General features: G+C 42.7%; 66 protein-coding genes and 1 tRNA gene (2 of these 67 cut by a window edge). 12 read left to right on the top strand and 55 right to left on the bottom strand.

Annotated elements, in window-relative coordinates:
• Positions 1–221, bottom strand: the 5' portion of a protein-coding gene (locus FS736_RS17860) for a LysE family transporter (RefSeq protein WP_313959733.1). Its footprint begins 121 nt before the window's first position; the window shows 221 of its 342 coding nt (coding positions 1–221); the start codon lies at positions 219–221; the stop codon falls past the left edge of the window.
• Positions 222–359: 138 nt separating this feature from the next.
• Here FS736_RS17860 and FS736_RS17865 point away from each other — a divergent pair.
• Positions 360–443 (top strand) — tRNA-Leu (locus tag FS736_RS17865).
• A 498-nt stretch (positions 444–941) separates the two neighbouring features.
• Here FS736_RS17865 and FS736_RS17870 read toward each other — a convergent pair.
• Entirely contained in the window at positions 942–1,148 is a 207-nt protein-coding gene (locus tag FS736_RS17870; protein ID WP_144479781.1) for a cold-shock protein, read from the bottom strand.
• Between the two features lie 405 nt (positions 1,149–1,553).
• Here FS736_RS17870 and FS736_RS17875 point away from each other — a divergent pair, with 405 nt between their 5' ends.
• Positions 1,554–2,174 (top strand): LysE family transporter, encoded by a 621-nt coding sequence (locus FS736_RS17875; protein ID WP_144479783.1) that lies wholly within the window; start codon positions 1,554–1,556, stop codon positions 2,172–2,174.
• 98 nt (positions 2,175–2,272) lie between these two features.
• On the top strand, positions 2,273–2,584 hold the full coding sequence (locus tag FS736_RS17880) for a DUF6509 family protein (RefSeq protein WP_144479785.1): 312 nt from the start codon (positions 2,273–2,275) through the stop codon (positions 2,582–2,584).
• Positions 2,585–2,620: 36 nt separating this feature from the next.
• Here FS736_RS17880 and FS736_RS17885 read toward each other — a convergent pair whose 3' ends face one another.
• The 6 genes from FS736_RS17885 to ku form a co-directional block, all read right to left on the bottom strand.
• Complete coding sequence (locus FS736_RS17885) at positions 2,621–3,016, bottom strand: cytosolic protein (protein WP_144479787.1); 396 nt, start codon at positions 3,014–3,016, stop codon at positions 2,621–2,623.
• 24 nt (positions 3,017–3,040) lie between these two features.
• Complete coding sequence (locus tag FS736_RS17890; protein ID WP_144479789.1) at positions 3,041–3,538, bottom strand: metallophosphoesterase family protein; 498 nt, start codon at positions 3,536–3,538, stop codon at positions 3,041–3,043.
• A 58-nt stretch (positions 3,539–3,596) separates the two neighbouring features.
• Entirely contained in the window at positions 3,597–4,118 is a 522-nt protein-coding gene (locus FS736_RS17895; protein WP_144479791.1) for a hypothetical protein, read from the bottom strand.
• A 186-nt stretch (positions 4,119–4,304) separates the two neighbouring features.
• Entirely contained in the window at positions 4,305–4,802 is a 498-nt protein-coding gene (locus FS736_RS17900; RefSeq protein ID WP_144479793.1) for a GreA/GreB family elongation factor, read from the bottom strand.
• 27 nt (positions 4,803–4,829) lie between these two features.
• Complete coding sequence (locus FS736_RS17905) at positions 4,830–5,732, bottom strand: NAD-dependent epimerase/dehydratase family protein (RefSeq protein WP_144479795.1); 903 nt, start codon at positions 5,730–5,732, stop codon at positions 4,830–4,832.
• Between the two features lie 126 nt (positions 5,733–5,858).
• Positions 5,859–6,713 carry a non-homologous end joining protein Ku gene (ku, locus tag FS736_RS17910; protein ID WP_144479797.1) on the bottom strand — a complete coding sequence of 285 codons (855 nt, stop codon included), beginning with the start codon at positions 6,711–6,713 and terminating at the stop codon, positions 5,859–5,861.
• A 141-nt stretch (positions 6,714–6,854) separates the two neighbouring features.
• Here ku and FS736_RS17915 point away from each other — a divergent pair, with 141 nt between their 5' ends.
• On the top strand, positions 6,855–8,687 hold the full coding sequence (locus FS736_RS17915) for a DNA ligase D (protein WP_144480041.1): 1,833 nt from the start codon (positions 6,855–6,857) through the stop codon (positions 8,685–8,687).
• A 46-nt stretch (positions 8,688–8,733) separates the two neighbouring features.
• On the opposite strand, the gene dapF is transcribed toward FS736_RS17915, so the two are convergent.
• The 8 genes from dapF to FS736_RS17955 all read right to left on the bottom strand — a co-directional run bounded on the left by dapF (position 8,734) and on the right by FS736_RS17955 (position 15,255).
• Complete coding sequence (gene dapF / locus FS736_RS17920; RefSeq protein ID WP_144479799.1) at positions 8,734–9,714, bottom strand: diaminopimelate epimerase; 981 nt, start codon at positions 9,712–9,714, stop codon at positions 8,734–8,736.
• A 163-nt stretch (positions 9,715–9,877) separates the two neighbouring features.
• A complete protein-coding gene (locus FS736_RS17925) occupies positions 9,878–10,207 on the bottom strand; it encodes a four-helix bundle copper-binding protein (RefSeq protein ID WP_144479801.1) in 330 nt (109 codons plus the stop codon).
• Between the two features lie 87 nt (positions 10,208–10,294).
• A complete protein-coding gene (locus FS736_RS17930) occupies positions 10,295–11,086 on the bottom strand; it encodes a hypothetical protein (RefSeq protein ID WP_144479803.1) in 792 nt (263 codons plus the stop codon).
• A 187-nt stretch (positions 11,087–11,273) separates the two neighbouring features.
• Positions 11,274–12,662 (bottom strand): S8 family peptidase, encoded by a 1,389-nt coding sequence (locus tag FS736_RS17935; protein ID WP_144479804.1) that lies wholly within the window; start codon positions 12,660–12,662, stop codon positions 11,274–11,276.
• 274 nt (positions 12,663–12,936) lie between these two features.
• Entirely contained in the window at positions 12,937–13,716 is a 780-nt protein-coding gene (locus tag FS736_RS17940; protein ID WP_144479806.1) for an ABC transporter permease, read from the bottom strand.
• Positions 13,713–14,621: an ABC transporter ATP-binding protein gene (locus tag FS736_RS17945; RefSeq protein WP_144479808.1), complete on the bottom strand. Its 909-nt coding sequence runs from the start codon at positions 14,619–14,621 to the stop codon at positions 13,713–13,715. The genes FS736_RS17940 and FS736_RS17945 overlap by 4 nt, the downstream gene beginning before the upstream one ends.
• The gene (locus FS736_RS17950; protein WP_144479810.1) at positions 14,621–14,821 is read right to left on the bottom strand and encodes a PLD nuclease N-terminal domain-containing protein; all 201 of its coding nucleotides are present in this window, start codon (positions 14,819–14,821) and stop codon (positions 14,621–14,623) included. The genes FS736_RS17945 and FS736_RS17950 overlap by 1 nt, the downstream gene beginning before the upstream one ends.
• 113 nt (positions 14,822–14,934) lie before the next feature.
• A complete protein-coding gene (locus FS736_RS17955; RefSeq protein WP_144479812.1) occupies positions 14,935–15,255 on the bottom strand; it encodes a DUF4870 domain-containing protein in 321 nt (106 codons plus the stop codon).
• Between the two features lie 367 nt (positions 15,256–15,622).
• Here FS736_RS17955 and FS736_RS17960 point away from each other — a divergent pair, with 367 nt between their 5' ends.
• Entirely contained in the window at positions 15,623–16,747 is a 1,125-nt protein-coding gene (locus FS736_RS17960; RefSeq protein ID WP_144479814.1) for an amidohydrolase, read from the top strand.
• 272 nt (positions 16,748–17,019) lie between these two features.
• Positions 17,020–17,580: a GNAT family N-acetyltransferase gene (locus FS736_RS17965; protein ID WP_144479816.1), complete on the top strand. Its 561-nt coding sequence runs from the start codon at positions 17,020–17,022 to the stop codon at positions 17,578–17,580.
• Positions 17,581–17,719: 139 nt separating this feature from the next.
• Here the strand turns inward: FS736_RS17965 and FS736_RS24420 are convergent, their stop codons facing one another.
• Positions 17,720–17,884 (bottom strand): hypothetical protein, encoded by a 165-nt coding sequence (locus FS736_RS24420; RefSeq protein WP_186326839.1) that lies wholly within the window; start codon positions 17,882–17,884, stop codon positions 17,720–17,722.
• A 497-nt stretch (positions 17,885–18,381) separates the two neighbouring features.
• Positions 18,382–19,155, bottom strand: coding sequence for an SDR family oxidoreductase (locus FS736_RS17970; RefSeq protein ID WP_144479818.1), 774 nt, complete (start codon positions 19,153–19,155; stop codon positions 18,382–18,384).
• Positions 19,156–19,326: 171 nt separating this feature from the next.
• On the opposite strand from FS736_RS17970, the gene FS736_RS17975 reads away from it, so the two are divergent.
• Positions 19,327–19,800 (top strand): Hsp20/alpha crystallin family protein, encoded by a 474-nt coding sequence (locus FS736_RS17975; RefSeq protein WP_144479820.1) that lies wholly within the window; start codon positions 19,327–19,329, stop codon positions 19,798–19,800.
• A 227-nt stretch (positions 19,801–20,027) separates the two neighbouring features.
• Here the strand turns inward: FS736_RS17975 and FS736_RS17980 are convergent, their stop codons facing one another.
• The 10 genes from FS736_RS17980 to FS736_RS18025 form a co-directional block, all read right to left on the bottom strand.
• The gene (locus FS736_RS17980) at positions 20,028–20,771 is read right to left on the bottom strand and encodes a CAP domain-containing protein (RefSeq protein ID WP_144479822.1); all 744 of its coding nucleotides are present in this window, start codon (positions 20,769–20,771) and stop codon (positions 20,028–20,030) included.
• A gap of 364 nt (positions 20,772–21,135) precedes the next feature.
• Positions 21,136–21,603: a FixH family protein gene (locus FS736_RS17985; RefSeq protein WP_144479824.1), complete on the bottom strand. Its 468-nt coding sequence runs from the start codon at positions 21,601–21,603 to the stop codon at positions 21,136–21,138.
• Positions 21,604–21,706: 103 nt separating this feature from the next.
• Positions 21,707–23,107 (bottom strand): sensor histidine kinase, encoded by a 1,401-nt coding sequence (locus FS736_RS17990; RefSeq protein ID WP_144479826.1) that lies wholly within the window; start codon positions 23,105–23,107, stop codon positions 21,707–21,709.
• Positions 23,104–23,784, bottom strand: a complete 681-nt coding sequence (locus FS736_RS17995; protein ID WP_144479828.1) for a response regulator transcription factor — start codon at positions 23,782–23,784, stop codon at positions 23,104–23,106. Before FS736_RS17995 ends, FS736_RS17990 begins: the two co-directional genes overlap by 4 nt.
• Before the next feature lie 4 nt (positions 23,785–23,788).
• Positions 23,789–24,754 (bottom strand): YncE family protein, encoded by a 966-nt coding sequence (locus tag FS736_RS18000; RefSeq protein ID WP_144479830.1) that lies wholly within the window; start codon positions 24,752–24,754, stop codon positions 23,789–23,791.
• Between the two features lie 274 nt (positions 24,755–25,028).
• Positions 25,029–25,322, bottom strand: coding sequence for a rhodanese-like domain-containing protein (locus tag FS736_RS18005; protein WP_144479832.1), 294 nt, complete (start codon positions 25,320–25,322; stop codon positions 25,029–25,031).
• A gap of 20 nt (positions 25,323–25,342) precedes the next feature.
• Positions 25,343–25,708 carry a rhodanese-like domain-containing protein gene (locus tag FS736_RS18010; RefSeq protein ID WP_144479834.1) on the bottom strand — a complete coding sequence of 122 codons (366 nt, stop codon included), beginning with the start codon at positions 25,706–25,708 and terminating at the stop codon, positions 25,343–25,345.
• 121 nt (positions 25,709–25,829) lie between these two features.
• Entirely contained in the window at positions 25,830–26,093 is a 264-nt protein-coding gene (locus FS736_RS18015; RefSeq protein ID WP_144479836.1) for a metal-sensitive transcriptional regulator, read from the bottom strand.
• A gap of 12 nt (positions 26,094–26,105) precedes the next feature.
• The gene (locus FS736_RS18020; protein WP_144479838.1) at positions 26,106–26,432 is read right to left on the bottom strand and encodes a rhodanese-like domain-containing protein; all 327 of its coding nucleotides are present in this window, start codon (positions 26,430–26,432) and stop codon (positions 26,106–26,108) included.
• Positions 26,433–26,649: 217 nt separating this feature from the next.
• Positions 26,650–26,934, bottom strand: coding sequence for a hypothetical protein (locus tag FS736_RS18025; RefSeq protein WP_260983644.1), 285 nt, complete (start codon positions 26,932–26,934; stop codon positions 26,650–26,652).
• Positions 26,935–27,047: 113 nt separating this feature from the next.
• Here FS736_RS18025 and FS736_RS18030 point away from each other — a divergent pair, with 113 nt between their 5' ends.
• Entirely contained in the window at positions 27,048–27,287 is a 240-nt protein-coding gene (locus tag FS736_RS18030) for a DNA alkylation repair protein (protein WP_144479840.1), read from the top strand.
• Positions 27,288–27,364: 77 nt separating this feature from the next.
• Here FS736_RS18030 and FS736_RS18035 read toward each other — a convergent pair whose 3' ends face one another.
• The 7 genes from FS736_RS18035 to deoD form a co-directional block, all read right to left on the bottom strand.
• Positions 27,365–28,195: a hypothetical protein gene (locus FS736_RS18035; RefSeq protein WP_144479842.1), complete on the bottom strand. Its 831-nt coding sequence runs from the start codon at positions 28,193–28,195 to the stop codon at positions 27,365–27,367.
• A 160-nt stretch (positions 28,196–28,355) separates the two neighbouring features.
• The gene (locus tag FS736_RS18040; protein ID WP_144479843.1) at positions 28,356–29,270 is read right to left on the bottom strand and encodes a CobW family GTP-binding protein; all 915 of its coding nucleotides are present in this window, start codon (positions 29,268–29,270) and stop codon (positions 28,356–28,358) included.
• A gap of 111 nt (positions 29,271–29,381) precedes the next feature.
• Positions 29,382–30,884 (bottom strand): lmo1851 family serine protease, encoded by a 1,503-nt coding sequence (locus tag FS736_RS18045; protein WP_313959734.1) that lies wholly within the window; start codon positions 30,882–30,884, stop codon positions 29,382–29,384.
• A 208-nt stretch (positions 30,885–31,092) separates the two neighbouring features.
• Entirely contained in the window at positions 31,093–31,299 is a 207-nt protein-coding gene (gene copZ / locus FS736_RS18050; RefSeq protein WP_144479845.1) for a copper chaperone CopZ, read from the bottom strand.
• A gap of 27 nt (positions 31,300–31,326) precedes the next feature.
• On the bottom strand, positions 31,327–33,723 hold the full coding sequence (locus FS736_RS18055; RefSeq protein WP_144479847.1) for a heavy metal translocating P-type ATPase: 2,397 nt from the start codon (positions 33,721–33,723) through the stop codon (positions 31,327–31,329).
• Positions 33,724–33,942: 219 nt separating this feature from the next.
• Positions 33,943–34,812 carry a M15 family metallopeptidase gene (locus FS736_RS18060; protein ID WP_144480047.1) on the bottom strand — a complete coding sequence of 290 codons (870 nt, stop codon included), beginning with the start codon at positions 34,810–34,812 and terminating at the stop codon, positions 33,943–33,945.
• A 740-nt stretch (positions 34,813–35,552) separates the two neighbouring features.
• Complete coding sequence (gene deoD, locus FS736_RS18065) at positions 35,553–36,257, bottom strand: purine-nucleoside phosphorylase (RefSeq protein WP_144479849.1); 705 nt, start codon at positions 36,255–36,257, stop codon at positions 35,553–35,555.
• A 185-nt stretch (positions 36,258–36,442) separates the two neighbouring features.
• Here deoD and FS736_RS25230 point away from each other — a divergent pair, with 185 nt between their 5' ends.
• The gene (locus tag FS736_RS25230) at positions 36,443–36,574 is read left to right on the top strand and encodes a hypothetical protein (protein WP_260983645.1); all 132 of its coding nucleotides are present in this window, start codon (positions 36,443–36,445) and stop codon (positions 36,572–36,574) included.
• Between the two features lie 41 nt (positions 36,575–36,615).
• On the opposite strand, the gene FS736_RS18070 is transcribed toward FS736_RS25230, so the two are convergent.
• A complete protein-coding gene (locus FS736_RS18070) occupies positions 36,616–37,386 on the bottom strand; it encodes a sporulation protein (protein ID WP_144479851.1) in 771 nt (256 codons plus the stop codon).
• Between the two features lie 168 nt (positions 37,387–37,554).
• Positions 37,555–37,728, bottom strand: a complete 174-nt coding sequence (locus FS736_RS18075) for a YozD family protein (protein WP_144479852.1) — start codon at positions 37,726–37,728, stop codon at positions 37,555–37,557.
• A gap of 136 nt (positions 37,729–37,864) precedes the next feature.
• On the opposite strand from FS736_RS18075, the gene FS736_RS24425 reads away from it, so the two are divergent.
• Entirely contained in the window at positions 37,865–38,035 is a 171-nt protein-coding gene (locus FS736_RS24425) for a hypothetical protein (protein WP_186326834.1), read from the top strand.
• On the opposite strand, the gene FS736_RS18080 is transcribed toward FS736_RS24425, so the two are convergent.
• From FS736_RS18080 to FS736_RS18155, 16 genes are all read right to left on the bottom strand, one after another.
• The gene (locus FS736_RS18080; protein WP_144479854.1) at positions 38,032–38,730 is read right to left on the bottom strand and encodes a hypothetical protein; all 699 of its coding nucleotides are present in this window, start codon (positions 38,728–38,730) and stop codon (positions 38,032–38,034) included. The two genes, FS736_RS24425 and FS736_RS18080, sit on opposite strands and share 4 nt — an antisense overlap.
• A 138-nt stretch (positions 38,731–38,868) precedes the next feature.
• Positions 38,869–39,090: a YozE family protein gene (locus FS736_RS18085; RefSeq protein ID WP_144479856.1), complete on the bottom strand. Its 222-nt coding sequence runs from the start codon at positions 39,088–39,090 to the stop codon at positions 38,869–38,871.
• A gap of 117 nt (positions 39,091–39,207) precedes the next feature.
• Positions 39,208–39,399 (bottom strand): hypothetical protein, encoded by a 192-nt coding sequence (locus FS736_RS18090; protein WP_144479858.1) that lies wholly within the window; start codon positions 39,397–39,399, stop codon positions 39,208–39,210.
• Positions 39,400–39,529: 130 nt separating this feature from the next.
• The gene (locus FS736_RS18095) at positions 39,530–39,811 is read right to left on the bottom strand and encodes a YokU family protein (RefSeq protein ID WP_144479860.1); all 282 of its coding nucleotides are present in this window, start codon (positions 39,809–39,811) and stop codon (positions 39,530–39,532) included.
• Positions 39,811–41,247: a lysine 2,3-aminomutase gene (gene kamA / locus FS736_RS18100; RefSeq protein WP_144479862.1), complete on the bottom strand. Its 1,437-nt coding sequence runs from the start codon at positions 41,245–41,247 to the stop codon at positions 39,811–39,813. Before kamA ends, FS736_RS18095 begins: the two co-directional genes overlap by 1 nt.
• Positions 41,248–41,402: 155 nt before the next feature.
• A complete protein-coding gene (locus FS736_RS18105; RefSeq protein WP_144479864.1) occupies positions 41,403–42,800 on the bottom strand; it encodes a sigma-54 interaction domain-containing protein in 1,398 nt (465 codons plus the stop codon).
• Between the two features lie 46 nt (positions 42,801–42,846).
• Positions 42,847–43,713, bottom strand: coding sequence for a putative beta-lysine N-acetyltransferase (gene ablB / locus FS736_RS18110; protein ID WP_144479866.1), 867 nt, complete (start codon positions 43,711–43,713; stop codon positions 42,847–42,849).
• Positions 43,714–43,781: 68 nt separating this feature from the next.
• Positions 43,782–45,203, bottom strand: coding sequence for an aldehyde dehydrogenase family protein (locus FS736_RS18115; RefSeq protein ID WP_144479868.1), 1,422 nt, complete (start codon positions 45,201–45,203; stop codon positions 43,782–43,784).
• Between the two features lies 1 nt (position 45,204).
• A complete protein-coding gene (gene gabT / locus FS736_RS18120) occupies positions 45,205–46,542 on the bottom strand; it encodes a 4-aminobutyrate--2-oxoglutarate transaminase (protein WP_144479870.1) in 1,338 nt (445 codons plus the stop codon).
• A 130-nt stretch (positions 46,543–46,672) separates the two neighbouring features.
• Positions 46,673–47,941, bottom strand: coding sequence for a peptidase (locus FS736_RS18125; RefSeq protein WP_144479872.1), 1,269 nt, complete (start codon positions 47,939–47,941; stop codon positions 46,673–46,675).
• A 13-nt stretch (positions 47,942–47,954) separates the two neighbouring features.
• On the bottom strand, positions 47,955–48,620 hold the full coding sequence (locus tag FS736_RS18130; protein WP_144479874.1) for a 3-oxoacid CoA-transferase subunit B: 666 nt from the start codon (positions 48,618–48,620) through the stop codon (positions 47,955–47,957).
• Complete coding sequence (locus FS736_RS18135) at positions 48,605–49,297, bottom strand: CoA transferase subunit A (protein WP_144479876.1); 693 nt, start codon at positions 49,295–49,297, stop codon at positions 48,605–48,607. The genes FS736_RS18130 and FS736_RS18135 overlap by 16 nt, the downstream gene beginning before the upstream one ends.
• The gene (locus FS736_RS18140; RefSeq protein ID WP_144479878.1) at positions 49,298–50,659 is read right to left on the bottom strand and encodes an aspartate aminotransferase family protein; all 1,362 of its coding nucleotides are present in this window, start codon (positions 50,657–50,659) and stop codon (positions 49,298–49,300) included.
• Positions 50,660–51,638: 979 nt separating this feature from the next.
• Positions 51,639–52,619 (bottom strand): S66 family peptidase, encoded by a 981-nt coding sequence (locus tag FS736_RS18145; protein ID WP_144479880.1) that lies wholly within the window; start codon positions 52,617–52,619, stop codon positions 51,639–51,641.
• 91 nt (positions 52,620–52,710) lie between these two features.
• Positions 52,711–54,177, bottom strand: coding sequence for an NAD(P)/FAD-dependent oxidoreductase (locus tag FS736_RS18150; protein WP_144479882.1), 1,467 nt, complete (start codon positions 54,175–54,177; stop codon positions 52,711–52,713).
• 200 nt (positions 54,178–54,377) lie between these two features.
• The gene (locus tag FS736_RS18155) at positions 54,378–54,539 is read right to left on the bottom strand and encodes a YjcZ family sporulation protein (protein ID WP_144480049.1); all 162 of its coding nucleotides are present in this window, start codon (positions 54,537–54,539) and stop codon (positions 54,378–54,380) included.
• Positions 54,540–54,776: 237 nt separating this feature from the next.
• Here FS736_RS18155 and FS736_RS18160 point away from each other — a divergent pair, with 237 nt between their 5' ends.
• The gene (locus tag FS736_RS18160; RefSeq protein WP_144479884.1) at positions 54,777–55,871 is read left to right on the top strand and encodes an SGNH/GDSL hydrolase family protein; all 1,095 of its coding nucleotides are present in this window, start codon (positions 54,777–54,779) and stop codon (positions 55,869–55,871) included.
• A gap of 126 nt (positions 55,872–55,997) precedes the next feature.
• Entirely contained in the window at positions 55,998–56,603 is a 606-nt protein-coding gene (locus FS736_RS18165) for a DUF502 domain-containing protein (RefSeq protein WP_144479886.1), read from the top strand.
• A 20-nt stretch (positions 56,604–56,623) separates the two neighbouring features.
• Here the strand turns inward: FS736_RS18165 and FS736_RS18170 are convergent, their stop codons facing one another.
• The gene (locus FS736_RS18170) at positions 56,624–57,124 is read right to left on the bottom strand and encodes a PTS sugar transporter subunit IIA (RefSeq protein ID WP_144479887.1); all 501 of its coding nucleotides are present in this window, start codon (positions 57,122–57,124) and stop codon (positions 56,624–56,626) included.
• Positions 57,125–57,155: 31 nt separating this feature from the next.
• Positions 57,156–57,306: the 3' end of a peptide-methionine (R)-S-oxide reductase MsrB gene (msrB, locus tag FS736_RS18175; protein ID WP_144479889.1), read on the bottom strand. Its footprint extends 284 nt past the window's final position; only the last 151 of its 435 coding nucleotides appear in the window; the start codon falls outside the window, past its right edge — the gene reads right to left on this strand; it ends in the stop codon at positions 57,156–57,158.

Here is a 57,306-nt window from a genome sequence, read left to right on the forward strand (position 1 = left end):
AGCAAGCATTCAATGCCCGAATAAATGAGTACGAAACCGCCAAAAAACCACAGAAATATTTGGATGAGAGGCATGTCCAAAAAATTCACAAGCCCAAGAAAGATAAGAAGAATTAAAATGGCATCAGCAATCATCGATCCTGTACCAACAATCCATGCATGCCAGAACCCAATTTTGATTACCTTATCCAGCCTGGCTGAATTCACCGGGCCAATGACCAAGTTGTCGTCTTCCACCACAAATAAATTATGCAAATTTTATATGCGCAGGTTGAAAAATAATACAAATTGCACCAGATTTCCTAAAAATATAAATTGAAATCAATTATTTTTATGATATAATTCTTTTATAACTAATTCGCGGGTGTGGCGGAATCGGCAGACGCGCTAGATTCAGGTTCTAGTGGTGGCAACACCGTGGAGGTTCAAGTCCTCTCATCCGCATACAGAAAAGGTGCCTTTTAAGAGGGCACTTTTTTTGTGTTTTCAACCAGTTTTAAGTAAAGCTCGTTTGTGTGGTATATGATAAAGATTTGATTGACCATCCTGCGGAAGAGGGATCTTGACTGCCTTGGCTCCTAAACCTTCAAACCTGTCAAAATCATGGGACTTTCTTGACAGCTTTAGCCCCTCTGCCTGCAAACCTGTCAAAATTATGGTGCTTTTTTGACAGCTTTAGATCCTCTGCCTGCAAACCTGTCAAAATTATGGTGCTTTTTTGACAGCTTTAGATCCTCTGCCTGCAAACCTGTCAAAATACTAACCCTTTCTTGACAGCTTCACCTTCTCCACCTATAAAACTGTCAAATTAAAAGCGTTTTTCTGGCAGCCTGGGCCACTACATCTCAAAGTCCTTCTGAATCAACTATATTATTGAGTTCGCTTCATCTTCCAGAATAAAAAAAACAGCCTGGATGAAACCCAGGCTGTTTGTACCATTGGTTAACCGATCAGATTTTGACTATGGTTATTGACCACTTCGAGTACTTTGGTCGTTTCCTCCATATCACTTTTGCAAATCGGGCAAGCGGGGACATTGCTGCTTTTAAAGTTGTCACGAACCCAGCAATTGCAATCATCAGAAGTACATACCCATATTTTCGTTTCTGCTGTGACGATTTCTTCAGGCGGTTTTCTTCCAAATGCCAATTTCCTCACGCTCCTATCGTTTTAGTCACGGTTTTTTTTCTTAGATGCCTGTTTGCAGGATCCCGAAATTCATCCTGGAACCAACTCCATTCGAGAAAAACCTCATCATCGTTCGATTGATAAAAAAATTCATTTATTATAAAAAGCCGGCAATTGATACTTTTTATAATAAATGAATGGTCCGAAAGTTGATATCTATTCCATTTTACCACACTTTCTTATTTTTACCAAAAGTGACACCCTGATGTTCCCGAACAACAATAAATAGTATATTCATTTCCTCATTTTTTATTTAGAAAGGCAAAATTTTATTTGTTTTTTAACAAAAAGGGTTGTACACCATCCTTTGCCTGAATAGAAATAGTACAAGCAAATCATGCCTTGGCTATTGGGGGTTTCTTAAAATTGAGTGTCTTCCTGGGTTACATTTTCCTTGGTCTGTCACTTGCCGCGCCTATTGGCCCTGTCAATGCGGCACAAATGGACAAAGGGATCAAGAGCGGCTTCATACAGGCATGGCTTTTTGGCCTTGGTGCCTTGACAGCCGATATTATCTATATGCTTACTGTCTATCTTGGGGTTGTTAAGTATCTTGAAACTCCATTCATGCAGTCTTTCCTCTGGCTGTTCGGATTCTTTGTCTTGTTGTACACAGGCATCGAGACAATTATCAATTCTGGAAAAATCATGATGGATCATCGAGAAGGAGACTCAATTATAAAATCTTTTTTCTCCGGTTTCATAATGTCAATTTCTAATCCGCTGACCATGTTATTCTGGTTAGGCATTTACGGCTCTGTCCTTGCAAAAACTGCTTCCTCCTATGGAACCGGTGAACTTGTTATATACAGCTTCGGCATCATTCTCGGACTCCTTATGTGGGATATTGTGATGGCCGCTATTTCTAGCAGCTTCCGCAAGCTGCTCACATCAAGACTATTGACCTTCATTTCCCTTATATCAGGGGTTTCTCTGATTGGATTTGCATTTTATTTTGGATATCAAGCGCTGAAGCTGTTTCTGTGATTTTTTTGATTGGTTGTTCTAAGTGAGGTTTTTCCTTGATTGTTTATGGGGATTTCGATATATAATAGAAAGGACAAAACCAAAAGGATGAGACGTACATGAAGATTACCGGACATACCGTCGAACTCCTCGAAGATCCATTCGGACTTCTGACAGGAGATAGATATGAGTATTTTTTAAATATTGAAGTGGATGAAGACGATGAGCTTTATACTGATAAAGGGCTGCTTTTGAAGGTCCTGTTTCTCGTGGACGAGAACAACAGCCGAATTCTCCAAAGCTACTTCATTGAACAGGAAACTGAAACGGTTCTCGATTTTGAACTTGAGGATGATGAAGCAGAGCTGGTAAAAGCGTATTGTGAACAACACTTACAGGCTGATGAAGAAACCGAAACCGAACAGGAATAAACGAAAAGAAGAGCAGGAAAACCCTGCTCTTCTTTTTTATACCTCTATTGACTTGCCTTCCTCAAGTATATGAAAAAGAAGATGGGCAAGGTGCTGAACAGGGCCAAGTTCTCCCTCTTCTTCGTTCAGTTCTTCCGTGAATTCTAGGTCATTCAGGTACAATGCAGAAAATTCATAGAAATCCTTGAGGTCAAATCCATAGCAATTTGAAGGCTCTTCACTGCCATCCTCATATTGGAGCATTAGATAGGATTCCTCGCCATCCTTATCTTCTGCATCAAAGAAAACAAAGAAACCTATATTTGTGTCCAAATCAAAAAGGTGACGTGTGCCCCCTTCAGTCGCTTGGTCGTAATCTTCACTGCTCAATTTTTGGACCTTCATCGTTTCTACCTGATCTTCTGCATGAAATTTGACTTCAAATATTTTCAAGAGAAATTACACTCCATTCTGATTTTATTGCTTATCTTCAAAAAAGATATGCTTTGCTTCGATTTTTTCCCCGATTGTCAGGATACCATAGGAAAATTCCTTCTGTCTTCTTTTATCTGTTGGAGATCCGGGATTAAAGATGATCACTCCGTTATTTTCCTTTAAGACGGGAATATGTGAATGGCCATAAATGATGCAATCAACGGCATCATCGGCAAATGCATCTATTGCCCTTTTTTCTGTCGTTTTCCCTGTGCCGTGTCCATGGACAATCCCTATACGGAAATCCCCCGCAATGAACAGTTCTTTTGATTTGAGAAGGCTTTTAAGTTCCGGACCATCCACATTGCCGGTTACCCCGATGGCCGGTGCATATTGTTTCAGTTCATGATAAAGTTCGATCGTTTGCCAGTCTCCGGCATGGATGATGAAACTACAATCTTCCAGGTCACGCTTCAGTATTGTCGGCAGATGCTTCGCCTTCCTCGGCATATGAGTGTCGGAAACGACAACAACTTTCATGGTGTAACAAACCCCTCCCGCCTGCTTTTCCCTGTTATGTTACCCTGTGTGAACCGGTTTAACCTTTATACTTGGTTACATTAAAATAATCATTTGTTTTGTTATACTGATTGACCTCAATATCAAGGTCGTGGAAAAAACGGTGAAGATGAACCAGGACCTTTTTATCTTTGCTGCCGTCCTGGATCGTTTTTGAATAGTTGGCGATCGTTTCAAAATCAGACTGAAGAGAAGCATTTTCAGTTTCTACTGTGGATATCACCGATATAATTTCCCCTGCGATCTTCCTTTGTTCTTCCCAGTCAACTTTGTCGATCCTTCCCCAGCCAAGGGTATCATTATATTTTTTGTGAAAATCAGAAATAAACTTCCCGACAGATGAGTAGCCAGTGTTATCTGATCCTTCCTGGAACACCGCAACAGTCTGTCCCTTCCCCTGATTGCTTGTATTGCTGCTGTTCATGATAAGATTGCCGCTGCCGTTTTCCCATATTGAATAGCCAGCATACAATCCGAAAGCCAGCAAGAACAGACTGGCAGGTAAGATCATGAGTTTCCATTTATTTTTTTTCTTTTCCATCTGTCAGCCCCCTATGTCCCCTATTTCAACTCAAACTGAATCTGCCCTTCATATATAATTAGACAGCAGTCAGCTGATTCCCTGCAAGAAAGCACCATGTAACGACCAGCAGGCGTGCGCATAAAAAATATCCCGGCATACTTAGCTCCGGGATATTTCTATGAATAGGAGAACAAACTCATTGTATTACTTTGCTGCTTCATCCCAAGTGCTATAAAGCCCTATAACCCTGCACTTGATTTTGCCAGAGGGAAGTGAGAGAATCGTTTCCTCTCCTACTTTTAAACTGATTAGTTTTTGGGCAACCGGGGCATCATAGTAAATTTTATTTTCATCAATATTTGATTCTCCATAACCGACGATTTCATAGGTTTCTTCTTCTGAATCATCCGGATACTTAAATAAACACTTAACGATTGAACCGATCGCAACTTCCTTTGTATTTCTCTCCTTAAACTCAATTAATTCAGCAGTCTTGTACGTTTGTTGTATTTCGTTCAAACGGTCCATTAATATCCGCTCATCTTGTTCTAACTTATGAAAATTGGGATTAGCCAGTTTATCATCCCCGCAAGCATTGAAGGCAATATTTTTCTCCATACGTACTTGCTTTAATTCTTGTTCCAGCCTTGCTATTTGCTGCAAAATCAATTGCTCTCCCGATGGGGTGATCTTAACTGCCATGTTACTCTCCTTTTAACTGCAAAATTTTTATTCGCTAATCTTACCATATGCCATGATATATTTCTTGATTAATGTATCCAGAAGAAGATGGAGATCCATAAATCCGTAACCCAGTGCTGCCGCACGTGAAGTGTCGATCGACCATGACCCAGGTAAAGCATATGGTGACATACTGTCCGAAGGAGGATTTTTATCAACGATTGCTTCTTTTCCAGTCAGCAATTCTATCTTATCGATCAGTTCTTGCAGACTGATGTCCCCTGCAGAACCTGGGTTGATTGGACCGATATAATCTGACTTTCCGATTTTCACCAGGAAATTTGCAGCTTCAGCTGCCTCGATAAAACTGTAGCGCATTTCAGGTTGCGGAATACCAATCGCCTGGCCTGAAAGTATTTTATCGACATGGAACTTCAAACGCTCTGTGTAGTCATCTTCAGAAACTACAATCGGGAACCGGGAAGAGACGGTTTCAAATTGTCCAAGCTGGTGGAACACAGCTTCAGAAGCACGCTTTGCCTCTTTGTAACCTACATAACCAGGATACTCCCTGCGCCCTTTGTATTTGATCGGATATGTAAATGGATTGAAATCCTCTTCCTTATGGAGCGTGCCGAATTCATAGACAGCCTGGGAAGAAGTGAAAATATATCGACCCACACGTCCACATAACAATTCTGAAGTATCTCTTGCTTCCGTTGGCGAAAAACACGATTGGTCATAGACAAGATCCCACTCCTTTCCTTTGAAGGCTTCTGCCAGTGTCTCTTTCTTTTCCCGATCAATCCTGAGCCGGTTCACTTTATCACCAAAAGGATCTGCTTTAGTTCCTCTCGTGGCGATGGTAACTTCATTACCATGGTCAATCAGCATTTCGACCAGCTTTTTCCCAAAATACTGGGTTCCTCCCAGGACAAGTACCTTATTCATTATAAACCCCCCTCTTCTTTATTCTTTTTATTCTTCTTTTATCGGGGATTTTCCTTTTTCATTTAAATACAAGATAAAAACCGGCCATCATAAAAGGTGGCCGGCATAAGTTGATTCCAAGTTCTATCAGGCTTGTTTCTTTTCCTTTGCTTTTGGTTTTGCAGCTGTCTTCTTTTTCTTTGCGGCTGCAGGTTCTTTCTTTTTCTCAGGCTTCGTCCGGTCAATAGAAGCCTGCAGCGCTGCCATAAGATCTGTCACATTGGATACTGGCTCTTTTTCTGTTGGTGTAACCAGCTCTTTGCCTGTGCGCTTTGCTTCGATCAATTCTAATAATGCTGTCCGATAATCGTCTTTATATTTATCTGGTTCAAATTCGGTGGTCAACTGATCAATGAGCATAATGGCTGTTTCCAGCTCTTTTTCGGTCACCTTGTCATCTGCAGGGACGTTTGGTACGTCAACGGTTTTCCTGACTTCATCGGGAAAATGGATCGTTTCCATGACCAGTGTGTTATCATAGACCCTTATTACAGCCAATTGCTCTTTGGCGCGGATCATGATTTTGGCAATGCCCACCTTCTGTGATTCCTCAAGTGCCTTTTTTAACAAGGAATAGGCTTTTCCGCCGCTTTCATTTGGCGAGATAAAATAGCTTCGCTGATAGTAAATCGGATCGATTTCGGACATTTTCACAAAATCAATAATTTCGACGGCCTTGTCTTCGTTTTCTTTCCTCAATGCTTCCAAATCTTCCTCTTCAAGGATGACAAACTTCCCTTTCGTGTACTCATATGCTTTGACAATGTCTTCATTCTTTACTTCTTTATCACAAACCGGACATGTTTTTTCGTATTTAATCGGCGAGTGGCATTCTTTATGAAGTGTCCGAAGCTTGATGTCCTTATCTTCTGTTGCAGCATGAAGCTTGATGGGGATATTAACGAGACCGAAGCTGATGCTCCCTTTCCAAATAGTATGCATGGCGTTCTCCACCTTATCGTTTTTTTATTACTAATTTGCTTTAGAATTCAATGAATCATTCCTTAAAACATTTGCCAGCGTACTAGTTTGCACTCAATCAGGAACACTATAAATATGACCGAGGAAAGGATGGGAAAAATGCTGAAACCGATGCTCCCAACACTTGCATTTGAAGCACCCCGGGGAGATGGATGGCGTTACGAAGTCAAATATGATGGTTTTCGTGCGCTGTTGACATGGGATCATGAATTGGAATTGACAAGCAGGAATGGAAAGGCGCTGCTGCCTTTGTTTCCGGAAATCGCTGACTTTCTGCTGGGTAATAAGGAGAAGTTCGCGCCCTATTTACCGCTGACTTTTGACGCTGAACTAGTTTACCTGGAAAACCCGTTCAAGGCGAACTTCGGAGCCATCCAAATCAGGGGGAGAATGAGATCCCAGGACAGAATCAGGACAGAATCAGCGAGGAATCCTTGCAGGCTGATGGTTTTTGACCTTCTTAAAATAAAAGGCAAAAGTTTGGAGGCTGAAAGTTACCAAGACAGGCGCAATCAGCTCAGCACTTTATTCACTGAACTTGAGTTGCCTCAATCCCCAAACCCTAAATATCCGGACCTTTTACAGCTTGTCGGCAGTGAAAAAAATCTGGATAGCGTATGGGAAAAAGTTGTCATTTATGATGGAGAGGGAATCATTGCGAAGCAAGCCAATAGCAAATGGGAGGAAGGAAAGCGTACAGAGACATGGATAAAAACAAAAAACTGGAAATATGTATCCTGTTTTGTGACTGCATATGAAAAATCGAATGGTTATTTTTATATCTCTGTTTATAAAGGAGGGGAATTATACCAAATAGGCCTGGTGATCTTTGGATTTAAGCCTGAGGAAAAAAATGCCCTTCATCAAATCATCAAGCAGAACAAAAGCGGAGAAGACCACCAATTCATCTATGTAGAGCCCGCGATTTGTCTGGAGGTAAAATACCTTGAAGTTTATGAGGATCAGCTTCGTGAGCCTCATTTCCATCAATTCAGGTTTGATTTAACTCCATCTGCCTGTACGTATGATAAATTCGTTCTCCAGCAAAAGAACTTGCCCCCGGATATCGAAATCACGCATCCTGACAAGCCGCTTTGGGAAGATCCGCCAATCCAAAAGATTGACTATATCCATTATTTGAGGGAAATCTCGCCCTATATGCTCCCTTTCCTTCAAGACAGGCATTTGACGGTGATCCGTTTTCCGCATGGCATGTTTGGAGAAGCCTTTTACCAAAAAAACGTTCCTGACTATGCACCGGAATTTGTTCAAACCTCAAAATGGGAAGGCATTGAATATATTGTCTGCAATAATATGAAGACCCTTTTATGGCTGGGGAACCAAATTGCAGTTGAATTTCACATTCCTTTTGAGACAATCAATAGCAAAGGACCAGAGGAAATAGTCTTTGACCTTGACCCTCCATCCAGGGAATATTTTCATCTGGCAATTAAAGCTGCGATTGATATTAAGGAAGTTCTTGATGAATTGAAGCTGATCAGTTTTATAAAAACATCTGGCAACAAGGGGCTGCAGATTTACGTTCCGCTTCCTACAAATGTATACAGCTATCATGATACAAGATTGTTCACCGCATTTATCGCGAACTATCTCGTCTCAAAGGATCCTGATTCTTTTACGATTGAGAGGCTGAAAAAAAACAGGGGAAATAGGCTGTATGTGGATTATATACAGCATGCTGAGGGTAAAACGATTGTCAGCCCCTATTCCGCCCGCGGAAAATCTCATGCAGGAGTGGCGACACCGCTCTTTTGGGAAGAAGTGACTGAGGATTTGAAGATTGAAGATTTCCATCTGGGGGCGATCATCGAGCGTGTAAAGAGATTAGGCTGCCCATTCCGGACTTACTTTGCTGCAAAAGCCGAACAGGACTTTGAACCAGTTTTAGACGTATTAAAAAAGAAAAAATCCTGAAGGTGGTCTTCAGGATTTTTCAGGTTTATGGATATACATATCCCTCTTAAAATCTGCTGAGATACTTTTTGGCATGCTCCTGCAGCTTTTCATATTGCAAATCTTCATTGAAGTCTTCCTGTTCAAGAATCTCTGTAAGGATTCCATCGGCATTAAAATCAATATCGATCTGGGCGGAGTACACAAACGTGGCATTGCCAATCAAATCAATGGTGAAGGTTTCACCTTCTTTATGGACTGCACACTGTACCATTCCTCCATTGTTGTACACATCTATTGGCTGATCATACTCATTTTCATTCATCAGGCATGTAACAAGAGTTGAGGCTGACATAGCTGTGCCACAGGCGTTTGTGTAGCCTACTCCCCTTTCAAAAGTCCTGACAAAAATGCTTCCCTTTTCCAGCAGTCTGATGAAGCTGACATTAACACCATCAGGAAATAAATCGTTTGGCTGGTTTAATTTTTCACTTAGCTCAGTCTGCAGATCAGAATCCAACTGGTCTTTGCTGACAACGGCTGTTAGGTGCGGATTAGGTACAGCCAACGCGGTAAATGTTAATTCTTCTGACAATGCGGGGATCCTCTCCTGGATGAGGGTATCCTGATCCAAATTTAATGGCAAATCGTTCAAGTCAAAGGTGACCGGAGAAATTTCCACTTGATAGGTAGGAATTCCACTGAAGACTTCTTCATGCTTCCTGACCTTCAGATTAGCCTTCATCGTTTCAATGACCGCTTCATCCACTCCCAGCTTCTCGCATACATACCGGCCTGCACAGCGAAGTCCATTTCCGCACATGGATGCTTCAGTGCCGTCCGAATTAAAGATGCGATATTGCGCATCTGCGACCTTGCTGGGACGGATGAACAGGATTCCATCTGCCCCCAATGAGTTTTCCCGGTCACATAGCGCCAACGCCAAATCACGCCTTTTAAAATCATCAAATTTATAGTTGCGGTCACTTTCATCTATCAGTAAGAAATCATTATTCGATCCATGGCATTTAATTAAATCAATTAACATGTTTACGCCCCCAAAATCCTTCGTTATATTACAAGATGCCATAAATATCCGAATTGTTCAATAGACATGCTATCTTGCAGCACTTTATCAATCCTGCTCCTGCCCTTTTTAGGCAGTCCTAAGCAAAAAAAATGACCAGCATAGCAGCTGATCATTCCAATGATTATGACGCAATTTTTCTGCATTCTTCTGCGCAATTAAAGCATGCTTCCGCACATTTTTGGCAATGTTCATGATCATGCTTTTTACATTCATTGCCGCAGGCTTCGCAAATATCCGCACATAAACCGCAGATCTGGTTGACGAAGTGGCTGTTGGTCTGCATCGCTGTCACTGCCATGCCGCAGATTTCTGCACATTCTCTGTCCATCCTGATGCACTCAGCCATCATTTTTACATTCTCTTCCTTCAGGCAGGAATCAAAACATACATTACAAGCTTCGATACATTCAATACAAGCCTGAATACAATCCTGATATTGCTGGTTTACCATATTCCAACCTCCTTTTGTTTCCTATCTATCTGTAACCTGATAGAAGGTTGGATAAACGAAAAAAAAAGAAGTGGAATAATTTTCAAACTAGTGATCGTAATACATATAGCGAATAGCAAGGGCAGCAAATACTGTCAGCCGCTCTTCCTGGCTCAAACTATAATCGAAGGCAAGTACTGGTGTATTTGCCTCTTTAAAATATTGGGTCCACTCAAGGGGCATCCAGCCTTTTTGAAGCCTTGCCGCGACCTCCCCTTCTTCCCGTACCAACTTAATATCATTATACAGACCGGAGGATTCTTTTACTCTCAACTTTTTTCCGTTCTTAACAAACGCTATGCCAGCAACTCCCGGCTGCTTTTTTCCCGGATAAAATAAGCCGGTGATTTCCCCTTTTTGATCCCGTAATTTCATCCTTTTTCCCTCTTCGTCCAGGCTTCCTTGCATCCTTCCATGGGAGTCATAAATTCCGATCCGTTTCCTTATTTTTTTATCAGCAAAATCAGGGATAAACCACCTGTATTTCCTAACTTTGACTTCTCTCATTTCCCCAGCAAGCATGCCATCAGGAGTAAAAAAAAACATCTTTAAAGCGGGTGCCGGGGCAAACGCCAAAAGAAGGCTATTATGCTCGAAAAGTTGCTTATCGTCATAGAAGGGAACAGGTATTGGTGTCACGTCCGTCTTATTTTTATACAATACAAAACCGATATAATGGATAAGGCTTACAGCCAGAAATGGAATCGAAACAAGAAATAGAGGCAAATCCCAGGAAAAAACCAGACTGATCGTTAAAGTTACCAAAAGGATCCCTGCTGATATGATAGAACCGTTTAAATTAATATAAGCTTTTTGTTGGTAAAACTCCCGGATACTCATATCTATTCTCTCCTTGAAGAAAATCTACTTCGTCATTCTATGTCTATTAATCAAGGAGGACAATCATGCTAGGTTTTTCTGATGAGTCAATTTGTTATGCAAGAGCCGTGCTGTTCAAAGCTAGTAAAAGGGCGTGATATCTCAGGTGAATAAAAAACAGACAGGAATCCCTGTCTGCCCAAATCTCTTATTTCAATTTCAAAGCATTTACTGCATTAATTAAACCATGTCCTGCATTTTCATCGTATCCTGGCTTGAAGATATCTTCAGCAGAATTTTGGATGATTGCTTTTACTTGTGCAGGAGTAAGCTGGTCCTTGCCGTGCTTTGCGATTACTACACCTGCAAGAGCCGCAGTTTTCGGTGCAGCCATTGAAGTTCCGCCCTTACCGCCGTATGCGTGGCCAACGACATTTTTATCAGCATCAAGTACTGGCACTGTACTCCATGCAAGATAGCTATTATCTCTTCCTGCCCCTGTTGAAGGATCATAGTTTGGTCCAAGGTCTCCCCCTGGAGCCATCACATCGATTTTACCAACTCCATAGTTAGAGTAGAAGGCAAGATTCTTCAAAGCACCGCCGGCAGAAACCCTGATCATTGTCTGGCTGCTAGGACTTCTGTGGGTCGCCCCGTTGTCATCACCTGACAATTTCCCCGGACTGCTTAGATTGACAGCATTGTTCCCCGCTGAACCGACAACCGTCACACCGTTTTTGATCGCGTACTGAATCGCACGATTGAACAATTGCACATCCGCTACAATGTCTTTTGTTGCATATGCAGGATCCTGGAACCAGTCATATCCTCCCAGGGACATGTTAACTACGTCAACATTATCGTCCGCGGCTGTCATCAGTGCCTCGGCAATATGGGAGGTTGCTGCTCCGCCTGTTGGCCCGAACACCCGATAAGATGCCACTTTAAGATCTGGACCCACGCCCAGTGCTCTTCCTTTAGCGGCAATTGAACCAGCAACGTGGGTACCATGGCTATTCTGGTCGATTGGATCATCATAGCCAGGAACGAATGACTTTCCTCCGGCATAATTGTCTTTCAGATCTGGGTGATTGTAATCAATTCCGGTGTCGATTACACCAACAACAATATCTTCCCCGTCTGCAGATAAGCCAGTTCCGCCTGGAAGTTTCCAGGACTCGCCATCATTCGTCACCTGCTTGATATCCCACATATATTTGTTATAAATGTCTGCTCCTTCAGCAAAATCTTCCGCCGTTAATGTTTCACCATCAATCGTTTGTTCTGGATAAACGGTATTCTCGACTCCCGCCCCCAATACAAGGGATGATTTTTTCACATCGTTCAGGAAGTTAGCATTTTTCGAAGTGACCTCAACCGCTCCAAGCTTGTCCAGCTTATCTTCCACTTTTCCGCCAGCTTTTTTGATTGCATCTGCATAGCCTGCAGGAAGTCCCTGTTCATCTTTAAAAACGACAAGGTATGTATTTTCTGTATTCCCTTCTGCTTCTCCTTTTCCAACACCTGCATTAAAAATGGTTGCTGCCCCTAAGAGCACTGCCAATGTTCCTGCATAAAGCTTTTTTCTTGTCGACATATTACCCCTCCTTTTTATCTTAATTTTCATTGTATTCAATCACTTAACTTTAGCAATCTAATGATTTCGACAAGGAAAGGAGGACTTCACGGGGTATTTTAGGTCTTTATCTCTATATTTTTCCAATTATTATATAAAAAAATCATAGAAATGTGTTGAAAGAAATATTTTTTTCTAAGGTCTGAATGATATTTTTCGACAACGCGAAATGAAAAACAGTTCTTTTGTACTAGAATTAAATCAACTAAAAAAAGACCTGGCCAGTGACCAAGTCCTAATTCGCTAGTTCCTTTTTCTTAAAAATGTAGATTGCCAGGCTCAAGAATAAAATGATCATTGTAACGGTTAAGCCTGCAGCCGGCCAAACATGTTCTGACCAAGAATCAGCAATCAATCTCTCGGACGCATAAGAAAAGAGCTGCGTAGGGCTCCATTCTATCAGATGCTGGAAAGATCCTCCGATCATCGTAGTAACAAATACCGTTACAAGGACTGTCACCGCAGCAGCCCCAGGATGGATAAACGCAGCACTGCATAAAATTAAGAAAGACAGTACAAGAACGAGCCAAAGGGAGTATAAACCAACTACCTCCATCAGGCTGCTGAAAGGCAGAAACTCGAATAGAACACCAGTATAATACCAGCTTGCCAACATCCCTAGGAAGAAAGATAGAATGATTAAGATAAGGGCTGCTGTCCATTTGGAAGTGATATAGGCGACATACGAAACAGGTTTGACAAGGATCAACTGGGCAACGCCGCTTTTTCGCTCGCTGGAAACCGTTCCCATAAATGAGAGTACAATAAATAATACTCCGAGCATTTGATACTCTCCAAGGCTCATGATGAATACCTCTTCAGGAGACGGCACTGGCATTTCAAAAACCGCTCCCTCGGGAAGGCCGCCTGACGAACTGATGATTTCAGGTAAATAATAGGTGGTCACCGGATCCAGTACCCCAAGCAGAATAAATGCAAGCGGCATCCAGATCCATTTGTAGTTTCTGGCCATTTCCAGGAATTCTTTGTTTAAAAGCGTGAACCACTGCTTCATTTTTGCACCACCTTCATGAACACATCTTCCAGGCTGATGGATCCTATTTCATATTTAATGAGCGGCCAGTTGTCTTTGCCTGCCTGGTTAAGGATCATATTCTTAACGGCTTCCAGATCTTCCGTAAATATACTTGCTTTATATCCATCTGTTTGAATGGAAGTGATTTTCTCCTGGCCGGAAAAGGAATCCAGGAACCCTTTTGCTTCCCGATTAAATACAAGGTCAATTTTGGACTGATGATATTTCTCCCTGAATTCCTCCATTGTCCCCGATTCGATCATTTCACCATTATGCAGGAACAAAATGCTTTCACAAACCTCTTCCGCATCATTAAGGATATGGGTGGAGAATAATACGGTTGCATCCCTCTTCAGCCGATCCAGCAGCTCAAGCACTTCTCTTCTCCCGAAAGGATCAAGCGCTGATACTGGTTCATCAAGCATGATCAGCTTTGGCCGGTGGATGATTGCCTGGGCAATTCCTAGCCTCTGTTTCATCCCGCCGGAAAACTTGCCGATTCTCCTGTTTTTTGCATCGGTTAAACCCACAAGCTCGAGAAGTTCTGCTGACCTTGCCTTAGCTTCCTTCGCTTCCAATCCTGATAACTTTCCGACATATTCCAGGAATTCCCTGGCGGTCATCCAGTCATGGAAAACAGGATGCTGCGGGAGATAACCAATCATCCGGCGATGATCATCTCCATGCTTTTCTCCCTCAAATACAATCCTTCCTTTTGTCGGTTCAAGTAATCCGGAAATCATCTTTAATGTAGTTGTTTTCCCTGCTCCGTTAGCTCCGATCAAAGCTACACATTTTCCGGTTTCCAGTTCAAAATTCAGCCCCTTTATCACTAATAAATCCTTGAAGCTTTTTTCAAGATTTTCAACACGGACTAAGGCCATTACTGATTTCTCCTTCCAATCACGAAGTACAAGATTGGCCCGATTATATTAATCAACAATATGATCACTGCCCATAGCCATTTTGGTCCATTTGTTTTTTCTATTCTTATCAAGTCAACCAGCGCAACAATCAATAAAATAACCTGAATGACCAGTATAGGTGCAATTAGTGCCCAGTTCACATCAGCTAAAAATTCCATTCTGAAACCCCCTCATTTGTTTTACATTCATAAGACGGATGAGAAGAAAATTCGTTCAAAAAAACAAAAAATAATCCGGCAGTATTTATGCCGGATCCATTAAAATCTTTATACTACAAAATCCTGAAAATGAATGGAATTCGATATTCCTGCCCTTCGTAAGCCTTTATTGCACCTACAATCGTGAATACCATGGCCATTATCCCGATGATCCACAACATAAAGATCCCTATCAGCAGGATGACGAGAATTCCGCTGATAATTCCATATACTGTATAAGAAATGAAAAAGTTCATATATTCCCGTCCATGGTAATCAACATAGCTTGAATCATCTTTCTTCACAAGCCAGATAATCAGCGGTCCCAAAAACGCGGTTAAAAAACTGATCAAATATATTCCAGCAGCTAAGAGCCGTTCATCATTTTTTGGCATAGTCTATTCCTCCTGATACTCTTATAGTTAACTGTACGAAATGGCCGTAAAAAAGTTTCATGATTGCCGAACTTTTTCATTATAATGAATGTTAAAGGTCTTTATTTTTGTTTCTGATAAAGCCAAAATGTGACTTTTACACCCTGTTGATTGTAGTGGAAGGCGCGAAGACTCTTCGAAAATGCTAAGGCATTTACTTCGTGTGTGGGCAGGTTCAAGGAAGAATTGCTTATGAAAAAGACGGCAGTTGGTCTTTTTCAATTCTTCCAGCGGAAAACGAAGCGCCAGGAACGAAAATCAACAGCCTTGTTTAACAGAGCCTTATTTTTAAAAGATGCAAGAAAATAAAAACAGGATAGGATGGAATATGAACAGGATTTTATTGAAAAATGCCAATGTAATCCCAATCACTTCTGAACAAAGATCAAATTGTGATGTTTTGATAGAAAAAGGGAAAATATCCAGGATCGAAGAAGATATCCCCATCGCATCAGGGGATGCGATTATAGACTGCTCCGGGAACTTCCTGCTTCCAGGCTTCATTGATGTCCATACCCATCTTGGTCTCTACGATGAGGGAACGGGGTGGGCAGGTAATGACGCCAACGAAACAATTGAGCCGATGAGTCCTCATGTACGGGCGATAGATGGTGTTTATCCGCTCGATCCTGCTTTCAGTGATGCCCTCAAATATGGGATTACCACAGTGCATGTTATGCCGGGAAGCGCAAATGTGATTGGCGGTACTACATCTGTCATCAAAACTGCTGGAAAAAACATCAAAAACATGATTATCCAGGAAACGGCTGGCTTAAAAATCGCACTTGGTGAAAACCCCAAGCGCATCCACAGTATGGGCAATAAAGATTCAATCACCCGGATGGGAATCATGGGGATGCTGAGGGAAGCATTTTATGAAGCGATGCATGCCGACAATCCAGATTCCTTGAGAATCAAGCCCATCATTCAAGCTTTGAAAAGGGAGATCCCAGTGAGGGTTCACGCCCATCGAGCTGATGATATCATGTCAGCAATCAGATTTGCCGATGAATTCAACCTTGATTTGCGGATTGAGCACTGTACAGAAGGACACTTGATAGCTGAAGAGCTGGCAGGACTTAATTTAAAAGTTTCTGTCGGACCCACCCTTACCCGCCGGTCAAAGGTCGAACTCAAGAATAAGAGCTGGAAAACTTATCAGGAATTGACCAATCAGGGTGTTGAAGTATCTGTAACGACCGACCACCCATATACACCAATCCAGTACTTGAATCTGTGTGCCTCTATCGCAGTCCGTGAAGGTTTGTCCGAACAAAAAGCACTTGAGGGCATCACGATTTTGCCTGCACGTAATTTACGGGTTGACCACCTTGTCGGCAGTATTGAAAGCGGGAAAGACGCAGATTTGGTCTTATGGAATCAGCATCCGTTCCACTATAGCGCCAAACCAGTATGGACTATGATAAATGGCAAAATTGTTTATCAAAAATAGTCGAAAAACAGTGTAGATTTTTGGCAAAAATACGCAGAAAAAAAAGATAAAAAACCTATTTGCTTTTTTGCGATTATCCTGTAATATACTTCTTGGAAATAAAATTTAATAAAGCAAAGTGATTAGGGAAGGCAAATGGTGCGCCACCAGTATCCTGGTTCTAGTGGGTTCGATTCCCACCCCGAAATTTTTTAGCAACTTACAAAAAATTTCGAGGGTGGCCGTACAGTACATTCGTACGGGACAGGACTGCCCTGTGTGGAGGGATACAAATGCTCAAGAAACGCGATCTTCATGATTGCCACGAATTATTTGAGCTGATGGCGCATCCGGATGTCTTCCCTTTTGTGCGTCAAAAGGCCAATTCATATGAAGAATTCGTCTTCATTACAAAACAAACGATTGAAGCTGATGAACAGGGTGAACTGATATCCCGTACCATTCTTGACGAATGGGGTGCTCCAATCGGCACAATCAATCTGTACGACATTCAGGAAGGCGCAGGATTCTTAGGTACTTGGCTGGGCAAGCCATACCATGGAAAGGGCTATAATAACTTGGCAAAGGATGCCTTTTTCCAGGAATTATTTTATGAACTGGGGATTGAAACTATTTTCATGCGAATCAGGAAAGTGAATATCCGCTCCCTCAAAGCGGCAGAAAAACTGCATTATATTGTGAAAGCAAACGATACTCGAAGAAATATATACGAACAACTTAATGCTGCCGGAGAGGTTTATGATCTTTATGAAATTCCTAAAGATCAATATACCCTTTACCTGAAGAGGACTGTTCCACAGGAAGAGGAAGCCGTACAATTGCTGGAAGCATAACAGAAAACGCCCTTTTAGGGCGTTTTTATTTTGTCCTGGAATTCTATTCTGGATGGCAGTATGCAATGATCTTTAGATTACTGATAAGCGGGAAAAGGATTGCCTTTTTCATCTTGCACTGTTTTAAGGACTCCTTCCGTCAATTAAACGGATCCTGAATTTGCGATTCTTCATGTTCATATAGTGAGGCTTCTGATAAGAACGCCTCCAATTCTGCATCTGTCAGTGTCTCATAACGTCCATCATCAAAAAAGATTTGTGTCTGATTCGGGTTGATCCTATTCATATTGAAACCTATTCCCATCTCGTTCACCTCAATAAATAAACTAAATCGCAATAATAATTAGATAATTTAAACCGACTTGAATTTGTTTGTTATTAGCTTTCCCATCAATCATTTCCTTATTCATAGGGACTGTTAAACATGGCTGTTGATTTTCGTTCCAGGCGCTTCGCTTTCCGCTGGAAGAATATGAAAAAGACCAAAGGCCGTCTTTTTCATAAGCAATTCTTCCTTGGGGCTGGCGCTGAGCCTCCTCGTCGCTTTGCTCCTGCGGGGTGCAAATGATTCCTCACGTGAATCATTTCACCTAGGTCTCACCTGACCAGCTGCGCCCGCAGGACATTGATTTGGCTTCCTTGAACCTGCCCACGCACGAAGGAAATGCGTTAGCATTTTCAAGGAGTCTACGCGCCTTCCACTACAATCAACAGGGTTTAAAAATCAACTTTCAGCTTTAACTGAGACTATTCATAAAACAGCAAAAGCCCTGGTTTGCCCAGAGCCTTTTCTGTCTAAGATTATTCCCGAAAGATTTTCCCCAGGACATCTTTACCGCCTGTTATCGGAATGATGCTCCCGGTAATGAAACTGGATTGTTCGTTTGCCAGGAAACTGATCACTCTGGAAACATCCTCTCCCGTACCAGGTCTTCCTACAGGGACAGTTGGATCGACATTATGAAGGGAATCTTCGATTGCTTTCTCCTTCCATTCACCAACGATGTCTCCAGGACAAACCATATTTGCGGTAATTCCATTCTCCGCTTCTTCTAAAGCAATGGTTTTTGTCAATGATGCCAAACCGGATTTAGCAGCTGCGAACGCAGACCTGTAAATCCATCCGGGAGCAGATTCGACCCTGTCAAAACCAACCGTTATAATTCTCCCCCATTTCCGCTTTCTCATTGAGGGGATAATAAGATTAGATAAATAAAAAACAGCGTTCAAATTTCCATTTATGATATAATTCCACTCATCAATGTTATACTCCCCCATTTTTTTCCTTTCAGAAACATATGGACCTGCATTATGAACGACTATATCGATGGCGGGAAATTCCTTTAATGCTTGGGAAACAATTTGTCCACAAGCCTCATATTCCGTAATATCACCTTGAATGCAAATATTCCTTGTTTTGTACATTTCTGTCAAATAGGCAGCAAGTTCTTCTGCTTCATTTTTGCTGTTCCGATAATTTATGATCGTGTTGACCCCTTCGGCAGCAAGCTGCTGGGCTGTCCGCCTTCCTATTCCGGCCGCACCACCGGTAATCAAAGCAGTTTTATTTTCCACAACCTGTACTCCTCATCTTCATTAGACTACTTATCACTATACTAAAAAGAAGATGGCTGTTTTGCAACTTTTAACTTTTAAGGAGAAATAAATCACACCTTTTAACCGCTGGGCATCTGCCTGCATATATTATACATATCGATGATGGGCTGTTTGAAAGGCGGGATATAATTGTTTCCATGGAATATGTTGCCGTTCGATAAAAATTCACAAAGAAAGTTTCTGGAGATGAAACCTGAAGAAATCGAAAACTATGTTCAGCAAATGATGGGTAAAATGCTCCAGCCAGATATGAAAGGGATGTTTAAGCCTGAAGAGTGGTTAAAAGGAATGCAGCAACAAGACGCTTCACCATCAGACAAACCGACAAATAAATTGAACGCGGAAATTTTCGAAACCCATGACTTTGTATATGTAAGGGTGCCTCTAAAAAATGACACATGGCTGAATCAAATGAAAATGTTTTATACTTCAAATCAGGTAATCATTGAACACATACCTGACTTCTCTGATAAACACACAATTGTGTTGCCAGCGACAGTGAAGCGCAAGGGTGCATCCGCCACCCACCGGGATGGAGTATTAGAGCTTCGGCTGCCCAAGATTGTCGATCTCCAGTTTTCCGAAATCGATATTTCGACTTAACGAATAAAAAGCGTAAGCGCCTCGTTCAGCCCCGACAAGCGCTGGAGGGCTGACCGGTGAAGTCGTTCTTTGACTTCATTGGGCGGACCGAAGCGACTCGAGGGGCTAGGCGCTGGAGCTGGATTAAGAATCCCACATGTAGTAATACTCAACTAAACAAATTTATAATTTACTAAAAAACAAAAAAAGAACAGCCATTTCAGGCTGTTCTCCTTTTGTATATTGAATTACTTGCCGATGAACATTTGAGTCCAGTAATTGCCGTTTGCTACATGACCTACACCGATGTGAGTGTAGCTTGAGTTAAGAATGTTGGCACGGTGGCCTGAACTGTTCATCCATGCTTTCACTACCTCTTCAGGTGTTGGCTGGCCCATAGCGATATTCTCACCAGCTGAGCGATATGTGATGCCAAACTTCTTCATCATATCAAATGGTGAACCATAAGTTGGGCTTGTATGGCTGAAGTAGCCCTTGCTTTGCATATCACGGGATTTTTCCCTGGCAACTTTGCTCAATTCCGTATCAAGTGCAAGTGGTTTTAAACCGTTCTTAGCTCTCTCCTGGTTTGTCAGCTCTACTACTTTTTGTTCATAAGCACTTACAGCTGAGGAAGCTGGTGCTTTAGCGGCTACCTGTGAAGGAGACTTTGCAGGTTCCTTGACTGGCGCAGGAGCCGGTGCTTTCGCAGGCTGCTGAACTTTTGCAGGTTGAGGAGCTTCTGTTTGCTTCTGGTCATTCTTTTGAACTGGTGCTGCTTGCTTTTGAGCTGGCGCTGCTTGTTTCCAAGAGAATTGATAATTCTTGAAATACTTTTGCATAATAGAATCTACATTCAGATCGTTGAGATTCCCGCTTTGGTAATAGTAAACCTTTGTCTGTATAGTTGATGCATCTGCTTTATTCATAACTGGATTAGCAGCGAATAATGCTGCAGCTGCTGCTACTGAAAAGATCAATTTCTTTTTCATTCCCCAATTCCTCCCGAAATAATGAATTTTTTTTATCTCTCGCTTACAAACTCATCATATCATGGCTTTTTTGTAATAAATCTGGTCTTAAATGGAAATATTACTATTCTATCAAAATATAATTTGAAATATATTCCTGCACCGCATTTTAAAAGGGTTTTTAGGAATTTTCATCTAGGCACAATTAACCATATTTTTATTTAATAACCATCCTCACCTCAAAAAGGAAAAACAAAGTTATTGACACTTTTTTTATAAAGCCTCATTCTTTACTTTTTTTTCAACCATATTACAAACGTTAAAAGTGTTACACTGATATCATTGGATTTTGGCTCAAAAAAAAAGCGGCAACTGCCGCTTAAAATCAGTGTCCGCTCTCTTCTTTATTATGTTCATCCTTGTCATCCATTTTCATGTCAGCAGAGTTGCCCTCTTCCGGCTCACTTGGATTGCCGACTACAAATTCGATTTTTGGCATGTTATGCATACGTCGTGCCGTGACATGAGAAATAATATAGTAGGTCCCTTCTTCTTCAAAAGACTTCTTCAATCGATATACTCCATTTTCAGCATGGTTTACTACAATCTTTTCATGGTCCTCTGACTGAGAACGCCAGATTTCAAATTTAACCTCTTCCGCATCTTCTACTTCTTCCGGTCCGTAAGAAACTTTGGCCTCAAATGTAATCTCTTCACCTTTCTCCGCTTTTTCAGGATTGGCAGTGAGATCGACTTCTAAAAATTGCGGCTCTTCTTCAGCTTGATCTTGCGTACAAGCCGTTGCAAACAGTCCCAGCAGAACCACCATTATTGTTGTCCATAATCGTTTCATTCTTTTTACCCCTTAATTAAGATTAATACAGTGATATCCTAGCCTTAAAATGTGTTGAAAGTATGAGCTAATTATAATCAAGATATGTCATTTTGGACGATGATCATTTTATTACCGGAAAATAGAGCTTGATGGTTGTGCCTTTTCCAAGCTCGCTCGCAATTTCCATCTTTCCATCATGGAGCTTCACTAATTTATCAACGATGGCAAGACCTAGGCCTGTTCCGCCATCTGCTCGAGACCTTGCCTTGTTCACCCTGTAAAAGCGATCAGTAAGCTTGGCAATATCTTCAGCTGGTATCCCAATACCGGTGTCTTGGATTTCAACTTTGCAGCCAAATGAATGTTTGTTCAGCCTGATTGATATCATTCCATCTTTTTCAGTATAGCGAATGGAGTTGTCAATGATGTTCTGAAAGATTTGTTCCAGTCTGCCTTCATCACCATTGATGATAATATCCGGATCCAGATCAAGCGACAGGCTGATATGTTTTTCGTTCATTGCCGGCTCATACTTAATGATAAAATCATCGATAAGCTGCGCAAGCGAAAAAGGGCTTTTGACCAGCTTGTATTCTTCCGCATCCAGCCTTGAAAGATCAAGCAGGTCCTCAACAATTTTAACCATCCTGGCAGATTCTCTGTTGATGAGTTTTAGGTATTTATTTCTTTCTTCAGGATCTTTGATTATCCCAGCTTCCATTGCTTCACTATAACCTTTGATATAGCTGATAGGAGTCCTGAGTTCATGGGATACATCAGCCAGGAACTCCCTCTTTTTTTCATCCTCTTTTTGGACAGACTCTGACATATGGTTAAAGGCCTTTGCAAGCTCGCCAATCTCATCATTCGACTGAATATCCACACGCGCCGAATAATCTCCATCAGATACCTTTTCAGCTGCCTGCTTCATTGCTGCGAGAGGCCTCGTAAGCCGGTGAAGCATTTTAAAGCCAAGGTAGGCAGCTATTACAATGAACACTACTCCACCAATTAGCCAGAGAAATGAAAAATCAACGGTTAGTTCGGAAATTTTGGCTAGCGGGACGTAAAGGTATATAATCCCTTCAAGTCTGCTATTATCAAGAAGAGGAATGGCAACAGCAAGTATTTTCCGGCCGAACCTCTCTTCAAAACCAGATTTCAGTACAGGCTCACCTTCCAAAAGCTGCTCCCGTTCTTCTTGTCCGATAAGCGTCTCATAATCGATTGAATAGGGCAGGCAGGCACTTAACTCCTTGGGATTGCTGACAAGAAAAACCTCTGATTCTGATTTTTCATTGTACCATTCCACTTGCTGCCTCATTTCATCTGTCAGTGGTCCGCCCTTATAGTCGCTCGCAAGCCGGTTACCTTCAGCCATTAACGATTCTTCGACAATATCGACATAAAGTTTCTCGTAAAATAGGTAAGATAAGAAAAACGAATATAATACGGTAATCAAGATTGTCGCTGTAACCGTCAGCCATAGCTTTTTAAATAGGCTGTCTGAAAAAGAAATCATCCTGCCGGCACCTCGAACTTATATCCGACTCCCCATATAGTTTGTATATAGTCACCTGTACCCAGTTTCATTCGCAGTGTCTTAATATGTGTATCCACCGTTCTTAAACTGCCATGGTAATCCATACCCCATACATATTCAAGCAGTTGTTCCCTGCTCAGGGCCTGGCCCTGGTGTTTGACGAGAAAGACGAGCAGCTCGAATTCTTTGAGAGTCAGTGGAACAATTTCACTGTCTACACTAACTCTTCTTCCCTTTTTATCGATGGTGATTTTCCCCAGAATAACTGTCTCATCTTCATTCTTAACGAAAGATGTCCTTCTTAACAGCGCATTGATTCTTGCTACCAGCTCACCTGGACTGAATGGCTTGACGATATAATCATCCCCTCCAAGCTGGAGGCCCTTCACTTTATCCCATTCTTCTCCTTTTGCTGATAAAAATATAATCGGCACTTGTGAAAAAGCGCGTATTTTTCCGCATACCGCAAAGCCATCCTCAAATGGCATCATGATATCAAGAATGACCAGGTCGAATTTCTGTTCTTTCAGCTTCCTCAATCCTTCCACACCATCAGCTGCATGAACACATGTAAAACCTGAGTTTTCCAGATACATTTGAACGAGGTTACGCATATCCTCTTCGTCATCAATGATCAGAACATTTACGGGATTCATCCTGTTATCTCTCCCTCGTAACTATTTGAAAGGGGCCATCGCCGACTTTCAGCGTTTTTTCAATCGATAAGTTTTCGGGGTTGATGATATACACCTCGTTGCTATCATAACCGGCAACAATCAGCTTATCTTCAAAAACCTCAATTTCAAAAGGATTGGCACCTACCTTGATCGAATCCTTCTTTGTCCCTTCCCCTGACAATTTATACAGCGTATTGGATCCATGGCTCAAAACAAAAATATTGTCTTCATTCTTGGTAAAATCCACTGGCATTACAGGAGCTGGTATTTCTTTTTTTAACGTCCCGTTTTTTAGATCATAAATGTGTATTCGCTCTTCAATTTGGGTTCCTTTGCCATGCCCGCCAATCCATAGCTCATCTTTTCCTGTGCTCATGATTGCCCCTGCTGCTGCAGGATGAACTTTAAATCCAGGGAGCCTTTCTTTATTCATCAAATCGATAACAGTAAGCATATCCTGGTTATAGCTGATCACATAAAGTTTGTCTTCCGCTTCAAGGAGTGTCAAAGGGTCTTTCTCCGCCCTGACCTCTTTCACTTCTTTCCCGTTAATATCAAAAAAACGGATGCTTTCCCTGTTTTGATCAGCAAAGGCTATTTCCGTTCCGTCACTAACTAATAAAGAATTTACGATCCCTTCACCTGTTTCCCAGGAATCGATTTTTTCCCCTTTGCTTAATGAATAGAGATCGACCGTTTCCAAGGTTTTTCCGTAAAGCAGGAGAGTGTCCCCATCAGGCAGGATCATTCCGCCTATATATGGACGGTCAACCCTCCAATCAGGCAATTTTTCCTCTTTATCCATATCATAATAAGAAATGGTCATTTCTTTTATGTTCACTGTAGATATAATAGAAGAATCTTTTGGGATTGGTTCATATGATTCGAAAGAACAGGCAGATAACAAAACAGTGAAAACCACCGCTGCCAACAAATAGGTCCGCTTCATAATTAACTCCTTTTCTTCCACTAGTATCTCACATTATTATATCTCTAATTTGTGATAAATCTATGAAATCGAACGTATCTAATCCTATTTACGTCATGGTCTTGATTACAGAACAAAAAGCGCAAGCGCCTTGTTCAGCCCCGACAAGCGTCTCGAGGGGCTAGGCGCTGGAGCTAGACTAAGACACCCATATGTAGTTATCCACATAAAAATGCTTTTATAATTTCCTATAGAATAAAAAATAGAGACAGCCATCGCCGTCTCTATTGCTGTATTATTCAGTTGGACCTTCCCATGCCATCATACCGCCCTGCATATTGATCACATTATATCCGTAATAATCAAGGAATTGCGATGCTCTAGAACTGCGGCCGCCAGAACGGCAAACCATTACATATGTTTTGTTCTTGTCCAGTTCATTCATCCTGAACTCAAGAAGTCCCAGTGGAATGTGGATCGCACCTGGAATCTTTCCTTGTGCAACCTCACTTACCTCACGAACATCCACAACTTCAAATTCATTGGTACCTAATTTATTTTGCACTTCTGTTGGTGTCATTTGACGCATTCTCTTTTCCCCCTTATTAATTACCAGGCGCTCATGCCGCCCTTTACATTTGTAACATTTTTAAATCCAGCTTTTTTCAATAACTTGCTTGCCTGGCTGCTGCGCATGCCACTTTGGCAAATGACGACTACATCTTTTTCCTGAGATAGTTCTCCTGTGCGGTTTGCCAGCTGTTGAAGCGGAATATTTTTGAACCCTTTAATATGGTTTCCTTTATATTCGCCAGGAGTTCTGACGTCAACAAATTGTGTACCTGCCGGCTTTGTTTTCACCATCTCACGCAGCTGTGCTGTCGTAATCTGATTCACACCTTTGGTTGGTGCTAAGCGGCTCCATAAGAAAGCTACAGCTAAAACAACAATTAACACATTAATTATTACATCCATCCATATACACCTCGTTATCTTTTTGGTAGATCATAATAGAGAAGGATTGGATTCACACACCCATATACCCATAAGGGTATTTTAAGTGACAAAAATCGCCTTGTCAAGAACAGAAATCGATTTATTTCCTGCTCTTGACAAGCAGTTCTACTGCATCATTTACTGCCTGCGATGTTTCCCGGCCTTCCTGTAAATCACTGATCAAGCATTGTTCTAGATTCTTGCTGACGATCAAGGCAATGGTACGATCGACTGCAGAACGGATTGCTGACAGCTGAGTCACTACCGACTTGCATTCTTCCTGTTCATCCAATAAGCGTATGCTGCCCCGAACCTGCCCCTCGATCCTTTTCAAGCGATTGACTATTTCTTTATTGTACTCCACTTTAGCCACCTCCTATTGTGATGGTCCAGTAATGGTATAACCCTTAATATCATAACCATACTTCTTAAGCAATCTTGCTCCAAAATTCTTTTCTACTTCATTGGATGCAATAATCACAATTTGTTCGTTCGGAATTTCCTTTATATATCTTTTTAAATATCCACATGGGATATTAATTGCTCCATTGACGGGATTTTTAGCTGAATCCTGATAATCCCTCAGGTCGACAAATACCGCTTCATGTTCATAGCCGTTTACCGCCCGAAGATTCCTCACAGGTACATATCGGTTGAAAATCAAGGTGACCAAAAGGAGAATGATGATAAAACCAGTAAGCAACTACACTTCACCTCTTATAAATTCTTGTTCATCACTGAACTTACAATATAAATTTTATACCATAAGGGGTATAAAAGCAAGTCTTGTGATGATATTTTTTGACATTTTTCTCATATAAAAAAAAGGAAGCACACACTTCCTTTTATAGAACAGGAACACATCAACTGCATTCAGAACTGAAGTCCAGCAATATGCCCTCATCCCCATATTTCGTCCCCTAATTCGAGTCATTCTGCTGAATAACATCCGTCAATTCCAGATGTAATCGAATTAAAGTGATTTTGCTTTCAGTTGACAATGATGATTCCATAATCCTTTTTGTGGCAAGATAGTATTTATCTTTTAGTGATTTTCTGGCCCTCGGATGGGAATTCTCATCTCTTAGATCCCTGAGAATGGCCTCTCTAAGAATCTTTCCTGGCGCTTGCGCTGACTCCAGCCGGCGATTGTTCCAAATCATCCTGTATTCATCAAGTAATTTCTCATATTCTTCTGTCTGCACTTTACTGCCTCCTGTACAAAAATGACTGTTTCAGGTCCTTACTTTGTATATTTACATAATTCAGCACGACAATGCAAAAAATAAAGATAAATGACTTTAAAGGAGACTATATTATGAGCAAACCGTATCGTTGTCCTAATTGCAAAACCAATCGGACCAGATTCAATATGATTTCCCAGGTTCCTCAGCCTGTAAAATTAAACCCCCAATCAGGAGAGATTGTGGAACAGTATTCTAATGACCAATTGGATCCCTTCCACCTTCCTTATAAAGGTCCGGAAATGAAAATCCAATGTGCAGCCTGCGGTCTTGTTGAAGATGAAAAAACCTTTGCCAAATTCGGTGAAAGTTAACGTGAAAGGGATATAGCGAGCCTTGACTTGCCCTTCAGGAACAACAATGAAAAGCTTGAGACAAGTTCTCAAGCTTTTCATTTAGGTATCGTTATTTTATTATCTTCAAGAAAACGGGTTGAATCAACCTTCCATTGTTCATTTCCCAAGAATCTGACAAGTACAATCTCTCCTGTGAAATTCCGTCCGCCTCTTCCTTTTATCTGCCAATTTATTTCCACAGGTACCGTCAAAGTCAATTGATCTCCCACATCCTCAGCTGGCAAGACCTCCATACGGTTTATGCTGATATTCTCAATTAGCGGCAGCAGCTTTTTCCATTTAAGATCCTGGAGAGAGATAAATGAAACGATGTAAGGATCCTGCTGTTTGATTCCTGCGATATACGCATTAACCAAATCATATGGATCTGTTTGTTCCAGATACTTCTCAAGCTTTCCTGCCGACTTTAATATCATCAGTTTATGGGATAAATCCATAAAATTTGTACGGTGAGTTGTACTTCCATAAAAGTGGATGCAAAAATGGCCAGGAAAGTTATTTTTCAAAGCTCCGCCTCCATGAGGCATTCCGTGCATCGAAGCGGCGATTTTCCCCTTTTCCGAGATGACGATTATCGCCCTGCGCTTCCAGCTCCATTTGCCACTGTATATTTTCTTCATGATCGCTGTATCTTCCGATGTAAGGGGCTGGACATCCGCATGGTTGCTTCCGGCTCTTCTTTGGACCCGGAATCGGAGACCTGTTTCCAGGTCCATGACAGTGAACTTACAGTACCTCGGCAGGAGTTCATTTACTTCTTCCCACTGTGGCATTTTAACCTTGTCCGGCTGTTTCTTTGCCATTACGCTTATGTCTGTAAATGTTAGGAGTACCATGGCCAATATAAAAATTTTAATTACTTTCATATGATCATCTCTTCTTAACCTGGCGTATTTTTATCTGGATTTATTCTGAGAACCATTCAGTTCATTTGCTACATGAAAGTTTTTGCTTTTACACCCTTTACTATTCAGGGAAATAATTGCAAATAAAAAGCCCAGACAAGCTGGGCAGGGTCAATCATTATTATTCTTCAAGTTTCCTTAGCTGCTGTTCTATGTTGTTCCAATCTGTAACCTGGCCAATGAAAACGAGGTTCAGTGGCATCTTCATGTATTCCTTCATATAGAACGGCATGCCATATGAATACTGGAATAAGTCGGGATATGGGGAATGGTCAAACAATACATATCCTTTAATGCGATAAATGGAATCCGGAAGTGCCCTTAAAAAATCTTCAAATGCCCTTTGGTTTATCGCAGTCTGGAACCGGTAAACAAAGGTACTCAGTCTTAAATCCGCCAACACATGTGAATCTGTACTTTCGGCTTTTTTTGAATAGGCCAATCCTTCCAAAAGTTTCATTGGCATCTTGGAATAAGAACTCAAAATACATTTCGCTTTAGGATTAAGGCCTTGAAGATCCATACTGATTTTGGCCTGTTGCGATTCACTGAGCAAATCTGATTTATTGATAATGACCAGGTCAGCATGCTTGACCTGTTCAAGTAAAAGCTGATGGACCTGCGGATCGAGACTTGTTCTATTAAGCCATTGCTGCCCATCCACAGTCGTGATAATTCCTTTGATCATCAGTTTGTCCGCAAACAGCGGTGACAGAACTGCATCCAAAACTTCTACCGGATGTGCAGCACCCGTTGTTTCAATATAGATCGCATCGAGGTCATGATCGAAAAGCAATCCTTGTAGCTGGGATTCAAGTTTATCCTGGATTGTACAGCAAATGCATCCTCCCAATAACTCTTTCAACGGGACATCCGAATCGACGGCATCCGAATCAATCGATACACTGCCAAGCTCATTCATCATCACAGCGATATTCCGTTCAGCGTCTTTTTCATGCTGTAAAAGACGCTTCAATAAAGTCGTTTTTCCTGTTCCCAGAAATCCTGACAAAACATAAACTTCTGCTTTTTTCATTTTCACATTCGCCCATCTTTCCTAAGTAATATAGAAAATCTCCAGCCAAAGCTGGAGATTTTCAAGTTACTGCATCTTTGCATTTTAAGGTGCTTTCCTGTGCACCAACCGTTATTTCGCCATCTCCTGCTTTAACACTTCTAGGGCTTTCTGGACTTGCGGATCATCTTTCTTAAGCTGTTCACGCAATCCATTCATCAGCTCGATTGTTGTGCTTCCTTTCAGGATACCCGTTTGTTCGATCTTTTTGGATTCCTGGAATTCGCTGACTGCTTCTTTCGTTTTTTCATCAAAGAAACCATCTTCCCTTCCAGGGTCAAATCCAAGCGCCTTCAGCATCTTTTGAGCAGATTTCACCTGCTCAGAGGCTGTTGACACTTTCAGTTCAGTTTCCGGATCGATAAATGGCAGTGAAGCGTATTCCGGCATAGCCACTTCATAGTCCGGTTTGATGCCTTTCTTATGGATCCAATTCCCTTTTGGTGTCAACCATTTATCTGTTGTGAATTTCATATTCGAGCCATCTGAAAAATCCTCCGCACGCTGGACAGTGCCTTTGCCGAATGACTTTTCACCCACCAATGGAACGCCGGCAGACTCACTGACAGCTCCCGCGAGGATTTCTGATGCACTGGCGCTTCCTTTATCGATGACTACTACTAAAGGCAGCTTGTTGCCATTTTTATTTTCAGAAGGATATTTTTTCACATTGCCATTGCGGTCTTCAACCTGGAACAAGATCTCTCCTTCAGGAACAAAAAGACTTGATATTTTGATTGCCTGGTCAAGAAGTCCGCCTGGATTTTGGCGAAGATCAAGGACAAGACCTTTCATCCCCTGCTTTTGCAGGTCATTTAAAACATTTACTAATTCATTAGCCGTATTTTGTGAGAAATTCGTAATCTGGACTTTAGCAATTCCATCTTCAAGCATCTCACCATAAACTGTTTCAATCGGAATTGTATCACGTGTGATGGTAACATCGACAGGCTTTTCGGCCCCCTGGCGAAGTATGGACAACTTTACATCAGTCCCTTTTTCACCCCTAATGAGAGCTACGGCTTCAGTCGTACTCATGCCTTGAAGACTTTTGCCGTCAACCGACATGATTTTATCCTCAGGTTGGAGTCCAGCTTTTTCGGCTGGAGAACCTTTTAGCGGAGTGACGATGGAAATGTAACCATCTCTCTCCTGGATTTCTGCCCCAATCCCCTCAAATGATGACGACAGACTCTGATGGAAATTTTTCGCATCTTCCTGGCTCATATAATCCGAATAAGGATCGTCCAAAGAAGAAAGCATTCCATCTATCGCCCCATTGATTAGTTTTTCCTGGTCAATATCCTGGTAATATTCATTTTTCAAAGTGTCATATGCGTCGTATAGCTTTGCAAATTCTTCCCTATCCCTTATAACCTGCACTGCTGGCTTGTCCTCACCGAAAGCAAGCGCAAAGGTAGTGATTCCTGCTGTTAAAAAGACAAGAAAAAACAACAGCATTGCAAAGTGGAACTTTTTGATCCGAAGAAAACTATTCTTGGTCTCTGTTTCTTCTGCCTTATTTTGGCCTTCAAGCTCTTCCTTGTTTTCTTCATTTATATTTTGCTGATCCAACCCTTTTCACCACTTTCCAATCAAGCTTAAAATCCTTAATGATTAGAATAACATTTTTACTGTGAAATTAACAGAAAAATAGGCATTGCACAATAAATGTGATGTATCCTTCCCTGCACACAGAGGTTTACTCATGCAAAAATTGATTATGTAATAAAAAGAGGCTGACATAGGTCAAAAACATGACCTATATCAGCCTCTTTGAATCTTATTCTACATCGTAGCCTTGATCTTCAACAGCAGCCTTCATTTTGCTGACTTCTGCTTTCGAAGCATCGTATTCTACTTCAGCTTTTCCCTCTGATAATGAAACGACTACGCTGGCAACTCCGTCTACACCCATCAAAGCGTTTTTGACTGCCTTTTCGCAGTGTCCGCAGGTCATTCCTGATACATTTAAAGTTGTTTTTTCCATTTCAAATCTTCCTCTCTTATAAAAAATTTATAACTTAATCCGCTTCAAACGAAGGGAATTAGTCACTACAGAAACTGAACTGAATGCCATTGCCGCTCCTGCTACCCATGGCGCAAGTAGTCCCATGGCAGCGATTGGGATACCCGCTGAGTTGTATGCCAGTGCCCAGAACAAGTTTTGGCGGATGTTTTGCATTGTCTTTTTACTTAATGAGATTGCTTTAGGAATCAATGTTAATTCCCCACCAAGAATAGTGACATCAGCTGCTTCAATTGCAACATCTGTCCCTGTACCAATCGCAATCCCGATATCGGCAAGGGCAAGTGCCGGTGCATCATTGATTCCGTCGCCGACCATTGCAACTTTCTTGCCTTTAAGCTGTAGTTCTTTTACATGGTTTGCCTTTTCTTCCGGCAATACTTCCGCTATAACATTTTCGACGCCTACCTGTGAGGCAATAGCATGGGCAGTACGCTTATTATCACCGGTAAGCATATATACTTCAATGCCCATGGATTTAAGCTCTTCAATAGCCTTTTTGGCTGTTTCTTTCACAGTATCAGCCACTGCGACTATGCCGTTCACCTTATTATCAATGGCAATCAGCATGGCTGTTTTTCCTTCAGTCTCCAGCTTCTCAAGCTGATTTTCGTGAATGTCAAATACGACTCCCGTCTGCTTCATCAGCTTTCTGGTTCCTATCAATACTTTTTCGCCATTGATGACTGCCTCTATTCCGTGGCCTGGTATCGCTGAAAACTGATCCACCGGAAGGACCTCAACGTTATTTGCGCTGCCATATTCTACTACCGCCTCGGCAAGTGGGTGTTCTGAGGATTTCTCGGCTGATACCAGATACTTAAGGACTTTTTCTTCTTCACCAAATATTTCTATATCGGTTACACTTGGTTTCCCTTTAGTAATTGTACCCGTTTTATCAAGAACAATAGCATTAATTTTATGGGTAGCTTCTAAATGCTCTCCGCCCTTGAACAGAATTCCGTTTTCTGCGCCTTTTCCCGTACCCACCATAATGGAGGTAGGAGTTGCCAGCCCTAGTGCGCAAGGGCAGGCGATGACGAGTACAGCGATCGCTGTTTCCAGGGATGATGCAAAATCTCCAGGAGTGATCAAGAAGTACCAGACAAGAAAGGTAACAATAGCAATCGCAACAACGATCGGCACAAAGATACCAGAAATCTGGTCAGCAACACGCTGGATTGGCGCCTTGCTTCCCTGAGCATCTTCGACGACCTTGATAATGCCTGCAAGGGCTGTATCTTTTCCGACCTTGGTCGCAGTCATTGTCAGAGTGCCATTTTTATTGATTGTCGCGCCAATCAGTGAGTCGCCTGCAGATTTTTCAACAGGAATGGATTCACCAGTTATCATGGCCTCATCGACAGCGGACTGTCCAGTTAACACATTGCCATCGACCGGAATCTTCTCGCCAGGTTTTACAAGGATGGTATCGTTGACTTTGACATCCTCGATTGGGATTTTAACCTCTTCGCCATCCCTGATGACGGTTGCTTCCTTTGCCTGGAGGCTTAGAAGCTTGGAGATTGCTTCAGTTGTCCGTCCTTTAGCAAGCGCTTCGAACAGTTTTCCAACAAGAATCAGAGTGATCAGTACCGCACTCGTTTCAAAATACAAATGCGGCATATAGTCCGGGTTTCCAATTGTTTTTATTGCTTCTGCAAGACTGTAAAAATAGGCAGCAGATGTTCCAAGGGCAACTAGGACATCCATATTCGCACTTTTGTTTTTTAACGACTTATAGGCACCAATATAAAATTGGCCGCCAATCCAGAATTGGACTGGTGTCGCCAACAACAGCTGGAACCATGGATTCATCAGCAGATGCGGCATCGGCAAGCCCGTATCCCAAGGCGCATGGCCAATCATGGTGTACAAAAGCGGAAGGGACAAAAGAATGGATATTAATAACTTTCTTTTCTTTGCGTTAATTTCCTCTTCTTTTTGCTGGGCCTTTGCTTCCCGCTGGACTTTTTCCTTGGCATCATAGCCAAGATCCTGTATTTTAGCGATGATTTGACCAACTGACAGGAACGCACTGTTGAACTCAACTGATGCTGATTCAGTCGCCAGATTGACGGTCGCTGACTCCATACCATCCATTTTGTTCAGGACCTTTTCAATCCTGGTGGAACAGGCAGCGCAGGTCATGCCGAAAACATCCAAATCCATCTTTTCATTTCTGACGCCGTACCCCAAGTCATTTATTTTGTTGAATATATCATCAGGTTTGATTTTCTCTTTATCGTATTGTACTGAGGCATTTTCCATAGCCAGGTTTACGGTTGCTTCGACTCCATCCATTTTATTTAGGACTTTTTCGATCCTTGTGGAACAGGAAGCACAAGTCATGCCTGTAATATCGACAGTTATTTGTTCTTTCATCTATTACACCCCGTTTCGATCGATGATTAATTTTATCTTATCTACAATATTTACTATACCCCTGTATAGTATATTAATCAACCGAAATGTTTGTGTTTTTTTTTATTTTACCCTGTTTGACAATATATACTGTTAAAAATATCACTAATCTTCCGGGAATGGACATGAAAGTTATGACATTTTTAAAACAAAAAGCCCGGCTAGCGGCCAGGCTCCTCACTAAATTTTCTTCACATTTTCAAAATACTCTTCAAGTGTCCAGTCATTTTCATATATTTCGGTAGCCGCTTTAATGCCAACGTACCGAAAATGCCACGGTTCATACATATAGCCTGTCAGTTCTTCTTTACCTTTTGGGTACCTCAGGATAAAGCCGTACTTATGAGCGTTGTGGGCCAGCCAGACTCCTTCTTTTGTTGAACCGAATTGTTCATTCAGATTAAAATTATTGTTCTTGCTTGAAATATCCATCGTCAAGCCTGTTTGATGCTCACTGCTTCCAGGTCTGGCAACTGCCTCCAGGGCCTTTTCTTCGCCTACCTTATTGACCTCGGCTTTGAACAATGTTTCCTGTCGGCCATATGACCTGTAGCCGGATACAGCTGCTAGTTCTATTCCGTCATTCCTGGCACCTGCAAACATTTTTTCCATAGCATCCGCAGCTTCTTTCCTCATAAGGCTCTTCTCAAGCTTTGCATCTCCAAAAGAGAATGGAACGTTAGGCCGAACCAGATCGCCGGGAATATAATTGCCTGGCAATCCAAAAACCTTATTGACAAGCGCCAAAGTGTTCTGCGGATTCTGGATGACATTCTTTCCGTCTGCATTCTGGACCACATTGAAATAAGCCGCTTCAAGTGTCAATGCTTCATCTTCAGGCTTGTCCCCTTGTGGATCCTCGTTATCCATATTGTTCTGATCTGATTCTGCTACTTCCGCTGGCTGGTCATCCTGTTTATCTTGTCCAACAAGTTTTTCTCCCAAATAAGGAATTTTCTCAAGGTAAGGAATCTTCTCAAGATAAGGCTCAACAGGTGCACACCCTGTCAATAAAATAGGCAAGGCGATTACTGGTAATATTTTTTTCATCATGTCCACCAATCTTCAACATTTTAAGGCAATAACACCATTCTATCATTTTTCAACAAACTTTCGAATGGCCTTTTTTCCCATTATCCCTGTTCATCATTATGCCTGGTTTTGGAAATTGCAAACTTCCCCAATTGGATGAAGTGATTTGGAGCATTGTTCAAAGTAAAGAGTATAATCGGCAGAGACAGTTATCGGGTTTGGAATGTAAAATGTCCACTAAACTCAGGTTCTTAGACATTTCGGCTAATCTCTGCCTCAAAAATGTCCTTTAAACACTGCTTCTTAGACATTTCGGCTTCCCTTTACCCTCAAAATGTCCTTTAAACACTGCTTCTTAGACATTTCGGCTTCCCTTTACCCTCAAAATGTCCTTTAAACACTGCTTCTTAGACATTTCGGCTTCCCTTTACCCTCAAAATGTCCTTTAAACACAGGTTCTTAGACATTTTGGCTTCTCTTTACTCTCAAAATGTCCATTAAGCGCAGGTTCCTAGACATTTTGGCTTCTTAATACCTCGAAATGTCCATTAAACACAATTTCCTGACATTTGAATGACGCTCTGCTCTCGAACTATTAATAAAACAAAAAGTTCCTTTGTCATTTCGATTACACTTTCTTCAAAATATCCTTTAAACTCGGTTTTAAGTCATTGTGGCTTTCCTTGAATTCTGAGGGATCCTAATTAAGGGTGTACATAATAAAACCCTTTCCTCAAGGGGAAAGGGTTTTCAACTCATTATTCTTTGATTGCTGCTTCGAGCGCTACTTCGATCATGTCGTTGAATGTTGTTTGGCGCTCTTCTGATGTCGTTTCTTCACCTGTCAGGATGTGGTCGCTGACTGTCAGGATAGATAGAGCTTTTCGATCGTATTTGGCAGCCAGGGTATAGAGGGCTGTTGTTTCCATTTCGACCGCTAAGATTTGATATTGGGCCCATTTTTCCAATTCTGCATTATCATTGTAGAACTGGTCAGCCGTGAACACATTCCCTACTTTAAGATTTAAGCCTTTTTCAAGACCTGTATTGTAGGCTTTGTACAATAAATCAAAGTTTGCTGTTGGAGCAAAGTCCACTCCGCCGAAAGTAAGGCGGTTCATTTGGGAATCAGTTGATGAGCTCATTGCCAGGATTACATCACGGACTTTTACATCCTTTTGGATTGCTCCGCAAGTGCCCACGCGAATCAGGTTTTGGACATTGTAGCTATTCATCAACTCATTGATATAAATTGAAATGGACGGCACGCCCATGCCAGTGCCCTGGACAGAAACCCTCTTGCCTTTGTATGTACCTGTGTACCCAAACATATTTCTGACTTCATTATATAACTTTGCATCTTCAAGGAATGTTTCAGCAATGTATTTTGCCCTTAACGGATCCCCTGGAAGCAATACCGTTTCTGCGATTTCATTTTCTTTAGCACCAATATGTACACTCATTCAAATAATCCTCCATCCTATAGGTTGCTACCTCAAAACTATACCACAATATAGTTAAGCAGGAAAATCTTCAGTTTCATGACAATTTTGTTAACGGGCAAGCTAGAAATAGCTTTACCGAAGCTGAATTAAAAAATTCTCTACCTGGGTGTAAAAGAAAAACTGACATAAAGGAGAATGAGCTAATGGGTAAAAAGCATCGCAATCGCATCAATTCGCCTAAGAAAAACAATCATATCCCTCCTGATGCAATCGTTGCCGAGCAAGAAGCACACGGCAAGGAGTTCTCAGCTAACGGAAGAAAGAAGCAAGGATAAAAAATGACGATGAAGCTTTTGCTTCATCGTCATCAAAATTTTCAGCAGTACCGTGCAATAGTATCCTGAAGCTTTTGCTGTAAGGAGGGCAAATCAGATACATGGATATTCATTCTTACATATGTTTCATCCATGCCCATCGCTTCTGATAAGAAACCGCCGATTCCTCTCGCTCTTCGGTCAACTTGCATCAATACTTCCGCTTCGTTTTCGCTGTTTGGATAGAGAACCAACTCCAGTTCATCCAGACGTCCTCTAAATGGACCTGATGCAGCCACGAATTCGAACTCCTGGACGAATGGCAGGTTCCGGCGAAGATGCCTTGGTGCCTGCTCACACTCAGCCTCCCTTAACCGGAAGCCCAGATTGCTTACGGCATTAAAGATCCCTTGCATCAATGGGTTGGGTACTACTGTCAAATAATCTTTATCTCCGGGGTCGACTGCATTCTTGATATCAAGTCCTGTCGTTACCCAAACCTTCGTTCTTCCCATAGTTAACGGAATTTCCAATGGCAGCCTGAAGGTAAAAGGGATTTCCTTTGTTTCATTTCCTTTGATCAGAAACGACTGCGTAAGCCTGAAGCGGTCGATTTGGGCAGTCGCTGTATACTTTCTCTCGTCGCTCTCTTTTATATAAGTGGTATGTAAACTCAAATAGATGTCATCAATATTCTGCTCAACACTGCCTCCGCGAATTTCAACGATTCCGCGTATCTCTTCTCCTGGCATAACCCGGTCCTTTTCAAGCTTCGTGTCGACTTTAGCTGCTCCGATTCCAACACTTGCAAACACCTTATTAAAAAATGACATCCTCATTGCCTCCCAGAAATCACAATTTTCTTTTACGACTATGTATACGATTATAAGTTAACAGGGTTTCATAAAAATACATTATTTTTTTTCACCTTTATTAGTGAGCATGACTCCAAAATAAAAAGGCTGATTCGTCCGAATCGGCCCTCCCATCGGTAGATCGCCTTAATCTATGTCTTCTTCCTCATCGATGATGCATTTTTCAATCAGATATTCAAACGTGATATCCGCCATCTCTTCAAGTTCTTCCTCCGTGGGAACGTATCCCCTTTTAACAAGTTCATGAAAGAAAAATTCAGCAATCTCCTCTGTATCGATTATAACCTCAATCTCTTTCACAGATTCGCCCCCCTTTATTCCAAATGTATGATATATGTGCTTGTTTCATGCCAAGCATATTGATTTTTCAGAAAAATCGTTCTATCTCTTTTGGACAAGCATAGAATGGAATAAATCAATGGCGGGGTGATTCTTAATGAAGACAATAAGTACGCTTGCAGAGATGTTCGTTGCTGATGTCAATAAAGAAAACAGTGTAATCGTAGAGTTTTTTGGCAGCATTGTGAATTCATTATTTAAGGTTATTCAAGTGGCAGGAATTCCTTTTCTTGTTTATGTGCTGCTGGAGTTTTCAGGCTGGCTTTAAACATGGCTTTTTCCATCATTGTTAACAAGCAATGACAGCTTCCGAATGATAACCCTCATAACATGTGCATATTCATCATCATTGAACCATTTATATAAAATTCGATAGTCATTGTATATATCGAGCAAATGATCGATGGTCATCCTTCTCTGGTTGATCTTCCGCAACTCTTCCTTTTCGCCTGCACGGGGCTGAAGGGATTTTTTATCGAGGTTCACAGAGGGCCTTACTTCTTTATTGGCAGAAAACAGAAGTCCGAGCTTCTGGATGAAAGTATCCGCGCTTTCTGAATCCGCCACAAGTGTCAGCTCTTCTTCCCCGGCTTCAAGCCATTCTCCATCTTTAATCCTCGAGAGTTCATATATGACATCCTCCCAGGCATCTTCCTTATAACGCCAGATTTCAGTCCTGAAACCAACAACTTTAAACAGATCCGAACCATATCCCTTTACCTGGACTAAATCCCCGAAGAAATATTTATACTCGATATCGATTTGTTCCTTTTCCATCAGCTTTCCATCATATTCAGAGAGCATCTGCAAACTTGTTTCTAAATACAAGCCCTCGCTCTTATTTATCTCATATACATGAAGGCCGTCAAGCCACTTTATATCTGTCACTTTCCCCACGGTACCATAAATAGTGATCACGACTGTATCACCGATGTTAAACTTAGGTTTCTTCCGTTTTTCCATTTCCTCCATCTCCTCAACGATGAGTCGTGAATTGTGATTACCACAGTATATGCACTATTCTGAAAATCGCCACGCCCAGATGAAGGATGAATATATTATTAAAACAAAAGGCTCCTGCGTGTGAGCGCAGCAGCCTTTTCAGCTTTCAGCTATCAAATATTCTTCCCATGCCTCATCAAAGACAGCCATGCTTTCAGGATACTGTCCGTTGACTTCCAGATAGGAGCTTATTTCGTCATAGTCTTCCGAGTTTTTAGGGAAGGAAAGATCGTCGTATGCAGAGTTCGCGAACCTGCTGATCGCATCCTTTGGTTTCGTGGACCGGTATTTCATGAGAAAGTGGTAAAAACTTTTATACATATATGAACGCCTGCCTAAATTTAGAATTTGTCTGTCCATACTATAACGAAAAGTTTACTGTCCGTCCACATATTAGAAAGTATCGAGCACCTTCCCTACCAGGAAAGATGCCCGCCGTTATTGCCATCTGGCTGATTTCGCCATCTCCAGCAATGCCCATATAATATTCACCATTAAAATGGCCACAGTAATGGGAACAGCATGAAGCCAGTTCATCCCGAATTTCTCTTTGATCATCCTCACATAGTATCCGCACAGGAACAACACCAACATTGCCGCCATCAGCATGATTGATAAAGCGATATACACAAGATCTCCTCACTTCCAATATGAATACTCCCCACTCTATTATAAAGAGTAGGGAGTAACTGGATAAAAAGGAGATTTGAATTTTTTGTGAACAGCTTTCTGTTTCAGGTTATTTTTGTCACTCCTCATTTCAAGATGAAAAATCAAAGTAATTTCGCTTCAGCAGTCTTGGCTGTTCCATCAATACTTCGAAGGTGATGACTTTGGAGAGTTTTTTCGTATCGATTAAAAACAGCTGGTCTTCGATTTCCTTTGTGATCAACTCTGTCTGATAGGTCATTTGGCAGTCGAGACAATGGACTGCTGGTGTATCATCAATTTGGATCGCTTTAGTCCCATCAGGGAGTTCCCAATAAACTTTGTCTGTGACTGCTTTGATATTTTCACTGCTGCACCATTCACAAATAGTCATTATTCACTCCCCTTTGCTGTGGGGATCGTCTCCTGGCTATCAGGGGCATGTGTTGTTTTTTTCTGTTGAGCCATGAATTTCTTTTCTTTCAGTTCATCCCGCTTTTCCCGCTTATCCTTGAGTGATGCATGAGCTGGATCTTCCTCATACTTTTCACGGCGGTCAATCCTGCCAAGTCCTTCTGGAATTAAGTTGAATTCACTGTCATTCATGATGGCTGCAATTCCGGTATTGGATTTTTTCTTTTCATAATCAGGATAGACCTGCTTGAAGTATCCTTCCGCTCTGCCAGGAACATAATTTTCAGGTTCTGGATAAGAGGTGATGACACCTTCGAAATTCCGCAGCACGACTTTTTCAGGACTTTGCGAAATCAGGTAGTTTGGCTGCAAGGAGATTTTCCCTCCTCCACCAGGTGCATCAACTACAAATGTCGGGACAGCATAGCCAGACGTATGGCCCCTCAAGCCCTCGATGATTTCAAGTCCCTTCGTCACAGGAGCTCGGAAATGGCCAATGCCTTCAGACAGATCGCACTGGTAGATATAATAAGGTCGGACCCGGATTTTTACAAGGTCATGCATCAGCTTTTTCATTATTGGAACACTGTCATTTATGCCAGCGAGGATGACCGATTGATTCCCAACCGGAACACCTGCATTCGCAAGCATTTCACATGCCCGTTTTGAATCCTCAGTAATTTCGATTGATGTATTGAAGTGTGTATTCAACCAGATTGGATGGTATTTTTTGAGGATGGAACAAAGATTCTCTGTAATTCGCTGCGGAAATACTACAGGTGCCCGGGTGCCAATGCGAATAATTTCCACATGATCAATTTCGCGCAGGTTTTTCAGGATATACTCGAGGATATTGTCATTGATCAGCAGGCCATCCCCTCCCGAAATCAGCACATCGCGTACTTCTGGAGTGTTCCTGATATAGTTGATAGCCGCATCCAGCTGCTTTTTGGCTACCCCCATGCCGATTTGTCCGGAAAATCTGCGGCGTGTACAGTAGCGGCAGTACATCGAGCATTGGTTGGTAACAAGGAACAGCACCCTGTCAGGATATCGATGAGTCAAGCCTGGCACAGGTGAATCCTCATCTTCGTGCAGCGGATCTTCCAAATCGTATTTTGTTTTGTGGATTTCCTTTGATATTGGGACGGACTGCATCCTTACCGGGCAGCGAGGATCATCTGGATTCATTAATGAAGCATAATATGGTGTGATATTGAGTGGGATTGTTTTCGTTGAGATCCGGACCCCCTCTTCCTCCTCAGGAGTCAGATTGATGACTTTTTTCAGATCATCGAGCGTCCTGATTGTGTTTGTAAGCTGCCAGAGCCAGTCATTCCATTGCTCTTCGGTCACATCTTTCCAGAGTTCGATATCTTTCCAATGTCTTGATGGCTTATATAAAGTTTGTTTCATCCAATTTCCCCCTAGCTATTTTTATACCTATTTACAATGCAAGTTCCGTGCCAAGTTGGCGAATTATTCTGAAGATTGCTTGCAATAGGAGTTATTGGAGAACAGGACAATCCTAGGTAAAAAAATAACCTGCTGAAATTTCGGCAGATTATGTTTCAAGGCTGGATATTCAATTTTTTAATTTTATATTGAAGTGTCTGCCTTGGTATATCCAGAAGGATGGCTGCCTGCTGGATATTTCCGCCTGAAGCTTCCAGCGCATCTTTAATCAACTGTACTTCAAGCTCCTTCAGATTTTCTCTCAATACCAGTGAAGGAGCACTGCTCACTGGCTCTGGGGCAATGTTTTTCAACATCATTGGAAGATCATGGGCAGTCAGCTTTTCACCTTCACAGACATTCATCATGTACTCAATCGTATGCTTCAGCTCGCGTACATTTCCAGGCCATTGATGGGTAAGAAAAACAGACTTGGCCTTTTCATCGAGCCCGGTTACATGCTTCCTCAGCTCATGATTGTACTGGCTTATAAAAAGATCGCTCAGATAAAGAATATCTTCCTTTCTTTGTCTTAAAGGGATCAATTCGAATGTCAGGACATTCAGTCGGTAAAAGAGATCGGTCCGCAGCTGGTTCTCTTCCATCGCCTTTCCCGGGTAGACATTCATCGCAGAAATCACCCTGACATTCACTGAGGTAACATTCGTGCTTCCGACCCTTCGGACAGCGCCATCCTCAAGTACACGCAGTAATTTAGCCTGGAGGTCGAATGGCATCGAGTTGAGCTCATCAAGGAAAAGCGTCCCTCCGTTTGCAAGCTCGAAAAGACCTGGCCTGTCCACCGCTCCGGTATAACTTCCCTTAGAGGTTCCAAACAGGATACTTTCGAGCAGATTTTCAGGTATCGCTGCACAATTCTGGGCTATGAACGGACCAGCAGCCCGCTTTGATGCATTATGGATGGATTGGACGAAGAGTTCTTTTCCGGTGCCGCTTTCTCCATAAACAAGAATGGGAGAATCGGATTTTGCCAGTTTTTCAGCCTTCTTTTTTACCAACATAAAATGCTTATTCGTTGTCAATACATCACTGAACGTATAGCCTGCCTGCTGTTTTACAGCCTTGCCATTACTGAGTCTCAACCCCTTTTGGATTTCGACCAGACGTTCAGAAAGCTGCTTGATCCGCGAATAATCCTTGGCGATTTCAACAGCGCCTATCAGTTGCCCCTGGACAAATATTGGCAGAGTTGTATTGACGGTTTCAATTTTCCTTCCGTGCAAGTTAACAAAGGATTGGGTTTCATTATAGATTGGCTTTTTCGTTTCTATTACTTTCAGTAAGGTGCTGGATTGATCATTCAGTGAAGGAAAAACACTCAATAGCGGCTTCCCAATGACTTCACTGATTTCTAATCCATCATGCCTGGCGGCAACTTGATTGTAAAATATCGTGATGCCTTCTGTATTGACGACATGAATTGCCTCATCGATGCACTTCAGTATTGCGCTCAAGATTTCTTCGGTAACATTGGATACTGAATTCAATCCCATCACACTCCCATATTAAGTATATGACAGCGTGCCGAAAAACTGTCTTTTACTGCCCAATATTTGGCGTTTTTGCCAAATCTTTTACCCAGACATTCATGTTCTCAATTTTATCATAAATATATACATTATTCACCAGCCTGCCGCGATAGGCATAGTCCAATTGATACAATGCTGCATTCATGCCAAATGATAATGACCTCGCAATGGAATAGGCGCAAAAAATGCCGCTCTCAACCAGTTCTGCCTCTAAACGAGCCAGGAGGACTTTCATCAAGCCATGCTTCCGGTGCTCTTTTAACGTCGCACAATCAGTCATTTCCGCGTTTTTGTAAAAAAGATCGACTTCAGCGGAAGCCGCACTTACAATTTGGCCATCATGGATAAATCCATAGTAAATCGTGCCTTCGGTCATCGTTTTGACAATATACTCCGGGTCGTTCAGCGGGGTCGGATAGATTTGAAAGACTTCTTTGTATAAGTTGGATAAGCCGTGGGCATCCGAGATGTCCATTTTCTTCATTACATAATCGCCAGGCGGAGTGATCTTCTGGGCGGGCTCTGCCAAACGATAGACACTTTTTATGATTCCATCCTCCACGGTCCAGTGAGGCGTTGCTTTTCTGTCATCGCTTAGAAACTTTGAAAAGAACACGCAATCGGAGCCAAGGAAAAAACCGTCGATGCTTGCCTCAAAACTGTACCCGTTTTCAAGCAGCTGTGTAAAATGTTCTCTTCTTCCTTTAATGATCAATTTATCTGCCTTTTCACTCTCTGCCAGCTCTTCAGCGCATTTCAAAGCATTCGATAAACTGCCTAAATAATCCTCCACCCTCACCCGTTTGTTTTGTTTGTCAAGATAAACAGTCATCTTGCCATTTTTGTCTGATAAGACGATTGTTTTCCCTAAATGCATTTTCCTCTCCCCCATCCCCTAAGATTTTCTGTCGAATCAAAAGCCTGGCTTTGGGCCAGGCTGACAGTTCAATCCAATTTGAATGAAACAAGCTTCAGTTCAGTCATTTCTTCGACAGCATACTTGATCCCTTCTCTTCCAGTCCCGCTTTGTTTGACACCGCCATATGGCATATGGTCAACCCGGAAAGTAGGAATATCATTGATCATCACGCCGCCGACGTGCAGATTACTGGCTGCTCTGAAGGCTTTTTGAAGATCATTTGTATAAACACCTGCCTGAAGGCCGAACTGCGACTCATTGACCTCAGTGATTGCTTCATCAAAGTCCATGAACGTGTTGATATGGACAACTGGCGCAAAGATTTCCTCACAGGAAATCTTATCAGTCGGTTTTGCATTGAGGAGCACAGTCGGCTTTAATACCTGCTGTTCACTTTCTCCTCCAAGGACCAGTTCGGCTCCATTTCCCACCGCATCACTGATCCAGGACTGGGCCCTTTCCACATCCTCCGCACTGATCATTGCAGCTACATCTGTTTCTTCATCCAGAGGGTCTCCCACTTTAAGACGGCCCGCTTCTTCAACGAATTGTGAAACAAAATCCTCGGCAATAGTTTCATACACGTAAATGCGCTGAATCGAAATGCATACCTGCCCCTGATTTGAGAAGGCACCCGTCACGATTCTTGGCATTACCTTACTAAGGTCCGTTCCTTCGTCGACTATCAATGCCGAATTTGAGCCCAGTTCAAGCGTTACCCTTTTCAATCCAGCATTTTCACGAATATACTTACCGACTGCAGGACTTCCGGTAAAGGTCACTTTTTTTACCCGATCATCGGCAATCAGGGCGTCGCCCACATTTTTCCCGCTGCCTGTCACTACATTAAGAGCACCTGCCGGCAATCCTGCCCTATGGAAGTATGAGGCGATTTTATAAGCTGATAACGGCGTCTGGCTCGCGGGCTTCAGGACGACTGTATTTCCTGCTGCTATCGCTGGCCCCACCTTGTGGGCTACAAGGTTCATTGGAAAATTGAATGGTGTAATCGCAGCGATGACGCCAAGCGGCTCCTTTACAGTATAGGCGATCCGTCCCTCTCCTCCGGGAGCAGCATCCATCGGGATGGTTTCTCCCTGGATCCTTCTGACTTCTTCCGAGGCGAATGTATAGGTCATAACAGTCCGGTCGACCTCTGCCCGGGCCGCTTTCAATGGTTTGGAGGATTCCTCAGCGATCAGTCTTGCACATTCTTCACGGTCTTCCTGGATATAATCGGCCACTTTCCGAAGGATATCGGCACGTTTATGGGCATCCATTTCCGCCATGCCCCTCGCAGCTTCAGCTGCAGAGTCAATCGCTCTTATTACATCTTCTTTGGCAGCCTCTGCTACTTCGGCTATTTGTCCACCTGTATACGGATTTAACAGTGGACGGTAATTTTCTGTTTCCACACTTTCTCCATTTATCCATAAATTCTGTTTCATCTTATCCCTCCTGCTGCTTGCAGCATTCAAAAATCACGGATTCAAGGACATCAAACCCTTCCTCCATCTGCCCGTCTGTTATGACAAGCGGAGCGAGAAGCCTGATGACGTTACCATAAAAGCCAGCGCTCATTAAAATCAATCCGCGCTGATGAGCCTTCGCAAGCACCTCCTTAACAATCTGTCCATTCGGCAGCCCATTTTCATCGAAAAATTCGATTGCGCACATTGCTCCTAATGACCGGATATCACCAATCTCCGAAAACTGTTTTGCCAGCCCTCCGAATCTCTCCTGAAACTTATCTCCAAAAAAGTTTGCTTTCTCGAGAAGTTTTTGCTCTTCTATCATTTTAACGACTTCGATCGCTGCAACACAACCGAGAGGACTTCCTCCATATGTTCCGCCAATTTCTCCAATGCCGGCTGAATCCATAATTTCGGCCCGTCCAGTCACCGCGCTGATTGGAAGTCCGGCTGCGATCGATTTTGACATGGTCATCAGATCAGGTATCACTCCGTAATGTTCCATTGCGAACATCTTCCCTGTCCTGCCAAAACCTGTCTGGATTTCATCTGCAATAAAGAGGATTCCATACTTTTCACATATCTTTTTCACACCTTGCACAAAGGGCTTTGATGGTATGTTAAATCCACCTTCACCCTGGATGGGTTCCATGATGACCGCGGCAATTTCCGTGCCTGGCACCTCACTCTGGAAAAATGTCTCAAACTTCTTCAGGATATAAGCATCCAGTTGATCGGGGGACATGCTTTTCTCCTGTGAATATACAGGGTAAGGCCATTTATAGGTTTCTGGTGCAAATGGGCCGAACTGGTACTTGTACGGTTTGACCTTGCTTGTCAGTGACATTGCCATATACGTCCTGCCATGAAATGCCCGTTCAAAGGAAATGATCCCTTTTCTGCCGGAAAATTTCCTGGCGATCTTTATCGCGTTCTCAACTGCTTCTGCACCCGTGCTGAGAAAAAAGGTCTTTTTATCATGGTCTCCAGGCGTGATGTTGTTCAGCACTTCAGCCAGTTCAATATAAGGTTCATACATCATCACATGAAAACATGGGTGAAGATAACGGTCAATCTGTTCATGGAGCGCATTTACAACCTCTGGCGGACAATGTCCAACATTGAGGGTGCCGATTGCACCTGCAAAGTCAATGAATGTGTTCCCGTCTACATCAGTCAACAGGGCACCTTCGCCACTTTCGGCAAAAGATTTGATCGTATTAAATGGACCAACAGGAATATTCTTCTCTTTTCTTTCCAGCAAAGCCTTCGCCTTGGGACCGGGAATGGCTGTTTTGATCTTAATATCTCCCACTTTTTGACTCCTCCTAATTGAAATGATGGCAGTTTGGTTGACACAGGTTTTACAAGTCTGCTTTCATTTCTAACTTCATTGTTTAAAAGCTTTATAATACTTGCTTCACCCCAATGCCAGTAAAAAGCTGTTATTCACTGATTTCACACCATTTAAGCAAAGTGAGGGCAATGATTTCGGCGGTTTCAAATACATCTTCAAGCCTGATATATTCGTTTGCCTGATGTGCCGTTTCAGTTACCCCAGGCCCAAAAACCACAACCGGTATTCCGCCGACTTTTGAAAGGATTCCGCCATCTGTCGCCCAAGGGGAGGCTTCAATTAAAGGCTCCTGTTCTTTGACACCTTTATAGCTTTCGGATAAGTCTCGAATCAGTTCATGCTCTGGATCCAGGTCGCCCGGCAGCCAGCTTGCGCCGAACCATTCTAGCACAGGGTTGTTTTCTTCAAGCCATGTATCAGCATTGCTTACTTGCGATAAGGCTGCAGCCATTTCCCGTTTTGCTTCCTCCTGGGTTTCGTTCGGCGCAACCCCCATCCTGCCTTCAATGATCGCCAGGTCTGGAACAGAGGATGGCCAGTCGCCAGCCTGAATTTTGCCGATATTGATTGGAATTGGTATTGGAATACTTTTAAAAAACGGATCTGTTATTCTCTCGTTTCTTTCCGTCTCCAGTTTTCTCAGTCCATCAATCACCTGCATCGCCTTCTCAATCGCATTGACTCCCTCATACCTTGTGCCGCCATGGGCACCTTTGCCTTTAACTAAAATCCTGAACCACATGGACCCCTGCTGCTTAGGAAAAAGCTTCATGTTTGTTGGTTCCGGAATGATTGCGGCATCCGCCTTATAACCTCTCAAGACTGCAGCAAGCGACCCGGCACCGCCGCTTTCTTCTTCGATTACGCTCTGGAAAATGACATCTCCTTTTAACTTGATCCCTGAATTCTTTATAGCTTCCATCGCCATCAGCAAGGAAGCAGTTCCGCCCTTCATATCCGTCGACCCCCGGCCGAAAAGCTTGCCGCTTTCAATATATCCGCTGAAAGGGTCCCGATCCCAATCCTTGGTGTCACCAGCGGGTACAACGTCGATATGGCCATTCAGGATCATCGACTTTCCTCCGCCCGTCCCCCTCATGATTCCTACCGCATTAGGGTTGCCTTTGAAGTTGCTGCGATCAGAGCAAAACGCCGGGTGGCCAGACAATCCGTCACCTCCGATTTCCCAAATATCCATTTCAAAGCCTAATTCACGGCATTTTTCAATCACTACAGCCTGTGCTCCACTTTCTTCTCCCCTCGTACTTGGCTCCTGTACCATTTTTTGCAATAGGCGTGTTCCCTTGATTCTGTTTTCCTTAATATATTTCCGCACCTTTTCCTCAGCAGATTGCACGATATCAACCCCTTTAATAATCAATAACCCGAAGATCCTCCGCGATCGAGAAATCACAGGCTGTTTTAGCAGTAATCTCAGCAATGGTATATGGCGCAAAAAGCTCAGAGAGAATCATGGAGCCTTCATTTATTTTAAAAACTGCCAGGTCGGTGATCACCAAGTCGACACAGTTTGCCGCAGTCAATGGCAAGGAGCATGACTTCACCAATTTGGACACCCCGTTCTTATCTGTGTGGTTCATCAGCACGGCAACTTTCCTGGCCTTTTGTGCCAGTTCCATCGCCCCACCCATTCCCGGCACTTTTTTGCCCGGGACAATCCAGTTCGCAAGGTCTCCCTTTTGGCTTACCTGCAAAGAACCCAGTATGGTAAGGTCAACCCGCCCGCGTCGGATCATTCCGAATGCCACCGCACTGTCACAATAAGAAGAACCTGCAACGACCGTAACCGGGAACCCGCCCGCGTTGCATAAATTTTCATCTTCCCATCCCTTTTCAGGGGATGCGCCCATTCCGACTATCCCATTTTCGGCATGGAACATTACCTGTGTTTCCCGTGGCAGGTGGTTAGGAACAAGAGAAGGAATTCCAATGCCCAGATTGACTACCATCCCGGATGTAATCTCCTCGGCAGCCCGCTTCGCCATTCTATTCCTGACATCTATTCCCATGCCCATTTCCAATTCACCCCACAAGATGGAATCACCATATCCACGAACACACCGGGCGTCACTATTTCCTCGGGGTCCAGACTGCCAAGCGGAACAATTTCTTCAGCCTCGGCAATTGTAAACTTCCCCGCCATCGCCACAAGCGGATTCGTATTCCTCGCGCTTTTATCGAAAACCAGGTTTCCGTATGGATCGGCTTTTTTGGCATAGACAATTGCCACATCTGCCGTCAGCGCTGTTTCAATTAAATACTCTTTGCCGTTAAGGGTCATCTTTTGTTTGCCCTTTGCAACGAAATCATGATCGACCCCAACATCTGTTAAAATAGCGCCAATCCCCATTCCACCTGCCCTTATACGTTCCGTAAGTGTGCCCTGCGGCGAGAACTCGACCTCCAGTTCCCCTCTGGTCATCAGGTCGCCTGCAACAGGATTCGAGCCGATATGGGAGGCAATCACTTTCCTGGCCCTCCTGCGGCTGACAATTTTACCGATGCCGATTTCCGGAAAGCCTGTATCATTTCCTATCAACATAAGATTTTTGATGTTCTTTTCCAGAATGCCATCTATCAGGGCTGGAGGAGAACCGACTCCTCCAAACCCGCCAAACATCAAGGTCATTCCGTCATAGAAATATTCCATTGCCTGCTCAAGCGCAGCAATTTTTCCAAATGGATTTTCCATCTACTCTTCAACTCCATTTTCAAAAGGAAATCCCAGTGTTTTATATACTTCAACGAATGTTGTTTTCAAAAGGGCAATCAGTTCGTCAATTTCACGCTTCGTGATTGTAAGCGGGGGTGCGATGATAACCGCGTCACCTGAAAGCCCATCAAGGCCTGCCGCCGCAGGATACAGCAATATCCCGTGGTCCCTGCCAGTTCTGACAACCAGCTCCGTCAGTTTTACACTCTGGTCGAACGGAATTTTCGCTGCAGGTAATTTGACAAACTCCAAACCAAGAAGCAACCCTTTTCCCCGCACATCCCCGATAAAAGTGAATTGTGTTTTAAGGCGATCGAGCTTATTTTTGAGATAAACAGACCTCGATTCTACATCTTTCAAAATATGATTGTTTTCAAGGTATTCCAAAACAGCCAAAGCTGCTGCACATGATTGAGGGTTTGCGCTTAGAGTGTGACCGCTCATGATCACTTTGGAACCCTTCAGGATCGGTTCCATCACATGGTCACTTACAACGGTCGCTGCTATTGGTGCATAACCAGCCCCCATCCCCTTGCCAAGGGCGACAATATCGGGAATGATATTCCAATGCTCCATTGCCAGCATCGACCCAGTCCTGCCAAACCCTGTCATTACTTCATCTGCGATAAATAATATATTGTTCTCATCACAAATCTTTTTAATTGTTTCGTAGTACCCTTCCGGTGGCGAAATCGCTCCGCCGGCTGCACCAATCACAGGTTCTGCAATAAATGCGGCAATGTGGTCAGCTCCAATCCTTTTTATTGCCCCCTCCAGCTCCATGGCGCATAAATAACCGCATTCCGGCGCTGATTTTTGGTATGGACAGCGATAACAGTAGGGAGGCGAAATCGTCGGGAATTCCTCGAGCAATGGCACAAACCTCGCTCTTCTTCCGGGATGTCCTGACATCGAGAGTGCACCAAGCGTGATACCATGGTAGCTGACCCATCTAGAAAGTATTTTGATTTTTGACTTCATCCCTTTCTCCTGCCAGTACTGAATCGCAATTTTCAAAGCGGTTTCGGTCGCTTCTGACCCACTATTTACAAAGAAACTCCAATTCAGGTCACCAGGCAATGAATCAGAAATTTTTTCTGCCAGCTTTTCTGCCGGCTCACTGGTGAATTGAGAGCGATAGACAAATGAAACTCGCTTGGACTGTTCATACATCGCAAGAATGATTTCCGGAACTCCATGACCGATGTTTGCCGTTACAGCCCCGGATGCAGCATCAAGATACTTCTTCCCGTCTTTGTCAAAAAGGTAGATGCCTTTACCATAGTCAATCTCAGGATAGCTCTCATCCAGGGCAGGTTTGATTAAATAGGACGACCTCATAATTTCACTCCATTCACCGCAATTAAAATCAAATGGACATTCTGTAAATTGTATGAAAACAAAACGGGAATCTTTCTTATATATGAAAAAATTACGCCATACAGCCTAGGGCGTTAACGTGAGGGGGATTTTTTATGGAGTCCGGTACTAGCCTGCATTTAGGGAGTCTGCGGTTATACTATTTGAAATGCGACCGCGGGCTTGCTTTGGACAGCTTTGGCACCAATATACGAAAAGCTGTCCGAACTACGGCTTGCTTCGGACAGCTTTGGGCCTATTGCACAAAAAGCTGTACGAACTCGGGGCTGCTTCGGACAGCTTTGGGCCTAATGCACGAAAAGCTGGCCGAACTCGTGGCTGCTTCGGACAGCTTTGGGGCTACTACTCGAAATGCTGTCCGAACTACGAGCTACTTCGGACAACTTTGGGGCTACTACTCGAAAAGCTGGCCGAACTTCGGGCTACTTCGGACAACTTAAGAGCTAATACACGGAAACCTGTCCGAACTCGGGGCTGCTTGGACAACTTTGGCGCCAATATAGGAAAAGCTGTCCGAACTCGGGGTGCTTCGGACAGATTTGGGGCTACTACTCGTAAAGTTGACCAAACTTGGGGCTGCTTCGGACAACTTAAGAGCTAATACACGAAAACCTGTCTGAACTCGGGGCTGATTCGGACAACTTTGGTGGCAATACACGAAATGCTATCCGAATTCCGAGCTGCTTCGGACAGCTTTGGGGCTACAACACGAAAAGCTGGCCGAACTTCGGGCTACTTCGGACAGCTTTGGGGCTACTACTCGAAAAGCTGGCCGAACTACGAGCTGCTTCGGACAACTTTGGTCCTAATGCACAAAAAGCGGTCTGAACTTCGGACCGCTCCGGTTTCAATTTTCATAAAATGCCGTTCAAAGTGCTCCATAGTACAACAGAAAAATAACAAAAAAAGACACCATTATAAAAGGTGCCTCCATCATGAACTATTCGTCTTGTTCGATAAAGATTTCAGTTTTGTCACTGGCTGCCTTAACGGTAGCGAATGACCCGATCGGCAGGGTGGCAAATGGCTGGACATGTCCGAAATTGACATTTGCGATGATCGGTATATTCCTTAATTCTACTTTACTCAAGATGATTTTTCTTAATGCCTCTTCTGTGACATTGGAATTCTTTTGGAAACGGCCAATCAATAGAGCTTTTATTGAGGCTGCGTCTGGTAGGTGAAGAAGTGACTGGAGATCCCGGTCAAAACTTCTTGAATGGCTTTCTTCATCATCTTCAATGAACAGGATGCTGTCTTTCAGGGATGGCATGAATTCTGTACCCTGAAGCAGGTTCATTGTGCTAAGATTGCCGCCGATCAACTTCCCGCTTGCTTCTCCTTCCCGGATGACCATATAGCCATCGTTTTCGTGGAACGTCCGATTTTCCTGTTCGAGATACCAGGCGTCATCTGACCAAGTTTCAGAAGGAGAAATTTCATATGGTGCATCATTTGTAACTGCATCCAAAAAAGAATTCAATGTATATTCCAACCCATGTTTCACGCCAAAGGTTGAAAAATGTGGGCCTGAGTATGTTACAAGCCCGGTTTTCTTATAGATTGCCAGCTGCAACGCCGTAATATCGCTGTAGCCGCAAAAAACCTTCGGATTGGAAGCGATCAAATCATAGTCTATGTATTTCAGCAGCTGGTTGGAATTGTATCCGCCTATGGCCGTTAAAATCCCTTTTACATTCGGGTCGGTAAATGCTTCATGCAAGTCCTCGATCCGTTCCTCAATCGAAGAACTGAAAAACTCATCATGAGCATCTGCATACCTTCCAAACGTCACCTTAAAGCCCAGCTGCGTCAATCTCTCAACAGCCAGGTCTAGTTGAGCTCCCTTCAGAATGATCATGCTTGTCGCTGGTGCGATGATCCGAATCTCATCCCCAGGCACTAACTTGGGTGCAAACATATTCTCCCCGCCTCTTCAATGATATCTTCTATTTTATCAAAGAAAAGGCAGGGTGTAAGCATGTTCTGGTCTTTCAATTTGTTCTCAGGATCTATACAAGTGCAGGCTCAGTTTTTCGTCCCGTTTTTGACTTCTCGATAATGTCTGTTGCAATCCAGACTCCGCAGGCACTTGCCTGTGCAAGTCCGCGAGTGATGCCGGCACCGTCTCCGCCAACATACAGGCCGCTTATTTCTGTTTCAAACTTGTCATTCAGCTTCGGCCGTGCTGAATAGAACTTCGCTTCAACTCCATAGAACAGCGTATGTTCAGAAGCAAGTCCAGGCGTAACCTGGTTCAATGCTTCCGTCATTTCCACAAGACTCTTAAGGGTGTTATACGGAAGGACCAAACCTAAATCTCCAGGTACTGCTTCCTTTAAGGTAGGTTCAAGGAATCCCTCTTTGATTCTTTTTTCCGTTGACCTGCGGCCCTTTAAAATATCTCCGTATTTTTGCACAATCAGCCCGCCGTTGGAAAGGCTGTTCGCCAAACGGGATATTTCATGCGCGTATTCATTCGGTTTATCGAACGGATCAGAGAATGTATGGGACACGAGCAAGGCAAAATTCGTGTTGTTGCTTCCAAGCTTTGGATCCTTATAGGCGTGGCCGTTTGCAAGCATGATTCCGGAATGATTCTCGACAACTACATGTCCCGATGGATTGCTGCAGAATGTCCTAACGCTGGTCCCTACTGAGGTATTGAAAATGAACTTTCCTTCGTATAGATGTTCATTTATTTCCTCCATGACGACATTGGATGTTTCGACGCGGACGCCAATATCGACCTGGTTATTGATCATCTTAAGCCTTCTTTTTTTCAAAAGCTGTGTCAGCCATTTGGAGCCGTCACGGCCCGGGGCAACTACTACTTTATCAGCATAAATTTTTTCCCCGTTCTTAAGCTCAACACCTGTGACTTTATGGCCGTCATGCGTTTTTTCAGTAATCAAATCCTCGATTTCTGTCTTGAACGCCATATCCACCTTTTCTTTTAAGTATTCAAAGATATCCTTTAAAATCTCAAGATTCTGTTCTGTACCAAGGTGGCGAACCTGGGCTCTGAGCAACTTCAAGCCAGCGGCATAACCTCTTCGTTCGATTTCACGGACTTTATCTGTCATTGGATCAGTTATACTTTCCGTTGCACCATGCTTGAGATTGATCTCATCTACATATTTTATCAGTTCGACAACTTTTGAATCAGGCAGGTAATCCGTCATCCAGCCGCCGAATTCACTTGTTATATTGAATTTCCCATCTGAATAGGCACCTGCACCGCCGAAACCATTGGTGATCGAACACGCCGGCAGGCATCCTGCAAAATCCTTTTTCCCAGCTGGCGGCGGGCATTTTTCAATTTTCTTTTGTAAAATCGGGCAGTTCCTTCGATAAATATCATGTCCCTTATCCACTAACAGAACATTAGCTTCAGGCATCTTTAACGATAATTCATAGCAAGTGAAAATCCCTGCTGGACCTGCTCCAACGACAATCACATCATAGTTTGTTTTCATTCTGCATCCCCCGCCATTATCAGTTTTTTGCTTAACCAATGGTAAATATAACAAATAACACCCACGCAGTCAACCAAAACACGAACTATAAATAATAAAAGCAAAATAAATGTTCGTGTTAAACCGGGGCATATTAAGAGGCTGTCTGTTAGCAGACAGCCTCGCAAACTATTTAAAAAGCGTTTTAAATTGCTATATTTTTACCAGTTATAGCTGCAGCAAGCACCAATGATGATTAACAAGATAAACAGAACAACGATCAATGCAAAACCGCCGTATCCGTAACCACAGCCAGCACCTGCGACTCCTGCATATGGGTAACCTCCGCCACAGAAAGTGCCATAAGTTGGAGCTGTTGCCATTGGGGCAGTTACAGGCATTGGGGCATTATCATATCCGTACATTTAAAAACCACTCCTCGTTTGTTTTTGAATTGCTTTCCCTTTACGGTATGATATGGGTACTTGACCCGTTTGTGCATTAGCCTATTTTTTTTAATTTATCATTTTTCACAGCCATGCCGACTTTTCAATTCATTCATGGCGGGTAAAGGTTAAAATGGAATAATAGCAACCAATGTCCGGAGGGTACAGCCAAGTATGAAATCTAACGCTAAAAAAATTTTAACCTTATTTTTCCTTACGGCCGCAGTGATTTCCTTTTTAGCGATTCAATCAGAACATTACTTGTCCGAGGATTTAAATGTTTATGAAAAAATCTCCGCCGGTTCGTCGATCAATTACCTGATTATCGGTGACAGTATTGGGCGGGGTGCTGGAGCAGAAAGCAAAGACCTTAGGTGGTACAGCCAGTTCGAGGTGCTTCTAAAAGATTTCAGCGGATCCCGGGCACGCCGAAATAGTATTGTCCAGAGTGGAGCGACTGCTTTTGAAGGATTATACAAACTGCAAAAAGCCCCAAAATTCAGTGATGTCGACCTCATTTTTATTGTTTTTGGCGAAAATGATCGTAAATATATGGACGCTGAGCAATTCACTTTTTTCTATGAGAGACTGATCAGAAAAGCAAAAGAGCGATATCCCAACTCTGAAGTGATCACGATCATCGAGAATCCTTTAAAGCAGGAGGAATTTGCTGACGCAATTAACAGAGTTTCTGACCATTACGGCGCTAAGCCATTAGACATGCGAATTCCTTTCAAGGAATCTGGCATGCTGACAGAACAGCTGACGACTGATATGGTGCATCCGAATGGAAAAGGATATCAACTTTATGCGTACTCTATTCTGGAGTTGATCAAAGATAATATCCAAAAGGAAAGGGATATTGCCGGATATCCTAAACCCTTGACCAGGAATCAAGCAATCTCTCTGTCTGAAAAAAAACATTTCTCTGCCCGTAAAGGGTTCCGAAGGCAAAATGGTATAAATATAAGCAAGCGTCCCGGGGATTTTCTGGAATATGAGTTTGAGGGCTCCATTCTCGGGGTGACAGCAATAAGAAGCCAGGACGGTGGAATGGTCAAAGTTTATATAGACGGTAATTATGTAAGTACCCTTTCTACCTGGTGGCCGTTCTCACGGGAGCGGTTCTTATATATAGCAAGCGGCCTTGAGAACGGTCATCATACGGTCCGTTTTGAAACGCTAAAAGAGGCATCCTTGCATAACAAAAGTGACATATCGATGATCCAGATTTCTTCGATCATCGTCGCTGTCGATGAAGAAAAATAATATAGAAATTTCCTAAAGGAAAGTGTATGATACTTTCTATATGCCCACCTTAACAGCAAATTGTATGAATGTCCCGTGACTTGGGAAGCTTTTTGCAGGGCAGCAATAATTCCTGAAGGAGATACTATGAGAAGTATATTCAAAAATTTCATTAACGGCATCCTTACCATTGTCCCGATCATACTCGTGATCTATGTGATTTATAAAACCTTTATGTTTTTGGACAGTTTGCTTGGAAATTTGCTGAAGCCCCATTTAAAAGAAAGCTATATTCCAGGTATCGGCCTGTTGACAACATTGGTTTTGATAACATTCCTCGGCTGGCTGTCGACCCGGTTCATTACAGGCAGCATCATTAGGCTGGTTGACAGACTTCTGGAAAAAATCCCTTTGGTCAAAACGATTTATTCTGTCATCAAAGATACTGTCCATTCTTTTCTCGGGGATAAAAAGTCCTTTTCAAAAGTGGCTTTGGTTACGATCCCAGGAACAAACATGAAAAGTCTCGGTTTCATTACTTCTGAGAACCTTCAGGCGTTTCATGAACCATTATCAGGTCATGTTGCCGTTTATGTACCTCAAACTTTTCAAGTTGCCGGTTTTACGTTCTTGATTCCAAAAGAAGACATCGAAATTCTCGATGTAAAACCTGAGGATGCAATGAAATTCATCCTTTCAGGAGGAATGACTTCCTCAAACGGAGAGAAACATGTGAAACAAAACAGCCGCTGACATAAATCAGCGGCTGTTTTCTATTCAAAGGTCACTTCAAGAATTGGAGTGGATCCTTTCTCAACATTGCTTTCAGTCAATTTCTCTAATGAGGATGCCTGGTCGGTGTTAGTGATGATAATTGGGGTTATAGTACTCTTCGCTTTTTCACTGATGATCCCTATATCAAAGGATACAAGTTTATCCCCTGCCTTTACCTGATCACCTTGCTTCACATGTGTTTCGAAGCCTTCACCATTTAAGGAAACCGTCTCCAGCCCAATGTGGATGAGAATCTCTGCCCCGTTTTTAGCCCTGATCCCTACCGCATGTTTTGTAGGGAAAACTTGGATGACTTCACCGTCTACCGGCGCAACAACTATGCCATCTTCCGGTTTAATCGCCAAACCGTCACCCATCATTTTTTCAGAAAAAACAGGATCAGGAACTTCATTCAGATCGACTGCTTTCCCGGTAATTGGTGCCAGAAGCTTGATTGTTTTAATTGGTTCCTCCTTTTTTCCAAACAACTTTTTAAACATAGGTACCATTCCTTCCTGCGTATTTTTATGTTCAATCCTGGAACAGTTTTAGTAACTCACCATAACCTTCTTCTTCCAGCTTTTCTTTCGGAACGAACCTCAACGCTGCTGAATTGATGCAATACCTCAGTCCATTTTCACCCGGACCATCATCGAATACGTGTCCTAGATGGGAATCCGCA

Origin of the sequence: Cytobacillus oceanisediminis 2691, from assembly GCF_007678455.1 — a bacterium.
Taxonomy (GTDB): Bacteria; Bacillota; Bacilli; order Bacillales; family Cytobacillaceae; genus Mesobacillus; species Mesobacillus oceanisediminis_A.

Bases quoted from the DNA above. Each gene is read 5' to 3' on its own strand.
- FS736_RS18105 (WP_144479864.1), bottom strand. From the start codon at position 42,800: ATGGGATTGAATTCAGTATCCAATGTTACCGAAGAAATCTTGAGCGCA.
- FS736_RS17965 (WP_144479816.1), top strand. From the start codon at position 17,020: ATGCTCAAGAAACGCGATCTTCATGATTGCCACGAATTATTTGAGCTG.
- FS736_RS17925 (WP_144479801.1), bottom strand. From the start codon at position 10,207: ATGGTAAACCAGCAATATCAGGATTGTATTCAGGCTTGTATTGAATGT.
- dapF (WP_144479799.1), bottom strand. From the start codon at position 9,714: ATGTTAATTGATTTAATTAAATGCCATGGATCGAATAATGATTTCTTA.
- FS736_RS18145 (WP_144479880.1), bottom strand. From the start codon at position 52,619: ATGTTTGCACCCAAGTTAGTGCCTGGGGATGAGATTCGGATCATCGCA.
- FS736_RS18010 (WP_144479834.1), bottom strand. From the start codon at position 25,708: ATGGATGTAATAATTAATGTGTTAATTGTTGTTTTAGCTGTAGCTTTC.
- FS736_RS17895 (WP_144479791.1), bottom strand. From the start codon at position 4,118: ATGGAAAAGAAAAAAAATAAATGGAAACTCATGATCTTACCTGCCAGT.
- FS736_RS18095 (WP_144479860.1), bottom strand. From the start codon at position 39,811: ATGACTATTTGTGAATGGTGCAGCAGTGAAAATATCAAAGCAGTCACA.
- FS736_RS18150 (WP_144479882.1), bottom strand. From the start codon at position 54,177: ATGAAAACAAACTATGATGTGATTGTCGTTGGAGCAGGTCCAGCAGGG.
- FS736_RS18165 (WP_144479886.1), top strand. From the start codon at position 55,998: ATGAGAAGTATATTCAAAAATTTCATTAACGGCATCCTTACCATTGTC.
- FS736_RS18035 (WP_144479842.1), bottom strand. From the start codon at position 28,195: ATGAAAGTAATTAAAATTTTTATATTGGCCATGGTACTCCTAACATTT.
- FS736_RS17995 (WP_144479828.1), bottom strand. From the start codon at position 23,784: ATGAATCCCGTAAATGTTCTGATCATTGATGACGAAGAGGATATGCGT.
- FS736_RS17980 (WP_144479822.1), bottom strand. From the start codon at position 20,771: ATGAAAAAGAAATTGATCTTTTCAGTAGCAGCAGCTGCAGCATTATTC.
- FS736_RS24425 (WP_186326834.1), top strand. From the start codon at position 37,865: ATGAAGACAATAAGTACGCTTGCAGAGATGTTCGTTGCTGATGTCAAT.
- FS736_RS17930 (WP_144479803.1), bottom strand. From the start codon at position 11,086: ATGAGTATCCGGGAGTTTTACCAACAAAAAGCTTATATTAATTTAAAC.
- FS736_RS17890 (WP_144479789.1), bottom strand. From the start codon at position 3,538: ATGAAAGTTGTTGTCGTTTCCGACACTCATATGCCGAGGAAGGCGAAG.
- FS736_RS17905 (WP_144479795.1), bottom strand. From the start codon at position 5,732: ATGAATAAGGTACTTGTCCTGGGAGGAACCCAGTATTTTGGGAAAAAG.
- FS736_RS17990 (WP_144479826.1), bottom strand. From the start codon at position 23,107: ATGATTTCTTTTTCAGACAGCCTATTTAAAAAGCTATGGCTGACGGTT.
- FS736_RS18130 (WP_144479874.1), bottom strand. From the start codon at position 48,620: ATGGGCATGGGAATAGATGTCAGGAATAGAATGGCGAAGCGGGCTGCC.
- FS736_RS18170 (WP_144479887.1), bottom strand. From the start codon at position 57,124: ATGTTTAAAAAGTTGTTTGGAAAAAAGGAGGAACCAATTAAAACAATC.
- FS736_RS17900 (WP_144479793.1), bottom strand. From the start codon at position 4,802: ATGGCAGTTAAGATCACCCCATCGGGAGAGCAATTGATTTTGCAGCAA.
- FS736_RS18055 (WP_144479847.1), bottom strand. From the start codon at position 33,723: ATGAAAGAACAAATAACTGTCGATATTACAGGCATGACTTGTGCTTCC.
- FS736_RS18085 (WP_144479856.1), bottom strand. From the start codon at position 39,090: ATGTATAAAAGTTTTTACCACTTTCTCATGAAATACCGGTCCACGAAA.
- deoD (WP_144479849.1), bottom strand. From the start codon at position 36,257: ATGAGTGTACATATTGGTGCTAAAGAAAATGAAATCGCAGAAACGGTA.
- FS736_RS18160 (WP_144479884.1), top strand. From the start codon at position 54,777: ATGAAATCTAACGCTAAAAAAATTTTAACCTTATTTTTCCTTACGGCC.
- FS736_RS18005 (WP_144479832.1), bottom strand. From the start codon at position 25,322: ATGCGTCAAATGACACCAACAGAAGTGCAAAATAAATTAGGTACCAAT.
- ku (WP_144479797.1), bottom strand. From the start codon at position 6,713: ATGCATACTATTTGGAAAGGGAGCATCAGCTTCGGTCTCGTTAATATC.
- FS736_RS17935 (WP_144479804.1), bottom strand. From the start codon at position 12,662: ATGTCGACAAGAAAAAAGCTTTATGCAGGAACATTGGCAGTGCTCTTA.
- FS736_RS18040 (WP_144479843.1), bottom strand. From the start codon at position 29,270: ATGAAAAAAGCAGAAGTTTATGTTTTGTCAGGATTTCTGGGAACAGGA.
- FS736_RS17960 (WP_144479814.1), top strand. From the start codon at position 15,623: ATGAACAGGATTTTATTGAAAAATGCCAATGTAATCCCAATCACTTCT.
- FS736_RS17880 (WP_144479785.1), top strand. From the start codon at position 2,273: ATGAAGATTACCGGACATACCGTCGAACTCCTCGAAGATCCATTCGGA.
- FS736_RS24420 (WP_186326839.1), bottom strand. From the start codon at position 17,884: ATGGGAATAGGTTTCAATATGAATAGGATCAACCCGAATCAGACACAA.
- FS736_RS17940 (WP_144479806.1), bottom strand. From the start codon at position 13,716: ATGAAGCAGTGGTTCACGCTTTTAAACAAAGAATTCCTGGAAATGGCC.
- copZ (WP_144479845.1), bottom strand. From the start codon at position 31,299: ATGGAAAAAACAACTTTAAATGTATCAGGAATGACCTGCGGACACTGC.
- FS736_RS18070 (WP_144479851.1), bottom strand. From the start codon at position 37,386: ATGTCATTTTTTAATAAGGTGTTTGCAAGTGTTGGAATCGGAGCAGCT.
- ablB (WP_144479866.1), bottom strand. From the start codon at position 43,713: ATGCATTTAGGGAAAACAATCGTCTTATCAGACAAAAATGGCAAGATG.
- FS736_RS18155 (WP_144480049.1), bottom strand. From the start codon at position 54,539: ATGGCAACAGCTCCAACTTATGGCACTTTCTGTGGCGGAGGTTACCCA.
- FS736_RS17950 (WP_144479810.1), bottom strand. From the start codon at position 14,821: ATGGAATTTTTAGCTGATGTGAACTGGGCACTAATTGCACCTATACTG.
- kamA (WP_144479862.1), bottom strand. From the start codon at position 41,247: ATGAAACAAACTTTATATAAGCCATCAAGACATTGGAAAGATATCGAA.
- FS736_RS17945 (WP_144479808.1), bottom strand. From the start codon at position 14,621: ATGGCCTTAGTCCGTGTTGAAAATCTTGAAAAAAGCTTCAAGGATTTA.
- FS736_RS18000 (WP_144479830.1), bottom strand. From the start codon at position 24,754: ATGAAGCGGACCTATTTGTTGGCAGCGGTGGTTTTCACTGTTTTGTTA.
- FS736_RS17955 (WP_144479812.1), bottom strand. From the start codon at position 15,255: ATGCCAAAAAATGATGAACGGCTCTTAGCTGCTGGAATATATTTGATC.
- FS736_RS18140 (WP_144479878.1), bottom strand. From the start codon at position 50,659: ATGAGGTCGTCCTATTTAATCAAACCTGCCCTGGATGAGAGCTATCCT.
- FS736_RS18080 (WP_144479854.1), bottom strand. From the start codon at position 38,730: ATGGAAAAACGGAAGAAACCTAAGTTTAACATCGGTGATACAGTCGTG.
- FS736_RS25230 (WP_260983645.1), top strand. From the start codon at position 36,443: ATGGGTAAAAAGCATCGCAATCGCATCAATTCGCCTAAGAAAAACAAT.
- FS736_RS17985 (WP_144479824.1), bottom strand. From the start codon at position 21,603: ATGAAACGATTATGGACAACAATAATGGTGGTTCTGCTGGGACTGTTT.
- FS736_RS18135 (WP_144479876.1), bottom strand. From the start codon at position 49,297: ATGGAAAATCCATTTGGAAAAATTGCTGCGCTTGAGCAGGCAATGGAA.
- FS736_RS18030 (WP_144479840.1), top strand. From the start codon at position 27,048: ATGAGCAAACCGTATCGTTGTCCTAATTGCAAAACCAATCGGACCAGA.
- FS736_RS18115 (WP_144479868.1), bottom strand. From the start codon at position 45,203: ATGAAACAGAATTTATGGATAAATGGAGAAAGTGTGGAAACAGAAAAT.
- FS736_RS18060 (WP_144480047.1), bottom strand. From the start codon at position 34,812: ATGAAAAAAATATTACCAGTAATCGCCTTGCCTATTTTATTGACAGGG.